44 protein-coding genes (2 of these 44 running past the window's edge) are annotated in these 57,671 nt (G+C 51.7%); 20 read left to right on the top strand and 24 right to left on the bottom strand.

Translation table 11 applies throughout. The features are described 5' to 3' along the window. The 4 genes in view from IEY24_RS25545 to IEY24_RS25530 are tightly spaced (at most 11 nt apart) and all read left to right on the top strand, a layout consistent with a single transcriptional unit that may run on beyond the window. On the top strand, positions 1–1,413 hold the 3' portion of the coding sequence (locus IEY24_RS25545) for an arylsulfatase (protein ID WP_188937741.1). 90 nt of this gene lie to the left of the window's left edge; only the last 1,413 of its 1,503 coding nucleotides appear in the window; its start codon lies off the left edge, out of view; its stop codon occupies positions 1,411–1,413. A 1-nt stretch (position 1,414) separates the two neighbouring features. Next, complete coding sequence (locus tag IEY24_RS25540; RefSeq protein ID WP_188937739.1) at positions 1,415–1,621, top strand: hypothetical protein; 207 nt, start codon at positions 1,415–1,417, stop codon at positions 1,619–1,621. Then, on the top strand, positions 1,584–2,024 hold the full coding sequence (locus tag IEY24_RS25535) for a VOC family protein (protein ID WP_188937736.1): 441 nt from the start codon (positions 1,584–1,586) through the stop codon (positions 2,022–2,024). Before IEY24_RS25540 ends, IEY24_RS25535 begins: the two co-directional genes overlap by 38 nt. 11 nt (positions 2,025–2,035) lie before the next feature. After that, a complete protein-coding gene (locus IEY24_RS25530) occupies positions 2,036–2,428 on the top strand; it encodes a VOC family protein (protein WP_188937734.1) in 393 nt (130 codons plus the stop codon). Positions 2,429–2,466: 38 nt separating this feature from the next. Here the strand turns inward: IEY24_RS25530 and IEY24_RS25525 are convergent, their stop codons facing one another. The 5 genes from IEY24_RS25525 to IEY24_RS25505 all read right to left on the bottom strand — a co-directional run bounded on the left by IEY24_RS25525 (position 2,467) and on the right by IEY24_RS25505 (position 7,270). After that, positions 2,467–3,453: an NAD-dependent epimerase/dehydratase family protein gene (locus IEY24_RS25525; protein WP_188937732.1), complete on the bottom strand. Its 987-nt coding sequence runs from the start codon at positions 3,451–3,453 to the stop codon at positions 2,467–2,469. Between the two features lie 66 nt (positions 3,454–3,519). Beyond that, a complete protein-coding gene (locus IEY24_RS25520; RefSeq protein WP_188937729.1) occupies positions 3,520–4,437 on the bottom strand; it encodes a cation diffusion facilitator family transporter in 918 nt (305 codons plus the stop codon). Between the two features lie 106 nt (positions 4,438–4,543). Continuing rightward, complete coding sequence (locus IEY24_RS25515; protein ID WP_188937724.1) at positions 4,544–5,659, bottom strand: YncE family protein; 1,116 nt, start codon at positions 5,657–5,659, stop codon at positions 4,544–4,546. 15 nt (positions 5,660–5,674) lie between these two features. After that, complete coding sequence (locus tag IEY24_RS25510) at positions 5,675–6,988, bottom strand: Gfo/Idh/MocA family protein (protein WP_188937723.1); 1,314 nt, start codon at positions 6,986–6,988, stop codon at positions 5,675–5,677. Positions 6,989–7,105: 117 nt separating this feature from the next. Continuing rightward, the gene (locus IEY24_RS25505) at positions 7,106–7,270 is read right to left on the bottom strand and encodes a hypothetical protein (RefSeq protein ID WP_188937722.1); all 165 of its coding nucleotides are present in this window, start codon (positions 7,268–7,270) and stop codon (positions 7,106–7,108) included. Between the two features lie 233 nt (positions 7,271–7,503). Here IEY24_RS25505 and IEY24_RS25500 point away from each other — a divergent pair, with 233 nt between their 5' ends. The 7 genes from IEY24_RS25500 to IEY24_RS25470 all read left to right on the top strand — a co-directional run bounded on the left by IEY24_RS25500 (position 7,504) and on the right by IEY24_RS25470 (position 17,768). After that, positions 7,504–8,052, top strand: coding sequence for a DUF4136 domain-containing protein (locus tag IEY24_RS25500; protein WP_188937720.1), 549 nt, complete (start codon positions 7,504–7,506; stop codon positions 8,050–8,052). Between the two features lie 110 nt (positions 8,053–8,162). Continuing rightward, positions 8,163–9,185, top strand: a complete 1,023-nt coding sequence (locus IEY24_RS25495) for a helix-turn-helix transcriptional regulator (protein WP_188937718.1) — start codon at positions 8,163–8,165, stop codon at positions 9,183–9,185. A 197-nt stretch (positions 9,186–9,382) separates the two neighbouring features. Then, positions 9,383–11,005, top strand: coding sequence for a L,D-transpeptidase family protein (locus IEY24_RS25490; protein ID WP_188937715.1), 1,623 nt, complete (start codon positions 9,383–9,385; stop codon positions 11,003–11,005). Between the two features lie 153 nt (positions 11,006–11,158). Further along, entirely contained in the window at positions 11,159–11,758 is a 600-nt protein-coding gene (locus IEY24_RS25485) for a TetR/AcrR family transcriptional regulator (RefSeq protein ID WP_188937712.1), read from the top strand. A gap of 91 nt (positions 11,759–11,849) precedes the next feature. Then, positions 11,850–13,031 (top strand): efflux RND transporter periplasmic adaptor subunit, encoded by a 1,182-nt coding sequence (locus IEY24_RS25480; RefSeq protein WP_188937710.1) that lies wholly within the window; start codon positions 11,850–11,852, stop codon positions 13,029–13,031. Positions 13,032–13,167: 136 nt separating this feature from the next. Beyond that, positions 13,168–16,326, top strand: coding sequence for an efflux RND transporter permease subunit (locus IEY24_RS25475; protein WP_188937707.1), 3,159 nt, complete (start codon positions 13,168–13,170; stop codon positions 16,324–16,326). Positions 16,327–16,346: 20 nt separating this feature from the next. Continuing rightward, a complete protein-coding gene (locus tag IEY24_RS25470; protein WP_188937705.1) occupies positions 16,347–17,768 on the top strand; it encodes an efflux transporter outer membrane subunit in 1,422 nt (473 codons plus the stop codon). A gap of 110 nt (positions 17,769–17,878) precedes the next feature. Here the strand turns inward: IEY24_RS25470 and rpiA are convergent, their stop codons facing one another. The 3 genes from rpiA to IEY24_RS25455 all read right to left on the bottom strand — a co-directional run bounded on the left by rpiA (position 17,879) and on the right by IEY24_RS25455 (position 20,462). Further along, positions 17,879–18,559: a ribose-5-phosphate isomerase RpiA gene (gene rpiA, locus IEY24_RS25465; protein WP_188937702.1), complete on the bottom strand. Its 681-nt coding sequence runs from the start codon at positions 18,557–18,559 to the stop codon at positions 17,879–17,881. A gap of 994 nt (positions 18,560–19,553) precedes the next feature. Beyond that, entirely contained in the window at positions 19,554–20,009 is a 456-nt protein-coding gene (locus IEY24_RS25460; RefSeq protein ID WP_188937700.1) for a hypothetical protein, read from the bottom strand. Positions 20,010–20,114: 105 nt separating this feature from the next. Continuing rightward, complete coding sequence (locus tag IEY24_RS25455) at positions 20,115–20,462, bottom strand: DUF3997 domain-containing protein (protein ID WP_188937698.1); 348 nt, start codon at positions 20,460–20,462, stop codon at positions 20,115–20,117. Between the two features lie 168 nt (positions 20,463–20,630). Between IEY24_RS25455 and IEY24_RS25450 the strand changes: the two genes are divergently transcribed. Continuing rightward, positions 20,631–20,846: a hypothetical protein gene (locus IEY24_RS25450; RefSeq protein WP_188937695.1), complete on the top strand. Its 216-nt coding sequence runs from the start codon at positions 20,631–20,633 to the stop codon at positions 20,844–20,846. A 40-nt stretch (positions 20,847–20,886) separates the two neighbouring features. Here IEY24_RS25450 and IEY24_RS25445 read toward each other — a convergent pair whose 3' ends face one another. The 8 genes from IEY24_RS25445 to IEY24_RS25410 form a co-directional block, all read right to left on the bottom strand. Continuing rightward, positions 20,887–21,951, bottom strand: coding sequence for an NADH:flavin oxidoreductase/NADH oxidase (locus tag IEY24_RS25445; RefSeq protein ID WP_188937693.1), 1,065 nt, complete (start codon positions 21,949–21,951; stop codon positions 20,887–20,889). 33 nt (positions 21,952–21,984) lie between these two features. Then, positions 21,985–23,226 (bottom strand): RNA polymerase sigma factor, encoded by a 1,242-nt coding sequence (locus IEY24_RS25440; protein WP_188937690.1) that lies wholly within the window; start codon positions 23,224–23,226, stop codon positions 21,985–21,987. Positions 23,227–23,289: 63 nt separating this feature from the next. Beyond that, entirely contained in the window at positions 23,290–23,625 is a 336-nt protein-coding gene (locus IEY24_RS25435; RefSeq protein WP_188937689.1) for a YciI family protein, read from the bottom strand. A 66-nt stretch (positions 23,626–23,691) separates the two neighbouring features. Continuing rightward, a complete protein-coding gene (locus IEY24_RS25430; RefSeq protein ID WP_188937686.1) occupies positions 23,692–24,144 on the bottom strand; it encodes a carboxymuconolactone decarboxylase family protein in 453 nt (150 codons plus the stop codon). A gap of 138 nt (positions 24,145–24,282) precedes the next feature. Then, entirely contained in the window at positions 24,283–25,989 is a 1,707-nt protein-coding gene (locus IEY24_RS25425) for a T9SS type A sorting domain-containing protein (RefSeq protein WP_188937684.1), read from the bottom strand. Positions 25,990–26,241: 252 nt separating this feature from the next. Further along, complete coding sequence (locus IEY24_RS25420; protein ID WP_188937681.1) at positions 26,242–28,062, bottom strand: T9SS type A sorting domain-containing protein; 1,821 nt, start codon at positions 28,060–28,062, stop codon at positions 26,242–26,244. Positions 28,063–28,211: 149 nt separating this feature from the next. Further along, positions 28,212–29,720 (bottom strand): glycosyltransferase family 39 protein, encoded by a 1,509-nt coding sequence (locus IEY24_RS25415; RefSeq protein WP_188937678.1) that lies wholly within the window; start codon positions 29,718–29,720, stop codon positions 28,212–28,214. Positions 29,721–29,875: 155 nt separating this feature from the next. Continuing rightward, entirely contained in the window at positions 29,876–33,346 is a 3,471-nt protein-coding gene (locus tag IEY24_RS25410) for a ThuA domain-containing protein (protein WP_188937676.1), read from the bottom strand. Between the two features lie 253 nt (positions 33,347–33,599). Between IEY24_RS25410 and IEY24_RS25405 the strand changes: the two genes are divergently transcribed. From IEY24_RS25405 to IEY24_RS25390, 4 genes are all read left to right on the top strand, one after another. Beyond that, entirely contained in the window at positions 33,600–34,334 is a 735-nt protein-coding gene (locus IEY24_RS25405) for an NUDIX hydrolase (protein ID WP_188938370.1), read from the top strand. A gap of 143 nt (positions 34,335–34,477) precedes the next feature. After that, positions 34,478–35,119: a helix-turn-helix transcriptional regulator gene (locus IEY24_RS25400; RefSeq protein ID WP_188937674.1), complete on the top strand. Its 642-nt coding sequence runs from the start codon at positions 34,478–34,480 to the stop codon at positions 35,117–35,119. Positions 35,120–35,174: 55 nt separating this feature from the next. Next, positions 35,175–35,819, top strand: a complete 645-nt coding sequence (locus IEY24_RS25395; RefSeq protein WP_188937673.1) for a helix-turn-helix transcriptional regulator — start codon at positions 35,175–35,177, stop codon at positions 35,817–35,819. A gap of 92 nt (positions 35,820–35,911) precedes the next feature. After that, the gene (locus IEY24_RS25390; RefSeq protein WP_188937672.1) at positions 35,912–36,565 is read left to right on the top strand and encodes a response regulator; all 654 of its coding nucleotides are present in this window, start codon (positions 35,912–35,914) and stop codon (positions 36,563–36,565) included. On the opposite strand, the gene IEY24_RS25385 is transcribed toward IEY24_RS25390, so the two are convergent. Further along, entirely contained in the window at positions 36,495–39,545 is a 3,051-nt protein-coding gene (locus IEY24_RS25385; protein WP_188937671.1) for a sensor histidine kinase, read from the bottom strand. The genes IEY24_RS25390 and IEY24_RS25385 overlap by 71 nt on opposite strands. A 328-nt stretch (positions 39,546–39,873) precedes the next feature. Here IEY24_RS25385 and IEY24_RS25380 point away from each other — a divergent pair, with 328 nt between their 5' ends. Next, positions 39,874–41,400, top strand: coding sequence for a phage tail-like protein (locus IEY24_RS25380; protein WP_188937670.1), 1,527 nt, complete (start codon positions 39,874–39,876; stop codon positions 41,398–41,400). A 13-nt stretch (positions 41,401–41,413) separates the two neighbouring features. Then, the gene (locus IEY24_RS25375) at positions 41,414–42,733 is read left to right on the top strand and encodes a T9SS type A sorting domain-containing protein (protein ID WP_188937668.1); all 1,320 of its coding nucleotides are present in this window, start codon (positions 41,414–41,416) and stop codon (positions 42,731–42,733) included. A 148-nt stretch (positions 42,734–42,881) separates the two neighbouring features. On the opposite strand, the gene IEY24_RS25370 is transcribed toward IEY24_RS25375, so the two are convergent. The 4 genes from IEY24_RS25370 to IEY24_RS25355 all read right to left on the bottom strand — a co-directional run bounded on the left by IEY24_RS25370 (position 42,882) and on the right by IEY24_RS25355 (position 52,296). Next, the gene (locus IEY24_RS25370; protein ID WP_188937666.1) at positions 42,882–45,905 is read right to left on the bottom strand and encodes a CBM35 domain-containing protein; all 3,024 of its coding nucleotides are present in this window, start codon (positions 45,903–45,905) and stop codon (positions 42,882–42,884) included. Between the two features lie 40 nt (positions 45,906–45,945). Next, positions 45,946–47,604 carry a RagB/SusD family nutrient uptake outer membrane protein gene (locus IEY24_RS25365; protein WP_188937664.1) on the bottom strand — a complete coding sequence of 553 codons (1,659 nt, stop codon included), beginning with the start codon at positions 47,602–47,604 and terminating at the stop codon, positions 45,946–45,948. Positions 47,605–47,616: 12 nt separating this feature from the next. Beyond that, complete coding sequence (locus tag IEY24_RS25360; RefSeq protein ID WP_229223129.1) at positions 47,617–51,165, bottom strand: TonB-dependent receptor; 3,549 nt, start codon at positions 51,163–51,165, stop codon at positions 47,617–47,619. Between the two features lie 105 nt (positions 51,166–51,270). Then, the gene (locus IEY24_RS25355; protein ID WP_188937662.1) at positions 51,271–52,296 is read right to left on the bottom strand and encodes a FecR family protein; all 1,026 of its coding nucleotides are present in this window, start codon (positions 52,294–52,296) and stop codon (positions 51,271–51,273) included. A gap of 145 nt (positions 52,297–52,441) precedes the next feature. Between IEY24_RS25355 and IEY24_RS25350 the strand changes: the two genes are divergently transcribed. Together IEY24_RS25350 and IEY24_RS25345 are read left to right on the top strand one after the other, a co-directional pair. Next, complete coding sequence (locus IEY24_RS25350; protein ID WP_188937660.1) at positions 52,442–53,038, top strand: RNA polymerase sigma-70 factor; 597 nt, start codon at positions 52,442–52,444, stop codon at positions 53,036–53,038. Between the two features lie 68 nt (positions 53,039–53,106). Beyond that, positions 53,107–53,805 carry a DUF421 domain-containing protein gene (locus IEY24_RS25345; RefSeq protein WP_188937658.1) on the top strand — a complete coding sequence of 233 codons (699 nt, stop codon included), beginning with the start codon at positions 53,107–53,109 and terminating at the stop codon, positions 53,803–53,805. A gap of 35 nt (positions 53,806–53,840) precedes the next feature. Here the strand turns inward: IEY24_RS25345 and IEY24_RS25340 are convergent, their stop codons facing one another. The 3 genes in view from IEY24_RS25340 to IEY24_RS25330 are tightly spaced (at most 26 nt apart) and all read right to left on the bottom strand, a layout consistent with a single transcriptional unit that may run on beyond the window. Beyond that, positions 53,841–55,040: a mandelate racemase/muconate lactonizing enzyme family protein gene (locus IEY24_RS25340; protein WP_188937655.1), complete on the bottom strand. Its 1,200-nt coding sequence runs from the start codon at positions 55,038–55,040 to the stop codon at positions 53,841–53,843. Positions 55,041–55,066: 26 nt separating this feature from the next. Then, positions 55,067–56,563, bottom strand: coding sequence for a sulfatase family protein (locus tag IEY24_RS25335; RefSeq protein ID WP_188937653.1), 1,497 nt, complete (start codon positions 56,561–56,563; stop codon positions 55,067–55,069). Beyond that, positions 56,563–57,671 carry the 3' portion of a sulfatase family protein gene (locus tag IEY24_RS25330; protein ID WP_188937651.1) on the bottom strand. Its footprint extends 313 nt past the window's final position, so only the last 1,109 of its 1,422 coding nucleotides appear in the window; its start codon lies beyond the right edge, outside the window; it ends in the stop codon at positions 56,563–56,565. Before IEY24_RS25330 ends, IEY24_RS25335 begins: the two co-directional genes overlap by 1 nt.

The raw sequence follows: 57,671 nt of genomic DNA, 5'->3' as shown, positions 1-57,671 counted from the left end.
AACATCATCTACATCTATGCCGACGACCTCGGTTACGGCGAACTGGGCTGCTATGGGCAGCAAAAGATCAAAACGCCCAACCTCGACCGCCTTGCCAAAGAGGGTATCCGCTTCACGCAACATTACACAGGTACGCCCGTGTGCGCTCCCGCACGTGCGATGCTCATGACGGGCAAACATGCGGGCCACTCGGCCATCCGTGGCAACTTCGAACTCGGCACGTTCCGCGACGACGAGGAACGCGGGCAAATGCCTCTTCCGGCAAACGAATTCACCGTAGCCGAACTACTCAAACAAAGAGGCTACGCCACTGCGCTTACCGGCAAATGGGGTATGGGTATGAACAACACCGAGGGCACGCCCTCCAAACAAGGTTTCGATTACTACTATGGCTACCTCGACCAGAAACAGGCCCATAACCTCTACCCTTCGCATTTATGGGAAAATGACCGCTGGGATACCCTCGCCCAACCCTGGCAGGATGTGCACCGGAAGCTGGACCCCGCCACAGCCACCGACGCCGACTTCGATTCGTTCAAAGGCAAAGAATACGCGCCGTCCAAAATGACCGAAAAGGCATTAGCATTTATAGAACGGAGCAAGAACGGCCCGTTTTTCCTATATATGCCTTACACCATTCCCCACGTATCGCTGCAAGCGCCGGACGAGTACGTTAAAAAGTATATCGGACAGTTCGATGAGAAGCCCTATTACGGCGAAAAGGGTTACGCTTCCACCAAATATCCGCTCTCCACCTACGCCGCCATGGTCACCTTTCTGGACGACCAGGTTGGTATTATTTTGGACAAACTCAGGGACTCGGGTTTGGACGGAAATACAATCGTCATGTTCAGCAGCGATAATGGCGCCACTTTCAACGGGGGTGTGAACCCGCAATTCTTTAACAGCGTAGCCGGCTTGCGCGGCTTAAAAATGGACGTTTACGAGGGAGGTATCCGCGAACCGTTCATCGCCCGCTGGCCGGGGAAAATTAAGCCAAGCCGCGTAAGTGACCACATTTCCGCCCAGTTCGACCTTTTAGCCACGTTAGCCGAACTCACCGGCCAGGCAACGCCTCCTACGGATGGCATTTCCTTTTTACCCGAACTTTTAGGCCAAACCAACCGGCAGCAAAAGCATCCCTACCTCTATTTTGAATACCCCGAAAAAGGCGGCCAGATCGCCATCCGGATGGGAGATTGGAAAGGGGTCAAAACAGATTTAAGGAAAAATCCGGCCAACCCGTGGCAGCTCTTCAACCTCAAAACCGACCGCGGCGAAACCACCGATCTAGCTGCCAAACACCCGGATATCGTGAAAAAACTGGATGGAATCGTCAAAAAGGAACACCAGGAACCCGCTAATGCGGCCTGGCAGTTTGTACTGCCGGTGATTGCGGCGAGTGGTAAATAATATGACCTACACAGAATATCGTCCGCATCTGGCATTGGCGCCCTACATCGATGCTTACTGGCAGGTAATTACCGGTATGAGTCCATGCACGCGTTCACCGATCAAACAGCCGAGTTCGAGCATAGCATTGACGATCGGTAGTTTTGTAACATCATCAAACAAAAACTACCATGCAACAGAGACTGAGCGTAATAATGCTGGCCGCTGACGATCTTGCCACGCTTCGCAACTTCTACAACGATGTACTGGATTGGAAAATCGAAGCGGCCAACAAGGATATTGTTTTTTTTAAGTTGAACGGAATTCTGCTTGGTCTTTATGGACGGAATGATCTCGCGAAATTCCATCATGCGAATCCGGAAGGAAGCGGTTTTCGGCCGTTCAACATGGCATTAATGGTCAATTCCCGTGCGGAAGTGGAGAACATTTACGATGAATTGTGCCGGAAAAGCGTGAAAATCGTGCACGAAATTGTTGAACCTCCGTTTGGCGGTTGCTACTTCCTGTTTGCCGATATTGAAGGAAATATTTGGGAAATTTCACATAACCCGTTCATCCGGGTCGACGGGTCCGGCAATGTGCTCGGCCATCAGCCAATCGATCATCTTTAAAACCCAAAAAAATGGCAAATTTCGCATATACAATCCTGTACGTCAAGGACGTAGCAGCATCGATCGAATTTTACGAAAAAGCATTCGGCTTTCAACGAAAATTCATTTCTCCCGACAATGACTATGGCGAGTTGAGCACAGGAACTACCACGCTTTCATTTGCACAAACAGCCCTTGCTAAAACCAACATCCCCGGCGGCTTCATCGAAAGCGACCCAGCCGCAAAACCGTTCGCATTCGAAATCGGGTTTACAGTCGACAACGTGGAAGAGGTGTTTCAAAAAGCACTAACCGTTGGAGCGACGCGCGTTTCAGAACCTAAAACCAAGCCTTGGGGCCAAACCGTCTCGTATGTACGCGATCCGAATGGGTTTCTCGTGGAGATTTGCACGGCGATGGAGTAAATGGCGCATGAATGGCGCGAAGCAGGAGCTTCGCACCATCACGGCTCAACGGGAAAGGGACCTTCTTCAAACGCTTCTTCGTGGTAACCTTTGCTTCCCACTTCCCGGGCCAGTTCGCTCCTGAAATCGGTACCGTCGCGCAGGCTTTGAAGCACGCGTGCAAAATCATATTCGGGCGACCAGCCCAGCTCGCGCCGCGCGCGCTCGTTCACATACACGCGATCGATTTTCGGAAACAACTTCCAGCCTTCCGCCTCAAACAACCCTTCACTTTCCGGATAGAGTGTGCGGATTACCGCCGCGGCGTCGGTATGCAGTTCCGCGAGGTGGGCCGGCGTAAATGGCGTGGTGGCCGAGATAATGTATTTGCCGAAACCGATCGCCGGGGCTTTCTCCACAGCCGCTAAATGCGCGGCAACAGCATCGGCAATGTCGACGCGGCGGTAAAGCAGCTCCAGTGCCTGCACATTGGGCGTTCCGTAAAGCTGGCGGGTTTCAGCATTGTCGTCGTCTTCGGGGAAAAAGCGGGAGGTCCGAAGGATCAGCACCGGCAAGCCGCTTTTCCGGTAGAACAGCTCGCAGAGACTTTCCGCGGCCAGTTTGGTAACACTATATATGTTTTTGGGCTGCGGGGACACGTCCTCGGTAATCCAGGCGGCCGGTTCGCCCTTCGCAGGGTTCATCGCCGCACCGAATGTGCTGGTGGTACTGGTGAAAAGAAAGGCCGAAACCCCTTGAAGCACCGCTTCTTCGAGCAGATTGAGGGTACCGGTGATGTTGGTATCCACAAAATCCTGCTTGCTGTGCGTCGCCACGTGCGGCTTGTGCAAAGTAGCGGTGTGGATGACGGTACGGATACCGCGCATCGCTGTTTTAACAAAATCCCTGTCTGCGATATCACCTACCAGGTCGGTGTAAGGTGAATGGTTGACGTCGATGCCAATGGCTTGCCGCCCCTCGGCCCGGAGCGTACGCATGAGCGCCTCGCCCAAATGCCCTGCGCTTCCTGTTACTAAAATACTCATGGCTGTTTCAATATTATTTTCGGCAAAGGTATGGCTGTCCGGTTTTGAAAAAAAGATTGATCCTGTTCAAATCATCCATTTTCGCTCGGTAGTGAATGAAATGTTAAGCCACATCTTGTAATCTCCCCGGATGCCGTCGTACAGTTCCTGCCTGATCGCGTCGAGTTGCTTCACTTGCGTATGCGCGAGTTCTTCGGGTAACAAAAAATCGATTTCGATGGTGTAGCTGCTGCCGGTTTTGATCACACGCACATATTCGTCGATGAAACCGTGCCGCTTCGAAATTGCTTCCGCTTCCTGATGTATTTTCTCCTCCACCTCGTCGTCGGGCGCGAATTGGAGGAGTTCGCGGATGTTTTTCCAAAACGTCCTGACGGGAATGCGCAGGAAAAGCATGGAGATGATGATTACCATTCCTGGATCGAGGTACGGGATAAGGTAAGCCAGCGACGTTCCGCGGAGAAAATACCCCAGCGACAGCACTACCAGTACGCCCGTACTCAGCAAGGCATCGAGCTGCCATTCGGTGGCTTCGATCCGCACATACTCCGAGCGGATTTGCAATGCCATTCTTCTGAAATACAACCAAAGTAAAAAACAGCCGATAATGGAGGCGATCAGGTAAGGCAACGCAATGTCGAGCTCGACGATCTTTCCGCCGCTGATAATATCCATGACCGAAGTCGCCAGCGAATACAAGCAGAGGAAAATGATCACCGCCGACTGCAGCGTCATCGAAAACGGCTCGAATTGCGCCCGGCCGAACGGAAGGTCGTCGTCATCGGGCTTGCGGACGAAGTTGTTCACCAGCAGCGACACACCCGACAGGCTGATCCCCACCATCGAAAAAAGGGCGTCGAAAATAATGGATTTGGAATCGCCGGCAATACCGACGACAATGGCCCAGATCGTAAATGCCGAGCCGGTAATGATCGAAAGTTTGATCAGCCGTCGCTCCCTGAGCCGTTTTTGTCTCTCATTCATAAAGCCGGGCAAACGCAGGATACCACGCGATCACCCTTAATAAGTTAGAAAGACCTTTGAAGGAAAGCAAGTTCCGGGGAGTGTGTTATCAATTTGTGAATACTTGCTAAGGCGTCCCCGCACGTCCGACACCAAACTGGTCGCCTGCGCGTACAGGTTTATCGCCTGCAAACTGAATCTCCACCATCTTCTCGCTGGCCACATTATTGTGAAATTCATCCGTCAATATGCCAATGACTTTGCGGGTTTTCACATCGATTACCTCCCCGCTCGACGGATACGCATACCGGCCATCCAGGCTGAATGTAACCCAGCCCGGCATGTCCTGCACGGGGATCGTGGTGAGTTGCTGGTAAGGTGGTTTTGCGCTGAAAACGTGCATGCGCATATTATGGCCGTCGCAAAGCCATATTTCTTTTTCATCGGGCGTGAGGCCTATGCCGTGGCTCGGGTTGCCATGTCGCCGCACGGGGCCGCGCTCCCATCCTTCTACTTCGATGTGCGCTATTTTCGTGCTTTTTTGAATGTCGCCCACTTCAAACCCCAGTAGGCTATCGACCGTGATATAAGCCATCGATTCGTCTGCCGTAACGGTGAACGGCCGTACGTAGTTGGCAAACAGACCTACTTTCCGGGTCAGCTCATGCGTTTTGGGGTCGGCAATGTGCAGCCATGGACTGGCGATATCGCCCATGTACACGGCATTGCCCGAAGCACCGTAAATTGTATTGTGAGCCCTTTTGTGCACATTGATTTTCTTGATAATATCGCCCGTTTCACAACTCACCACATTCCAGAAACCTTTTTCCAGCGATGGCAGGTACATGGTACGGCCATCGGGCGAGATCGCCATCCGGTCGCATCCGCCTTCGAAAGCTTTTTCCCAAACTACCTTTTCCGTCGTGAGATCGATGCGTTGAAGCCCTTCGAGCGTGCTGACATAAATGCTGTTCAGCGGAAGGCTAACGGCTACTCCTTTAACGTTGGAAGGCTTTCCGTTGGGATGCAGCCCGCGAGTAGTGATTCTTTTCACGAACCGGTGACTGTTATCCATATCAAAAACCAACAACCCGTGCCCCCCGTAACCCAGGTAATCCCTGATACCGGGCGTGGCTACGTACAGGTACCGCTTAGCGCCTGCGGTTTTGCGCGCTTGCTGCGCAATACCCGCGTGGATGAAAGCTATTTGGAGAAAAATCAACCAGAGACAGATCCTTTTCATATTCAATTATAAAGTTTAGGAAGCAGAAGGCAGCTTGTAGCCATTATGATATTCTTTGGCGATCAGCTTATTGGCTTCGTCATCCGTAAACTTCCCTTTTTCCTTATCCCAATAAATCTTCTTGCCCGTACGGTAGGCAATGTTGCCCATTTGCGAGAACACGGCAATGTCCGAACCCACCTGAATAGGCGCATTTAGATCGGTCATTTGTCTCGATTTGATTACTTCAATGAAATTCTTCGCATGCAGGTCGAGGCCATTATCCACCGATTTCTGGAATGATACGGGTTCCATTCGCTTGGCTTCGGGGATTACCTCCCAGCCGTCGCGGTTCAGTACCAGGGTACCATTGTTGCCGATAAAAGCGATGCCGTGCCCGCGTGCGTACGGACCGCCGTCGATGCCCATGGCATGTTCCCACTGAATATTGAATTCGTCGAATTCGAAGACGGTCGTAAGCGTATCGGGGGTTTCCGCGCCGGAATCCTGGTTGGCAAATTTACCTCCGGCTGCCATAATGCTGTTAGGGGTAGCTGATTTCATGCCTAATAATGCATAATCGAGCAAATGCACGCCCCAATCGGTCATGAGCCCACCCGCATAATCCCAGAACCATCTGAAATTGAAATGGAAGCGATTGGGGTTGAACGGCCTGTTCTGTGCCGGTCCGAGCCACATTTTGTAATCCACACCGGCTGGCGGGTTACCGTCCGGCAGTTTGCTGATCGGGTTGACCCACGCAAAATACCCCCACACTTTCACCAGCCTGATTTTCCCAAGCTTGCCGGAATGCACAAAATCGATGGCATCGCGGAAGTGCTTCTGGCTCCGCTGCCATTGTCCCACCTGCACCACGCGGTTGTACCGCTGCTGGGCAGCCACCATCGCGCGGCATTCGGCAATGGAATTCCCGATCGGCTTTTCAACATAAATATCCTTCCCAGCCTGGCAAGCCTCGACCATCATCAGGCAATGCCAGTGATCCGGCGAGCCGATCACCACGGCATCGACATCCTTGTCGCCCAGCAACTGCCGGTAATCGCCATAAGTTTTGACCTTCGCGCCGCCTTTGGCCAATTCGGCAGCGCGCTTGTCCAGCACATTTTTATCGACGTCGCAAAGCGCCACACATTCCGTGCCCGGATTTTTGAGGATAGCATTCAGATCGGCCCAGCCCATTCCGTTGACCCCGATGGCCCCGATGCGGATTTTATCGGCAGCAGAAACCGGTGCGAATGCGGAAACGGAAGAAGGTACAATGGCTGAGAGGCCGGCGCCGGCGGCTAGTGCCGAAGCGGTACCGAGAAAGTCGCGTCGTGAATGGGTCATGGGTCGGATCAGGTTGGTTGCTTTCTAAAAGTGACCAATGGCCCTATATTACCCATGATGCGGGTAAGGAACGCCGGCGACGTCAAGCGTTATGGTTTCACGCCGCCGGCAAGGGCATTAGAAGGGGTTACGCGGAGTTGTTATAATGTTGTGAATCAACCGGTCCAGCTCTTTTTCCATATCTTTCAGGCGAGCCAGGACATCGATATCACGCGTGGCAGCATAGGAATTTTGCAAATCCCTGACTTCCTTGATCCGAAGTGCAAAACTGAGGAGCGTCATGAGTTCGTTGAATTGGTGTATCAGAATATGACGGCAAAGTAAATGCGAATCCTGCGTTTGTGTAATGGGGTAATAGGATTATAATAAAAATCTAATCCTGATTGTACGAAATGTCCTTTCGGGATATTCCACTGCCTTTCCGGGCTAACCTGCTTCCAACCGGGGAAACTAATTTTGCATCATCAAAACAGTGGAGCGCAACTTCACATCACCTGTCACGAAACATCGAAAACATGAAAACGAACATCAAATGGGCAGTAGTTGCCATGTCGCTATGGGTTGCTTCATGCAGTACTGGCTATAAACATCTGAAAACTTCGAAAGAAACCGGTTTCTCAGTCCGCAACTACCAGACTTTCGACCTTCAATATACTTTCCCCGAAGGAGCGGACACGCTCGCGCCGCGGTTTGCAGAGAGTAAGCAGTTGGCTACCAAAATGATCGCGGGAAATATGGCTGGGAAGGGTTTGATTAAAAGTGATAATCCGGAACTGATGGTCAACCTGTCGGTACAATTGCAGGAAAAAACGCAGACCCGTGCCACCGACTTCCGGACCGACGGTTTGCCAAGATACATGGGCCAGCGCCGCTACTCCTGGAAGAGTGAGGAGATCGAGGTAGGAAAATACCAGGAGGGCACGCTGATCCTCGACGTCATCGACACTAAAAACGACAAGCTCGTGTGGCGCAGCGGTGTAAAGGGCATCTTACCCGACAATACCGCCAAAGCCGAAGCCGGCCTCACGGCGGCTATCAACGAGCTGATGGGGAAGCTGCAATAAGGCATTTACCAGGTAATTGAGGCCCGGACACCGGATAGGTGTTCCGGGCTATTTGCTTTTGTATATATTTATACGTCGGTTAGCCTTGTTTTCCCGGATATACATTTGCCATGCCTGCCTCAAAACCGCTTACGATCACCTATAAGAATGACGATCAATGGTTTGCCCAGGTCGGCCCGCAACTCGATGCTATTTTCGATGAAAACTCGCTCACGTTCGACAACGAGATTGGCAAAGGGGACTTTTACCGGGTGAATATCGACCAGGGCCTGCGGGTGAGGCGGGTAACTGCACGATTTCACAAGCCGGTGGTATTCAAGCGGAAAATCACGCACGACCCGGGTTATTATGTACTCGTTTCAAACCTTAGCGAGCAGTACCTCGAAACCCGCACCGGCGAACAGCAGTTCAACCTGGGTTATGGAACGGAAAACGGGCTGTATTTCAGCTCGCCCCAGCTCACGGCTTCCTACACTTTCGAACCCGGTGTGCAGTACCACCTCATTTTCATTATATTAACTTACGAAAGGATCCATAATTTCATTTCCCGCCAACCCGAGGCACAACAGCCGCTGCTCTTATCGTTTGTAGACCCCAACAGGCCGGTTTACCACGTCGAATGCCTCGATACCTATTCGCTGAACCTCCTGAAAGAGATGGACAAGCAAATGCACGACGGACGCGGCAATAACCTGCTCATTCATTCGCGGTGCCTGGAACTCTGCTATCATGTACTGCAAAAGGTGGAGGAACGGAGGTCGCGGAAATCCCAGGCGGCAGCTGTACACCCTTCGGACATACTGAAAATGAACGAAATCCGCCGGGCGCTCCTCGAAGGTTATCAGCTCCCGTGCCCGCCCCTGCATGTGTCGGCGCAACGCGCGCTGATGTCGCCTACGAAGTTCAAAAACCTCTTCAAACAACTATTCGGCCACACCTACTATCAGTTTTACAAGAATGTACGGATGCATAAGGCGAGAGAGTTGCTGTTGACTGAAAGGATGAACGTGTCGGAAGTGGGTTACCTGCTGGGCTACAACAACCTGAGCAAATTCAACAAGGCATTTAAAGATGCTTTTGCCGTGACTCCGGGAAGTGTGGCGTCGTTGACGCCCGCATTCAACCCGCATTAAGGTTTTTGATAATATAAAAAACCCGGAGCAAGCTCAGCAACTTAGCATCCGGGTCGAAATCAACAACAAAAAACCAAACCTCTGCCACGAAACTAAACGGCGTGGATAAGGCCACCAAATTTTATAATCCTGCGGTGCGAATGGGATTTCTATCGGCAAACGCGCTATATTGGTGCGATTCGCGACCTTGTACAAATATGAAGAAAATCGCATTGTTCATTGCCCTGGCGCTGGTTATTGCCGCCTGCCGCCAGACATCCGAAAAGAAAACAGAGATCGCCGTCCGCGATACCACCATCACGGTCGAAAACTCTTTTACAGAGCTTTTTATCGATACGACGGCCCTTAGCTCCTACATTACCGCACATTCGCTTGACGATAGCCTGAGTGCTAAACTCCGCAGCTTTTACAACCACCGGAATTACCAGTATGCCTGGTTTTTCCCCGATGGCGTGGCCGAGTTTGTCCCCACTTTCCAAAGTTTGCGGAACGATTACATCCATTACTCGGGCGACAGCACGCTGTACAACCCGTCGCTCGACGAGGCAATCGACTCCCTGTCACAGTTGAAAAAGATCAGCCCGGACAATGCACTGGTGGTCGATGCGGAGCTGGCGTTGACGGAACAGTTTTTCCGCTATACCGACCTCGCCTATTCCGGCGACCACAAGATCAACACGCAGGAACTCAACTGGTTCATTCCCCGCCGAAAACTCAACCCGGAGGTTTTTCTGGATTCGCTTCTGAAAAACAAGGGCCGGAACGTTACCGCTTACGAGCCGGTCAACCGGCATTATAATTTGCTGAAACAGAAAGTCCTGGAATATTATACATTAACTAAAAACGGCGAGCCGGACACCGTCGGCACCGCCAGAAAATTCCGGGAGGGCGACCACGACACCCTGCTCGTGGCTTTGAAATCCCGGCTGCATTTGCTGGGCGATATGCCCGAGCCGGACAGCACGCCTGTGTTCGACACCACGCTTACTAACGCCGTTAAGCATTTTCAGCAACGTGTCGGACAAAAACAAACAGGCGTTACAGGCCCCGCGTTTTTTAAAGAGCTGAATGTACCCGTTGCCAGCCGAATCCGCCAGATCCTTATCAATATGGAGCGTATTCGCTGGATGCCGGCCGCCCCTCCTACCGACTACATTCTCGTGAACATCCCCGAATTCACTTTACATGCTTACGAAGATGGCAAATTGTCATTCGATATGGTGGTTGTAGTGGGTTCGGAAGCCAATAGTACTGTCATTTTTTCAGGTACTTTAAATCAGATCGTATTTAGCCCCTACTGGAACGTGCCTGCCAGCATTCTTAAAAAGGAAGTTTTACCGGGAATTAAGAAGAACCCTAACTATCTGGCGCGGCACAATATGGAGTGGAATGGCGGATCGGTGCGGCAAAAACCGGGCAAGTCCAACTCGCTGGGTTTGGTCAAATTCCTCTTTCCAAACAGTTACAGCATTTATTTCCACGATACACCCAGCAAAAGCTTATTCAAGGAAAGCCAGCGGGCGTTCAGCCACGGGTGCATTCGCCTTTCAGAACCTAAAAAGCTGGCGGAATGGCTCCTGCGCCGGGATAGCACGTGGACCAGCGAGAAAATTACCGCCGCGATGCACGCAGGTAAAGAAAAATATGTGCGCCTGCGCGGCAAGAATGAAGTGCCTGTTTTTATCGGCTATTTCACGTCATGGGTAGATCAGCACGGCAATTTGCAGTTCCGCAAGGATGTTTACGGGCACGACCGCAAGATGGAGGAGCGGCTGTTTGGCAACACCGAAATGCCCTTGGCGCAGGCGGTCGTCCGCTGATATACCGGAGATGCATTCCGGGCACTCCATGCCGGGCACGATTTTAGTTCGGACAGTTTTGCAGAGGTTACCCGGATGTTACCGGTTGCGGATTGATATTGTGAAAAAGCCGCCTTACCTTTGCTAACATCGTTAGGTAAATCTTGTATTACCATGGGAATCCTCGAACGAAAAATTCGGCAAAAAGAAAATATGCGGACCAATATTCTGGCGGTAGCCTTGCAATTGGTCAAAGAAGAAGGCTGGCAATCCCTGTCAATCAGAAAGATAGCCGATGCCATCGAATACAGCGTACCGGTGATCTACGATCACTTCGAAAATAAAGAAGCGATCCTCTTTGAACTTTCTATGGACGGTTTCCGGTTACTCGATAGATTGTTGGAAAAGGACAAGCGCAAATACGCGGATCCGGAAGAACGGCTAAGGGCCCACGCCGAGACTTATTGGAACTTTGCTTTTAAAAATCCCGAATACTATCAGCTCATGTACGGTTTGGGAATGCCCTGTTCAAGCCCGGGCAAGGCAAAACCAGAGTTCAACAGCTTCCGCGACCACATAGGCGAAGCGATCGAAGGAATCGTTACCGATAAAAAATCTTCAGATGAGGAAACTTGCTTTAAAATTCATGCGTTCTGGTCAGTACTCCACGGTCTGATTTCAATCGTAATGATGCGCTGCTCGGATATCGACGACTCTCAAATGAACAAAAAAGTTATGGACGACTCAGTGAACGCTTTCATTAAAAACCTGTAATTTTTTTTCTTTTGGGTTAACACCGTTAGTAATAATAACTTCACTACCTATTCACAAACAACTGATTATCACCGCAAAAATGTCCACATCCATGAAAACCGTTCAACTAAAAACAGCAAAAGGGCTAGCCGCATTTCTGCTACTAGCCGCGGGCTCCGCAGCCATATATAGCTGTGGTTCATCCACCGCCAACGCACCCGCCTCGGCACCGCCTGCGCAGGCATTGCCGGTTATCACTGTTAGCGATCACGAAGTGACCGCGCACCGTGAATTCACCGCGTCCATCCAGGGTAGCCGCGATATCGAGATCCGCCCGCAGGTGGATGGCTACCTCGATCGTATTTCCGTAGACGAAGGCGCATACGTACGCAAGGGCCAGGTGCTGTTCCATATCGACGCCCGCCCATATGCCGAGCAGCTCAATACGGCAAAAGCGAGTCTCCAATCCGCGAAGGCGTCACTGGAAAGTGCCTCGATCAATGTGGAGAAGCTTACTCCGCTGGTAGCCAACAAGGTAGTATCCGACGTTCAGCTAAAAAGTGCGAAAGCGGCGTACGATGCAGCCAAAGCTAATGTAGCCCAGGCGCAGGCAGCCGTGGACGCAGCGAAGATCAACGTAGGTTACACTTCGGTAACGGCTCCGGCTGATGGTTATATCGGTATTATTCCGTTCAAAACCGGTAGCCTCGTAGGCAAGAACACCGTAGAAGCATTGACCGTTCTATCCGAAACGAAAGACATCCACGTGTACTTCTCGATGAGCGAGCTCGATTTCCTCGATTTCAAGCAGGAATTTGAAGGTAATACCATCGAACAGAAGATCAAAAACATCCCGCCGGTTGAACTCGTACTGGCCGACAACAGCATTTTCCCACAAAAAGGAAAGGTGCAAGTCGTTGAAGGACAGTTTGACAAAACCATGGGTGCGATCAACTTCCGCGCAACGTTCCCGAACGGAAACGGATTGCTGCGCTCCGGTAACACGGGCAGGATCCGCATCCCACGCCTGCTTGCGAAATCGGTACTGATCCCGCAGGAAGCCACATTCGAATTGCAGGACAAGGTGTTTGTCTACACCGTGCTCGATAGCAACAAAGTGGAAGGCCGTCCTGTGACAGTCGCCGATCGCAGCGGACGTTATTACCTGATTTCCAAAGGGTTGAAGCCAGGAGAAAAGATCGTATACGCCGGACTCGACAGGTTGCGTGACGGAATGGCCATTGCGCCGCAGAAAATGTCGATGGACAGTCTGCTGCACGCCAATCCGATCTGAGCAGCCGGGTGTAAAAGGTTTACGAATTCCACACCAATTAGCAGGGCACCATCGCATTAACCAATGCGATGGACCGCTCCCGCTTTGCCAAAACACTCGATCATGAGCCCCGTGAACGGGGACAAATTCAAACAATATGTTTCAGAAATTTATAGAAAGGCCCGTCCTTTCGACGGTAATATCCATCCTGATATTGCTCCTGGGGATCATATCGCTCACCACGCTGCCGATAACGAAATTCCCCGACATCGCGCCGCCGACGGTTCAGGTAACCGCCGTGTATCCCGGAGCGAACGCAGAAGTAGTTGCCCGCGCAGTGGCGACACCCATCGAAGAAGCCGTTAACGGGGTTGAGAACATGACCTACATGACGTCGTCGTCGAACAACGACGGTACCATGGCCCTGAACGTGTACTTCAAACAGGGTACCGACCCCGATATCGCTGCCGTAAACGTGCAGAACCGCGTTTCCAAAGCGGTAAGCCAGATTCCGCAAGAGGTTGTACAAGCCGGTATTTCCACGCAAAAGCAACAGAACTCGATCATCATGTTCGTGGCGCTTTCGAGCGAAGACAGTACTTACGACGAGACGTTCCTTTTGAACTACATTAAGATTAACCTCGTACCTCAGTTGCAACGTATACCGGGGGTCGGTCAGGCCCAGCCATTCGGTACGCGCGATTATTCAATGCGTATCTGGCTCAAACCGGACCGCCTCGCAGCCTACGGACTTTCGCCTCAGGAAGTAACCGGCGCTATTCGCGAGCAAAGCCTTGAAGCCGCTCCGGGACGCCTCGGAGAAGCCAGTAAAGAGGTTTTTGAATATGTTTTGAAATACAAAGGGAAACTCACGCAAAACAAAGAATATGAGGATATTATCATCAAAGCCAATAGCGATGGCTCGGTGATCCGCCTCAAAGATGTGGCGCGGGTGGAGTTCGGTTCCTACACTTACTCTTCCAATGGTAAACTGAATGGCAATGCATCGTCGGGTGTGGCTGTGTTCCAAACCGCCGGTACCAACGCGAACGACATTCTGATCCAGTCGGAAAAACTGATAGAAGAATTTTCCAAAACATTGCCGAAAGGTCTGAAAACGACCATTATGTACAACTCGAAGGACTTTCTCGACGAGTCGATCAGCCAGGTACGTTCAACGCTCTTCGAGGCCTTCATCCTCGTGTTTATCGTTGTGTTCATATTCTTGCAGGATTTCCGTTCGACGCTCATTCCGGCTATCGCCGTGCCTGTGGCGATTATCGGTACATTCTTCTTCATGCAGCTTTTCGGCTTCACCATCAACTTCCTGACGCTCTTCGCATTGGTACTCGCGATCGGTATTGTGGTGGATGATGCCATTGTGGTCGTCGAGGCGGTGCACTCGAAGATGGAACGAACGAACCTGGCTGCCAAGAGCGCTACGATTGAATCCATGAACGAGATCTCCGGTGCGATCATTTCGATCACCCTCGTGATGGCGGCGGTATTCGTGCCCGTCGGATTCATGGAAGGCCCGGCCGGTGTATTCTACCGACAGTTTGCATTTACATTAGCCATAGCCATTTTGATTTCCGCATTGAATGCATTGACGCTCAGTCCCGCACTTTGCGCATTGTTTTTGAAAAACCCACATGCAGAAGAAGGCCACGACGGGAAACGCAAAGGTTTCGGCGCACGCTTCTTTGCTGCATTCAATGCAGGGTTTGAGTCGATGACCGGCCGCTATGTGAAAAGTCTCCAATTCCTGATCCGCCGCAAATGGGTGACCATCATCGGATTGCTGGTGATCTCAGGCACAACTCTTTGGCTGACTAAAACAACACCAACCGGCTTCATCCCGACGGAAGACCAGGGCTTCCTCCTGTACGCGCTCAACACACCTCCGGGCAGCTCGCTGGACCGTACTGCGAAGGCCATGGCACAGGTGGATAGCATTGTGAAAAAGTCCCCTATCGCCGACCAGCGCTACATTGTGGAGGGTATGAACATCATTTCCAACTCCAATGCATCGCCTTACGGTGTGGGCTTCATCCGCATGAAACCGAAGGAAGAACGCGGAGAAGTACAGGATTTCAACCAGATCGTGGGTATGATGTCGCAGCAGGTGCGGGCGGTGAACGACGCGAACGCGTTCTTCTTCACCTTCCCTACCGTGGATGGTTTCGGTAACGTCAGTGGTTTCGAGTTTATGTTGCAAGACCGTGGTAACGGTTCTTTGGAGAAACTCGGCACGACCACCAACGCATTCCTCGGCGCATTGATGCAACGTCCTGAAATCGCTTATGCATTCACAACGTTTGCTACGGGTAATCCCCAGTTTATGCTGGAAGTGGATAATGCGAAAGCGAAACAATTGAATGTGCCTGTAAACGACTTGCTGCAAACGCTGCAAATCTACTTTGGTTCAAGTTTCGTGTCGGATTTCAACCGGTTTGGAAAGTACTACCGCGTAATGGCGCAGGCCGATCCGCTGTACCGTAAAGACCCGTCGTCGCTGGATGGTATTTATGTTAAAAACACCGAAGGCGAAATGGTGCCGGCCAACCAGCTGGTGAAGCTGAAACGCGTGTTCGGACCTGAAACCGTGACCCGTAACAACCTTTACAATGCTGTTATGATCAACGGAACGCCGAAACCGGGTTACAGTACGGGTGACGCGATCCGCGCCGTGCAGGAAACCGCTGAGAAGGTTTTGCCGAACAACTACAAAACCGAATGGACGGGTATGACGCGTGAAGAAATCAACTCCGGCTCGCAGATCATCCTGATCTTCGTACTCAGCCTCGTGTTTGTATACTTCCTGCTCGCGGCACAGTATGAAAGCTACATCCTGCCATTCGCGGTGATCCTGACGATTCCGCTTGGGGTATTCGGTTCAATGCTGTTCATCAACTGGATGGGCATCGAGAACAATATATATGTACAGGTTGGACTGATCATGCTCATCGGGTTGCTCGCGAAGAATGCGATCCTGATCATCGAGTACGCCGTACAGCGCCGCAATGCGGGTATGAGCATCGTAGAATCGGCATTAGAAGCTTCACGGCTCCGTCTGCGCCCGATCCTGATGACCTCCTTCGCATTCATCGTCGGTCTGTTACCACTGATGCGCGCAACCGGTGGTTCAGCGCTAGGTAACCGTTCGATCGGTACCGGTGCGGTAGGCGGTATGCTTACGGGCGTAATCCTGGGGGTATTCGTGATCCCGGTTCTGTACGTGATCTTCCAGTATTTGCAGGAAAAAGTCGTCAAAAAACCGGTTCAGCCGAAACTGGCCGAGGCAGAAGCGATCTAGTCCATTATTAGAATAACATCATGAAAAATATATTTAGATTAACGCAAATACCCGTTCTGATCCTGCTGGTAACCCTGCTCGCCTCTTGCAAGGTGAGCAAGGACTACCAGCGTCCGGAACTGGCACTGCCTACGGAATACCGCAATGTGCCTTATGGCGATACCGCTACCATCGCGGATATGGGTTGGAAGCAGTTCTTTCCCGATACCACGCTGCAACGGCTCATCGAGCGCGGCATTGCTTACAATTATGACCTGCAAATCGCGCTGAAACGCATCGACATCGCGCAACAACAGGTGAAGCAAGCCCGATTGCTGCAACTCCCACGCCTCGACCTGCGCGTTGCGGGCACGTACAACAACCCTTCGAACAATAGTTTGAACGGGCTCAGCGCCAGCAGCTTCCTGAAATCGAGCCATATCGAGAACTACATTGCCTCGGTGGATTTGTCGTGGGAAGCCGATATCTGGGGCAAGATCCGCCGTCAGCAACAGGCGACCATGGGTCAGTACCTGCAGACTTATGAAGCTACCAAAGCCGTACAAACGCGGCTCGTAGCCGATATTGCGAAAGGGTTTTTCAACCTGCTCATGCTGGATAAGCAGCTCGAAGTGGCCAAACACAACCTCGAACTGAGCAATAACACATTGAAGCTCACTAACCTGCTGAAAGACGCCGGCGAAGTAACGTCGCTCTCCGTACAGCAATCGGAAGCGCAACGCGAGGCCATCGCATTGCTCATTCCGCAGCTCGAACAGGACATTACCATTCAGGAAAACGCATTGCAGGTACTGACCGGCCAAATGCCGAATGCGATTGACCGGAAAGTAAAACTGGCCGATTTCAAAGCGAATGACAGCCTCGCTACCGGTGTACCGGCAGCGCTCGTGAGCCGTCGGCCCGACGTGCGCGCCGCTGAAATGTCGGTGCTCATCGCGAACGCGCAGCTGGGCATAGCGCAGGCGAGCATGTACCCGTCGCTTGTCATTTCAGCCAGCGGAGGTATCGAATCGTTCAAATCGAGCAACTGGTTCAACATCCCGGGTTCGTTGTTCGGTATTGCGGCCGGTACCATTGCCCGGCCGATTTTTGCCAGAAGACAATTGAAAACCAACCTGGAAGTCGCCAAAATCGAGCGTGAGCAATCGGTACTGGAATTCCGGCAATCCGTTTTGAACGCGGTGGGTGAAGTTTCCAACTCGCTGGTTCAAACAAAAAAACTGAAAGAACAGGAAGCCATCGCCAGCAACCAGGTAAATATCCTGACACAAGCCATTTCCAATGCGCAGCTGCTCTACCAGAGCGATATGGCCAACTACCTGGAAGTGATCACTGCCCAGAGCAGTGCATTGCAGGCCGAGCTCAATCTCGCATTCATCCGCAGCCAGTCGCTCGTAGCGCGCGTAGACCTCTACCGCAGCCTCGGTGGTGGCTGGAAATAGATTCCACTCAGACCTACATACACTATAGTTAGCGTCTTTGTTAAGTGTAGTAAGCACAAAAAGCCGTCAGACTCGATCCGACGGCTTTTGTATTGTATACCAAATGTTGTTCAGGGCTTTGTGAATGTCTCGGTAGTGTCGTCCACACCCATAATCACGGTCGTGGCAATATCAATGAACAATCCATGCTCCACCACACCGACAATGCGGGTTAGCTGATCGGCCAGCAGAGCGGGGTCCTGAATCAACCCAAAGTCCCCATCAATCAGCACATTCCCCTGCTCGGTAATCAATGGTTTGCCATCCACCAGCCGGATTTTGCCTGATCCATTGAGTTTCGTAATCTGGGCTAAAACATAGTTCTGCGCGTAAGGAATCACCTCTATCGGCACTGTAAACTTGCCCAGGAACTCAACTTTTTTTGTAGAATCCGTGATAATGATTTCCTGCTTCGAGAGTGATGCGACCACCTTCTCCTTTAACAGAAAGCTGCCGCCGCCTTTGATAAGCTGCAAATCGGCAGTAAACTCATCGGCGCCATCTATCGTAATATCGATCGAATCCACGTCTTCGATTTTCAGTAAAGGAATATTCAACGACTCGGCCAGTTCACGGGTCTTTTCGGAAGTGGGTACGCCTTTGATATCCAGCCCATTTTTCACCAGTTCACCGATTTCTGCAATGGCAATATAAGCGGAGCTCCCGGAGCCGAGGCCGACGATCTGGCCATTGCAGAGGTATTTGACCGCATCTTTCGCGGCTAGTGTTTTTTCGTATTTGAGATCTTTCATTTTGTGATTGTAAATACTGAGAACCAACTACTTCCTGTCCACTTAGTCCGAGAGTGTCTCCCAAATTAGCATCAGACCAAGCACTATACTAAGAATAGCCGAAAAAACGAGTTTGGGGGTGCTTATTGGGGTGTCTTTGTAATCGGCATCTTGTATTTTTTTTACCAGCCAATATACACCCATCGTCACCAAGATGATTCCTCCGACAATTTTAAGATAATGGGCCATTGTGTTTATTCCGTGACTGTTCTACTGCCCAACGCATTTGATCACCATCGCACACCCGACAACAATCAGGATTACCCCTGCCGATATCCATTGACCATTTCCAAACGTCATTTGAAAATCCTTTCGTGTCACCCTGTCAGCTATCATTAAAAAACCTCCGATAATAAGTAGAAAACCCATCGAGAAATTATACCAATCCATCGCTATTAGTGCCATACATTGCTGTTTAGGTTGCTTCCGTTCCCACACTATCTTCATTTGCAAATCTCCGGCTTTGCGCGACGGATCTTCCCAGTCTCGTCGGTGCTAACTGCTATTTCTGAATCAGCCGCATCACCGTATGTGTGATTGGTAATTATGTATTGATGTTTCGGTAATAGTCGAAAGCTATCTACTGGCAGCGCAACATCTCCCCTCGTCAGTGTATAAGATGAGCTTGGTGAATCCAAATGAAAGACATTCACCCCCTCCGTTCCAGCCTTCCTGTGAAACTCCCATACTTCTCCCTTTTCAGATTCAATGAATAAATATGATATGTCTTTGCCATTACACGTTTTTATTGTTTGTGCTTCAAGGTCGTAATGGATTTGATTATCATAACAAGACATGGCTAATAGCATCATGGCTCCTACTACGCAATTTATAATCCCCTTTTGATTCATGACGCTTGTTCTTTCCTGTCTATTTTCACCTGTTTCTTGCGCATTCCTTCACACGAACGGAAAAATTCTTTCTCGCCATGATAATCATAACCGCATCGCCATTGCTAAGCATCAATTCTTCCATTCTTCAACGCCAGAAGTTTTGCATTGACTTTCTTTGCATAGTATTCCCGATCCATTTTAAAGAAAAGCTTCCACGCTTCCATTCCGCCAAGAGCGAATGCGTATACCGTATTGTCATCCAGAAAAAGGCCATATTCATACCTGGATATACCGATGGTCTCAACCTTTTTAAATCTTTCGATGCTGACGATCTGCTTTTTATACAGGTTCTTGAAATGGATATTCCCGTTTTCATACCATATGCTCCAAAAGTCACGACTGCGGTAATGAAGGAAACCAAAAACAGCTGCCTCAATCATAGCGATTGCAAGCAGGTTCGGGTTAAAATCCCAAATGAAGAATGGCACCAGGGACACAGCATTTAATCCAGTAAACACCCACAGCAAGGCCTGCATGGCACCCGCGTCATAGTTGCTAATTTTCATCTTGTCGTTCATCGCTGTTGACGGGTAAGTCGGCTTCTACTTCATAACGGTGATATCCGAATCGGCGGCGCCACCATATGTGTGGTTTGGAATTGCTAAGACGTTCAATTCCATTTTTCAGTCTTCCAGAAAACGTACGGGCGTTCGGATCCTCATTTTCTTACACGTCTCATTAAAGTCTGAAAGAACCATAGGCCCCATTACACCTTGCTCCGGCATTCGTAGCCTTTCAACGTCCGTATCAACGATATAATAGAGTGGCTTCCGCGTGCTTTTCGGCTCCAAGAAAAACTTTGGTCTCTGCTTCACCAAAATATATTTCCCGCTTAAGGCGTAACCAACAACGGTTGGCCCAACTACTCCCACATAATCCCGGTCATTGACACTGAACGAAAGCGAACGCTCCTCCGCGTCATAATCCATATCCACCAGGTAAAAATCCTGTGTTACATGCGTTGTGTCCATGCCCTCACACGCACAGGTAAGCAAACCGAGGAGAATGAACTGCAAAAACCATTTGCGCGGCAAGGTTTTTGCACAGAATCCGGCAAAGGGAGGCCCCTGGCCGGTTACGGAACATATTTTTAATAAATCACACATAACAACAGCCTTATGCCCAAATACATGCTTACTATGTCTGCGAAAAAAGATGGGGTAATTTTAACCAACTCGTACAGTTTCGAAGCAAAAACACTTTTCTCCGAAGATATGCTGATCAACGATTTTCGGGAATTTTATCCGGGTCACGAAGATATTCGTGTAATGTCCTACATCGAAATTGCGTCCGATCTTCGGATGAGGCCCATCATCGATAATTCGCCGGTCCTGAGCAAGCTAGCTTACGCATGAGGCAGTGGCCGGAAAGTGATGAATGCGGCAAAGGGACCTTTCACCATTTCCCGCGCTCGTACTGCACCGGCCACGCGACGGTATCTTTCAAGTCCCGCGCAGCTTCCAGCGGAAAGTACGGATTCCGCAAAATCTCCCTGGCCATAATAATCATATCCGCATCGCCATTCACCAGAATCGTTTCGGCCTGGATGGAATTGGTGATCATACCCACGGTGCCGGTAAGAATGCCGGTTTCGCGTTTGATACGTGAGGCGAACGGGAGTTGGTATGCCGGACCGACCGGAATTTGCTGGTGGGCAGCTAGACCACCTGTCGATACGTCGATCAGGTCGATGCCTTTTTCTTTGAGAATCTCTGCGAGTTGCACCGATTCATCGGCATTCCAGCCACCTTCGGCCCAGTCCGTAGCAGAAATGCGGGTAAATAACGGCAGATCGGTCGGCCATACTGTTTGGATACCCTCGATAATGCGCAGCAGCAGGCGAATGCGGTTCTCAAAACTCCCGCCATATTCGTCAGTGCGGTGGTTACTGAGCGGCGACAGGAACTGATGCACTAGGTAGCCGTGCGCGGCATGGATTTCGATCACTTTAAAGCCGGCTTGCAATGCCCTTTTGGCGGCGGCGGTGAAGTCAGCAACAACTTTATCGATACCCGCAACGTCTAATGCGACCGGCTTAGGGTAAGTATCCGAGAATGGAACCGCCGACGCCGACACCGTCTGCCATCCCCCCTCGCCCTGAGGCACCTCGGCACGGCCCTTCCAGGGTACCGCAGTACTGGCCTTCCTGCCCGCGTGAGCGAGCTGCACGCCCGGCACACATCCCTGCGCGCTGATGAACGCGGTGATCTGCGAGAGTTTTTCGATGTGCTCGTCCTTCCAGATGCCCAGGTCCTCGGAGGAAATGCGGCCTTCGGGTGATACGCCGGTGGCTTCGGTAATGATCAGTCCCGCACCGCCTACGGCACGGCTGCCGAGGTGGACGAGATGCCAGTCGGTGGCGAAACCATCGACGGACGAGTATTGGCACATGGGGGAAACGACGATCCGGTTTTTGAACTGGACGCTTTTAATGGTAATCGGTGAAAACAGCTTTGACATGTTGGCAGAATTAGATTGGGCTAATATAGACTATCAACCCGCATTATCCTGCAAACGTGCGATATTCCTGAACAGGATTGCTTTGTCCGACTCCGAATGCGCGAGTTTAATGGCCGTCTCATAATGCGTAGTAGCCTGCGTATCGTCTATACCGGCATAGAGATTGCCGAGCAACGAGTAATAAAAATGGTTATTGGTCAGGTTCAAATGCTCCGCCTCCCCGATCGCGGCTTCTTTTCCGCTCACTTTGGCAAGCGCGTAAATCCGGTTCAATGCGGCGATGGGCGAATACTCGATGGCCAGCAAATGGTTGTAAAGATCCAGGATATGCGTCCACTTTTCGTGCGAATCTTCCTTATGGGTATGCCAATAGGCAATGCCGGCTTCGAGATGGTAACGGCTCAGTTTTTCACCGGTCGAAGCACGGCTCAGATAATACGTCCCGCGTTCGATGAGTTCCCGGTTCCAGAGCGATTCGTCTTGATCTTCGTAGAGCACCATTTCGCCATTCCGATTGGTACGCGCTTCGAAGCGCGACGAATGGAAGCACATCAGCGAAAGCAATGCACTCGCTTCGGGGCGGTCGGTCAATTCATTGTCTATTAAAAGGAAATTGAGGCGCATGGCTTCCGCACAAAGCTCCTTACGCAATGTAGTGTTCTGGGAAATAGAGTAATACCCTTCGGAATAGAGTAAATAAATGGTGGTCAGTACGGTTTCCAGCCGCTCGCCGATCTCGGGCACGCTGGGCTGTGTGATGCTGATCCTTCCTTCTTTCAATTTTTCCTTCGCGCGTTGGATCCGCTTGTACACGACTTCCTTGTTCAGCAAAAAAGCATCGGCGATTTCCTGCACACCAAAACCGCAAAGCAGGTTCAGCGCGAGCGCCACCTGCGACTCCGCTGGAATAAGCGGGTTACAAACCGCGAAAATCATCGCCAACTGGCTATCCGTGATATTTTTTGGCGACATATCGATATCTATTTCCGCTTCTTTGTCCGACGAATAGCGGATCTCCGACGCCACCTTTTGCTCGAATACCGTATTGCGCTTCAGATAATTCTTTGTCCGGTTTTTTGCAACGGTATACAGCCAGGCGGCAGGGTTTTCGGGCACTCCTTTGATGGCCCAGGTTTCAGCGGCAGCCAGAAATGTATCACTCGCAATGTCCTCGGCGACCTCGACGTGCTCGATCCCGAAAAGGTAGCATAGCACGGCCACCAGTTTGCGGTATTCAGTCCGGAAAAGGTGCGGCAACAGTTCTTTTTCCTCCATGATAGTAAGGTCCGGCGGGAAAGCCGGACCTCGCAAATATCAAAAAGGATCAGCAAACTGCAATCAGAGCGCCTTCCGGATTTCCACATTTCCGCCGAATTCCAGAATAGGCACAGCTTTGGCAAACTCGGCGGCCTCTTCATAATTCGCCGCGCGGATGATCACCGCCCCGCCTATCGCCTCCTTGATCTCCGCATAGGGACCATTGAGCACAGTCTTTTGGGCATTTACCACCAGGCCTTCCCCATCCCACCGCCTCTGGAGCACAATCCGGTCTTCGGAGGCCATCTTATCATACCAGGCATGCCATTTCTGGAAATGCTCCTGCAATTGCTCGGGGGACGGCTGATTTTCCCTGTTCTGAAAATCGCGTCGGAATACCAATAAGAACTCGTCCATGATTCGGTACTGTTTTTTAAAGTGGCTAAGTTGTTTGAATGCGAAATCTAATCAGTTTTGGGCAAATCAACCGAACTGGCCTACCTGGTAAGTCCCGATCGCGGCCGGGAATGCGATGTTAATGCGGTTCCAGCTGTTGATCGCCGTAACGACCATCGTCAGGTCTACGATCTCTTCTTCTGAAAACTGCGCGGCCACTTCCTTGTACACCTCGTCGGTCACGTGCAGGGCATTAACGGCTTCGGCCCATGTAAATGCGGCACGTTCGCGGTCGGTATAGTAAGGTGTCTCGCGCCACGCGCTCAGGCCGTACAGGCGCTGCTCGGTTTCGCCCATGGCACGCAGCTCTTTGGAATGCATATCAAGGCAATAAGCGCATCCGTTGATCTGAGATATGCGAAAGTCGATCAGCTCTACCAACTGACGGCCAAGCGTCGATTTTTTGATATAGCCATTGATACCGAAAAGTGGCTTTACTGCATTTTGTCCTTTTTCGAAGAAATTAAGTCTGGTTTCCATTTTTGAGAAATTTTTGAGTTAAAAAACCTAATGACAACCGACTTTCCGGATCTGGACAGAACTTGGAAAAAATTTCAAAAAAAATCTCCGGTCCTCAAACGGAACCGGAGAAAGAAAATTTAACGTGAATAAATAGGCTTAAAGAATAGCAATGCGCTGCTTTTGCACCATTCCGCCCTGCCTCCTGATATGAACCTGGTACATCCCCTTAGCCAGTCCTTTGATCGGGAGCTTGTCAGGAACGCTGCTGGTTTCATACACCTTTTTACCCTCGGTGCTGATAATCTGAAGCAGGACAATTCCTTTGTTATCTTCCACGTTCAGCACATCCGAAACGGGATTTGGATAAACAATCGCAGGTATCTTGCCTGCCCCGTCAAATTTAAGCGTCACAATCTGGCTGTAAGCATAGGAACCGTCGAGATCTTTCATTTTGAGACGATAATAGTTCGGTCCGTCGGCGGGTGTAAGATGAATCCATTGGTAGTCGACAAGCTTGTTGCTTTTACCCGCCGCATCCTGCTCACCAGCCTTGTACCACGTTGCAGCATCCAGACTATGCTCAATTTCAAAGACAGCGCTGTTGCTTTCCTCAGTCGTTGCCCATTGTAAAAGCGCGGTGCGGTCTTCGATAGTCGCTTTAAAATGAGACAGGGTTACCGGAAGCGTCGAACAACCAATTTGCACGGCAGCCTGAGTTTCACAACCAGGACCGTTTCCACTGATGGTCGCAGTGTTGGTGCTGATAAAACTACAAACCGCGGAAATCGAACACGAGGTCAATTTGATATTGTTGCTGATTGCCAGTCCACCGATTGTGAGCGCAGCAACCCTCTCGTTGGAGCCCGTCCGTCCCCCGCTGATACCTGCGCCCAGGCGGGAGATGCTGGTCAGCTCCGGGTTGCCACTGATCTGCAACCATCCTACATTCGTCAACCCCTCCAATCCCGATAAACCGGTCAGCAAGTCGTTATTCCGGATGATAAAGTTGGTTGCCGAAAGCAGATTATCCAATCCCGCCAGGCTGGTAAGGCCGCCGTTTTCTCCCACCACCAACCAGTATACGCCCCTTACATTCTCCAATCCCGATAAATCAGGCAGCAGGTCGTTGTCGGTGATATATGCCTCGCTCAAATAATTAAGGTTAGTCAGGCCATTTAAGCTGGTAAGGTTCTTATTTGAGCTTACGTGCATCTGATATGTGACGGAAGTTAACGTCTCTAATCCTGAAAAATCCGTCAACGCATCGTTTTCCCCTATGTTGATCCGGCTCACGGTGGTCAGGCTATTCAATCCGTTGAAACTGGCCAGGCTTTTGTTTGAACCTATCGCCAGAATGTCGGTGACGGTTGTTAAGGCTCCTAGTCCGGCCAGGCTGGTCAGTGAATCGTTGTTGGTAATGTAAAATGTCTTTGCATCCGTCAGACTATCCAGCCCTTCCAGATCAACAAGCCCCTTATTGTAGCGAATATGGGTAGTACCGCCAGCAGATTTCAACCGCTCCAATCCTGTCAAATCAGTCAAAAGATCATTCGTGTAGATCAATAAATGCTGGGCCGCCGTCAGGTTATTCAATCCGTTCAGGCTCGAAAGGGCCGGATTATTCTGGATCGTAAGCTTTCCATTTATTATTTCGACATTTTGCAATGGGCTGAGGTCTGTAATATCCGCTCCTGTAACGGTAATATCTCCGTTAACTGTCTTACAGGTTGAGCTAAATGAATTAACCAATGCCTGTGAGTCGAGGCGCAGATTCGTAAAGTTGCAGGTTTGGGCTTTCAGCGCAGAGAAAACCAGTGCATTAAGCAGGCAAATTTGGGCAAACTTGCATAGAGTTGTTTTCATGAGCAGTAAGATTAACGTTGAGTATGACGGCTTGAATATAATTGATTTATAGGCGAATAACTATTACCAAATAGTAAAATTTCCTGTTCTGTTTGCATCTATCGGAGTCTGTTTAGAACAAACGCAGGGACACGCATTCAAGGCCGACCTGCACGCCATTTCCGAGGCCGTGGCACATATTGTCGGTCAACTGATCAGCAAAGGGAGGCGACTTGCCCACGTCTCCCCTACGCTACAAATACGGGTACTGAGTTATCGTACCACGATTATCTTCTGGAACTGCACAGCTCCTGCTTTTGTCTTGATTTGCCCCACGTAAATCCCCGGGGTGAGACGATCTACGGAAATACCTGCCCTGGTATTTTCAAAAGACCGTAACATGATTCGTCCGGCGCTGTTAACCATCGTGATCGATTCTATTTTTGCTGCTTCTGCCGGATCACAGTATAATTTGTCGGATACGGGATTAGGATAAAGGATACTTCGGAGCTTCTTCCCAAATAACAGGCTGATCGTCCTGCTGTATGCAAAAATACCATTCGTGTCGACCATTTTGAGGCGGTACAGGTTTGCCTGGCCATGGGGATCTTCATCCGATGGATTGTCGTCTGTGAAAGCGTACGACCTGAGCTGATCACTTTTAACGGCCGCCCATACACGTCCCAGCGTTTTCCAGTTATGGCCGTCACCACTTTTTTGAACGTCAAAGTATGCCGAATTGCTTTCCATGGTTGTCGCCCAGCTCAGCAGCACCTGGTTTTCTTTCTTGACAGCTTCAAAAGTGATGATTGTAACCGGCAGCGGAGGCCCCAATTTGAAAATATAAGCAGACCCGAAGTTATCGTCTGAATAAGCCCCTACAAGGGTAAAATCTCCGCTCATCGATGTCGCAACACCAAAATTACCACCGTGGGAGACATTCTGCATCGGCCCCCAATTATCGAGCCCTCCCAGATCTTTCTTAAAAAAGTCAGCCGAACTTTGTCCGCCCACCACGGCATAATCACCGCTGATTGCCACCGAAGCGCCCCCGCCGGGCCGTTTTTGTACCTGCCCCCAATTATCAATTCCTCCCTGATCTTTCTTAAAAATATAACCTCCCTTTGTATAAGCCGCCACAATGGCATAATTGCCGTCGATCGATACAGACCAGCCAAAAGCGTCGCCGCTAGCCCGGTCGGCGGCCGTGACTTTTTTCACTTGTCCCCAATTGTCAGCTCCCCCCTGATCTTTCTTAAAAATATAGGCGGATCCTGATCCATCCAAACTATTGTTTTCCAGGCTGTCTTCATCTTCAAAATTGGCTCCCACGATGGCATAGTCGCCACTTATGGAGACAGAAACGCCGAACCAATCTACGATGCCGCGTACAGAAGCCGTAATTTTTTTCACCTGCCCCCAGTTGTCCGTACCACCCTGGTCCTTTTTGAAAATATAAGCCGAGCCCGAATTGTCCAGCGTATTGGTTTCATTTACGTCGTCGTCTTCCAAATACGCACTTACAATGGCGTAATTGCCGCTCATCGATACCGAATAACCGAATCTGTCTTGTACATCACGTGTGGAAGCCGTTATTTTTTTCAGCAAACCCCAGTTGTCCGGCCCTCCCTGGTCCTTTTTGAAAATATAAGCCGAGCCTGCATTGAACAAAGTATTGGTCTCCAGCGCATCGTCGTCCTCCTGGTGGGCACCAACGATGGCATAGTCCCCACTGATGGAGACCGAAACTCCAAAGTTGTCAGCAAACTCACGGACAGGTGCCGTGATCTTTTTCACCTGGACCCAGTTTCCGGCATCGTTGTAAAGGATATAAGCAGCTCCCGTAAGTGCGACCGTATCTAATCCATTTCCGTCTTCACTTTCACGATAGGATCCAACGATAGCATAATTTCCGGATATTGACACGGCAGATCCGTACTCATCGTTGGCGGTTCTTGCCGAAGAAGCGTCATTGTTTTGTGCTGTAACTTTGATCATCTGATTCCAGCTTTGACCAAAAGTATGAACTGTGCTGATCAGGAAAATGGTGTAAAAAAGGACCATTTTCAGTAAGGTTTGCAGAGGAGGTTTCATATCAGTTAAGTTTGATAGATTGAAAACTTTAACCAACAAAAACAGTATAATTATGTAACCGTTTAGCTATATGAAGTTACACAATTTCCCTCAATATTCCTATTTTAAAACAACCTTATTTCCCCCTGGCCGGACAGATTTTATGCCCCTTACCACCGCTCCTCGGCTATTTCCTTTTCGATGCGTGCATTGATATCGATTCGCGCGTCGCGGAAAATGAATACCGTCGTCCCCCATTCGCGGGCGTAGCGGTTTGTCACCGAATCTGCCGCAAAGCCCGTCGCAAATAACGGTCCGGTTTCCTTCATTTCGACCTCCCGCTCATGCCAGCTTTTGACTCGGATGAGATGTTTGTACTTCTTTGAAAGGTCAAACCAATCCACATAATCCGCATTGAAAGTTACGGCACGGACGCCCGTTTTGGAATAGTAATTAATGGCTCCGGCCTGCCCGTAATTATCGCAAAGCACGAGCGTTGCCGCTTTGTCCGGCATCAATGCGTAAGCTGCATCCACTTTGCCCGCCAACTCGCGCCAGCCCAGCATGTCGGCAAAATCCTGGGGCAACTGGTGATCCTTGCCATCTTCCCAGCGCAGAAGTCCCAGTTTTCGATAGCGCTCCGGATTCGCGGCGATCTGTTCCGGCGTTTTGTTAGGAAATGCTACATTAAACAGCGGTATAAAAAGAGCAACGGGGATCAGAACGAACACGCCTCGCAACCAGGCCACATTCACTTTTGAACCAATATAAACCGCCCCGAAAGCAATGTAGACCGGGTAAATGCCGATCGCGTAATAACCCTTCGCGCGCAGGTACGTGAAGACGGCCAGGGTAATGATCATGGAGAAAAAGAACAGCCGGTAGGGTGCAAATGGCTTGTAGGTTAGCAAACCATAGAGCCCTGCCGCAATGACGAATAAAGAGCCTATGAAAAACAGCAGTTGCTCTTTCAGAAAATCGGCGCGGTTGACGTTCACGAGCTGTGTTTCGGCCAGCAGTTTCATGTGGTGAAAAACCGGGAACTTGTGCTGGCATTGCCACACGAGGTTGGGTGCGATTAACAGCAATGCAAGTAATAATGCTAGGCAAACGTGCTTGTTGAACAGCAAGTTGCGCTGCGGCGTAAGCAGTATGGCCGGAAGCAGGCCCACCGCAGCGAACGCAATATTGTATTTATTTAAAACACCTAACGCGAACACTGCCGCAAAACCGTAAAGCCAGCGATGGTCCCTCGACTGAATAAAACTGATCAGAATATAATACAGCGCCGTCCAGCACAGGACATCGATGGAATTTGGTTGAAATAACTGATTTAACCTTAACAAAACCGAGAACAATACGCAAGAGCCAGCCAGGACGCAGGCATATAGGCCTCCCCCCAACCGCTCGACTGTCCGCCAGACAACAAGCATCGTCAACGCGCCGAACAATGCCGGAAAGAACCGGACCGTCCATTCCCCATTCCCCAAAACGCCGATCAGCCAGGCAATCCAGGAGGTAACCGGCGGCACCGACATAAAACCCCACGCCAGGTGGTTGCCCTGGTCGAGGTGAAGATATTCGTCGCGGTGCAGGTCGTAACCGGGGATAATGAGGAAATATTGTAACAGGAATTTCAGGGCGATAAATGCAAGAAGCAAAGCGGTTTTCTTGGTCATACGTGTTTGAGCTGTAACTGAAAAATTGAAGTGCGTCCTGGCACCACTTCCGCAACGCACCGGCAACCCGACAATATACAAAACAGGCACAAAACAATGGCGGCCCCGTCGAAACAGGGCCGCCATTCAGGAAAAATGCTTATCCGAAACGTGCACTACTGCGCCGTCGAAGCCAGCACTGCCTGTGCACTCATTACAACCATCAGACTACCGGATGACTTCGAAGGGTTTACAAAAATCATATACACATCATGGGGCTTGCCGTCGGCCGTCGGAAGTTTTACAGGGATATCGAGGGTCGATGGCTTGAAATCCAGCTTGTCCGTCGGTTCCAGAAATGCCGATTCACCAATTAGTTTACCTGTTGGGCTGTCGAGCCTCAGCTCCACCTTCCCACCCGAGGCATTCAGCTGCGGTTTGGGCGCCATAGCCATCACCCGGAAAGCCGATACGCCATTCAGGTCGACCTGTTTCAGGCCCATGTAAGCGCCCGACTTGGCTGGAATAGCAAGGTTATTGCCGCCATAGGACATTTTATTAACGTCGTCGTACACATCGAAACCATGTACGTCCAGGATCGAATTCCGAAGCACGAATGTCTGCTCTGAACGAAGCGCGGGCAAGCCCTTGGCGCCTTTATCCTGATATGCGGCGCGCAATACGAAAACGCCCTTACCCTTGTCGCCACTCGGTAATGTTGCTGTATAACTGCCTTTGACAGGCAACGAGGCTTTCTCGGCGGCATCGCCGGAAAGGTTCAGGATATACCTGACCATCTCCGCAGCGTCGGTCGCCGAAAGTTGCGGGTGCGCGGCCATAGCCGTTTCGCCCCAAACACCTCCTCCGCCGCTGATCACCTTCTTAGTGAGCATTTCAACCGCCGAACTGTTGCCTTTGTATTTGCGCGCAACCTCAGTATATGCCGGGCCTATCGATTTTTTGCTGATGCTATGGCAAGCTTTGCAATCGCTCGCTTCGATCAGCTTCTTACCGGCTGTCGTAGTCGCCGACGCGTCGGCGGAGCGGTGCCCCTGGGCAATGGCTACCTTATCGAAGCCTTCGGGCAGGTAATCGATATTGACCGCCACAGCATCGGCATCGATGCCGCTTCCCAGCGCACCGTCTTCTTTATCTTTCACCTTTACGTCATATTGAAATGGCTTACCCGGCACAAAAAACGACTTGTTGGCTCCCGGCATATCCAGGCTCAGCACCGGCGCTTCGTTACCCACCGTGACGTCGAGCGACTGCGTCGAAATACCGCCTTTACCGTCATTTACGGTTAAAGTAGCCTTGTAAAGGCCCGTTTTGGCGAGTGTCAGCTGCGCATCCTGGCCGTTAATGGTTTTTGTAAATCCGTTTTTAGAAGTAATTTTCCAGGAATAAGTCAATGCATCCCCGTCGGCATCGTCGGTACCGGCCGCTGTAAGTTTTAAGGCCAATGGCACGGAACCGCCTTGTTTATTGGCAGTCAATTCGATCTTCGGTTTACGGTTACCCCCATTGTATTCGATGCGGATCAGGCGGGCATCGTCGTTGGCCGAGAACCAGCCCGAGCCATATTCGAGCATATACAGGTCCCCGTTTGGTGCAAATTCCATATCCATCGGATTCGAGAATTTGTAGCTGGGCATAAAGCGCTCCATCGAAGCGTAATTACCTTCCTTATCCATAGTGACGGCCATAATCCAGCCCCGCATCCATTCATAAGCAAGCAGTTTACCATTGTAATAGGCAGGAAAAGCGCCCGGCTGAGGCGCCCCCTGCGCATTCTTGAAATCGTCCGAATAAAATACCGGCCCGGCCATTGCGTTGCGCCCACCCGCGCCCACGAGCGGGAACTCGGGCGAGGCGTCATAAGGATACCAAATGAATGCTTTTTGTGCCGGCGGCAGCACTTTCAGACCCGTATTGCTGGGAGAATTGTTGGTCGGTGCTGCAACATCCCATTTCTCTCCCGATTGGCTTGCCGTGAAATCATATTTGTTGTACGCTTTGTTATCACCTACAAAATGGGGCCAGCCGAAATTGCCGGGTTTTCGGGCCTGCCCTACTTCATCATGACCGGCCGGGCCGCGGTTGGCATCGGGTTTTGCGGCATCGGGTCCCACCTCGCCCCAATATACGTAGCCGGTTCGCTGATCTACCGAAATGCGGAACGGGTTGCGGTGGCCCATTGTGTAAATTTCAGGACGTGTTTGGGGCGTTCCTTTCGGGAACAGGTTGCCTTCCGGAATGGTGTATGGAGCAGCCCCTGCCGTTCCATCGGACTGCGGTTTGATGCGAATGATCTTACCGCGCAAATCGTTGGTATTGGCCGATGATTTCTGCGCATCCCAAGCCTCGCGACCGGCGCGTTCGTCACTCGGGCTGTATCCGTTGGAGCCGTGCGGGTTGGTATTGTCGCCTGTGGAGAGGTACAAATTGCCGTCCTTATCCCAGGCAATGGAACCGGCGGTGTGGCAGCATTCCTCGCGCTGCGTGGGCACATCGAGCAATATCCTGCGCGAAGCAAGGTCTAACTCGTCGCCTTTCAGCTCAAAGCGTGCGAGCACGTTCTTCGATTCGTTCGGGTCGGAATAGTAGAGGTAAATCCAGTGATTTTGTGCAAAATTCGGGTCTTTATTCAACCCCAGCAAACCATCCTCGCCCATCGACTCCTTGCCCTCCTTGCTCACATATTTGGTGCTAACGGGAAGTTTGGCAATGGTTTTCAACTCTTTGGTTTTGGTATGGTAAAGCAGTACCTCACCTTTTCGCTGAATAAACAGGATGCGGCCGTCGCCCAGCACGCTCAGTTCCATTGGCTCATCCAGCTTTTCGGCCAGTATTACTTTTGAAAAACGGTTTTCTTCGGGGCGTGCTTTGGCGAAATCAACCGGCTTGGGCGTGTCGCCGCCGGTAGCGTAGCGAATGCCCGCCCAAAGGTGGTTGAGGAAAAGCGGCTCTTCAAACGTTTCGTCGGTATGCCCCATGGCGGTGTAGAACGACCGGCCACCATCGAACTCCTGGTACCAGCTCATCGGATGGAAATCCGGGTTTTTACCGCCCTTATAGCTTTTCTCATCGATTTTAAGGACGACGTTGATTTTCGGAGAAATGTTTTTGAAGCTGTAAAACTCATCGCTCCGCTCAAATTCATCGGGCATACCCTGTGTGGCCCAGTGGTTTTTCTGCGTTACGATAAACTTCCCTTTCTGCACATTATCGGGCATGGGGTGGTCGAGGAACCAGGCGCCAGCCAATGCGCCGTACCATGGCCATTCGTATTCCGTATCGCTGGCTGCGTGGATGCCCACGTAGCCGCCTCCCGCCTGAATGTAACGTTCGAAAGCGCTTTGCTGCTCCGCGTCGAGGATATCACCTGTCGTATTGAGAAATATTACCGCGTTGTATTTTTTCAGATTGCTTTCCCTGAACTGGGCGGCATCTTCCGTAAAACTGACGCCAAAGCCTTTCTCTGCCGCCATTTTGCCCAGCGCCTTTTTCCCCGCGCCGATCGACTGGTGCCTGAACGCCGCAGTCTTGCTGAAAACCAGCACCTGCATTTTGGGCGCCTGTGCCATAACATGACCTACCAGGAGCCATGCACAGCAGAGGAGCACACCCTGTATTTTTTTCTTCATCTGGTTAATCGTTTGAATTGTGACCTCCAAATGTACAGTAAAAAGCATTATTGTCTATCTTTGAGACAATAAAATTTATTCAATAAATTGTTTCAACAATGCAATAAATAGTCACATTGCCGTCATTACGCGTATGGACTTGAACAGGTCTGCAAAATGTTTCCGCCCTCCGTTTTGTGCAGGAGAACCGTTTCTGCGATATTGCCGGGTTAAAATTGAGCGACTATTTCATAGCGATTACTACATGAGGGATATACAATCACCGAGCGAACAGGATTACATTCAGCAGCTTTCCATCGACTGCGTCATTTTTGGCTACCAGGATTCGCAGCTTAGCGTTCTGGTACCCAAACTGAACTTCCGGGGTGATTTCTGGGCTTTACCGAGTGGTTTTATTTACCAGGACGAGGGGATCGACGAGGCCGCACGCCGGATACTGGAAGACCGAACGGGCATTAAGGACATTTATCTCGAACAATTCAGGGTCTTTGGTAATTCGCCGCGCTCCAACATCCGTTTCCTCGAAAGGCTTATCGAATTGAATGAGGATACCCTGGGCGACAAGCGGTTCGGCCGTAAGGAGTTCGACTGGATCACCCGGCGGTTTGTCTCGATAGGATATTATGCGCTAGTGGACCTCAACAAAGTGGTCCCACGCAAAACCGAGCTTGACGAATCCATTGACTGGTATCCGGTGCGTGCATTGCCTCCGATGATCATGGACCATCAGGAAATGGTAAACAGTGCGCTGGAAACCTTGCAGCTCAACCTCGACCAGAAGCTGATCGCATTCAACCTCCTACCCGAAACTTTCACGATGCGCGAGTTACAGGAGCTTTACGAATCGATCTTCGACCGCGCATTCGCGAGGAACAATTTTCAGAAAAAAATACTCGACCTGGACGTCCTCGAACGCCTGGAAAAGAAGTTTACCGGAGCTGCCAACAAAGCGCCGTTTCTGTACCGGTTCAGGAACGGGAATCCATAGGCGGGCATTTTATTTAGGTCTCGGGATAAAAAATTTTTATGTGCGTGTGGCTGCAAAGCCACATAGGGGTCGGCGGGGAGCCACTACAAATCATGCACCGCAGGTGAATATTTGTATCGGTAATAATAATCGACCACCCCGTGATGATGAAACCTGAGAGCACCCTGAAAGTATTAGTATTCGATCTGCACCCGATTTCCCGTAAAGGAATCCGGCTTTTGCTGGATACAATGGATCTGCGTTTGAAAGTGACCGAAGCCTCCCGCACGCGTCAGTTTTACAAATATGCGACCTCCCAACGCTACGACCTCGTACTCCTGAGTGTGAACGACGTAGAGCGCTTCGACCACGAAACAATCTCCGCCATACTGCCCAAAACCGCCGTGCTCTATACCGAAGAAGGTGCTGAAAACGCGATGGATCTAATGGCCCTGGGAGCGGGAGCCTGCATATCGAAGAAATGTACCGACGTTGCGTTAAGGGAAGGTATCTTGGCCGTCCTTCAACGGCGGCGGCACGTATGCGCCACCACCCAGGCCCATGTGAATGCTGAATACTGGCGCTTCAGGGCCATCAGAAATGGCGCCGACAGCTATCGCCCGCGCGTACGCCAGCTCACTTCCCGCGAACGCGAGGTAGCGTCGCTACTGAAAACCGGTCTCAAAACCGGCGAAATCGCCGACCGCCTTCAGATCCAGCACAGCACGGTGAGCACCCTGAAAGCACGCGCGTTTCGCAAGCTTTCGGTGACCAACCTCGTGCAGGCGATCCATACACTAGACTAACCACACCAAACTCCGGCCCCGCCGGCAAGCCTCTTCGCCAATCAGCACCTTTACTATGCTTCACGTAATTTTATACGACTCTCACCCTATTATCCTGACGGGTCTCAAGGAGTTTTTCAAAAACATTGAAAACGAGTTTACGTTCTTTGAAACGAATACCATAAGCGGCCTTTCAAAACATCTTTTGCATCATAAAATCGACCTGGTGGTAGCCGGTATCAATGAAAAAACGGGCATCGACACCAGGATGATCCAGCGGCACAGCGCTATCCCGTGGGTGATCATGTACAACGATAATCTTTATAAAAAAGCATTGTCGCTTGTGCTTTCCGGTGCCGGCGCGTGCATTTCCAAAGGAAGCAGCGACCTGGAAACGGAGACCTGCCTCCGGGAGGTACTGGAATCGCGGCGGTACATCTGCCGGAGCACGCTGGAAAAGTTCGGTTACGAATTTCTGTTCGACCCGGGCAATCAGGCACAGATACGTAACTTCCTCAAATACAACCTGCAAAGAAAACCCAACAAGCTCTCTCCCCGTGAGCAGGAAGTGGCGAACCTGCTGATCAGCGGCATGAAGACTTCGGAAATTGCGGCAGCATTGAGCGTCAGGCACAGCACGATCAGTACCATCAAACGAACGGTTATGTTGAAGAAAAATGTCATAAACATTGTTGAACTGGCCTCGGTATTGTCAAATTAAATTGGCCCGCCGCCATTTTGTAATTCAGTGTGAAATGCGTTAATTTCAGTCATTACGATTGAACCGTAATCCCGAAAGGCCTCATTTCAACTATGCCGCTTTCTATACTCATTGCCGACGATCACCAACTTGTCCGAAAAGGACTTCAGATGGTCGTTAAAGAAGTCCTGGGATTCAGTACAATCGTAGAATTCGCCGAAACAGGGCGGGAAGTGATCGGGAAAATTACCGCACAGGAATTCGACCTGCTGATCACCGACCTGAACATGCCCGAAACCAACGAACTCGCACTGATCCCTGATATATTACGCATTCGACCGAAGCTGAAAATACTGGTCGTGACCATGAAGCCCGACAAGGTTTTTGCAGCCCGATTCTTACGCGAAGGCGCGTTCGGGTACGTAAACAAGACAGAACCGGACGAAGTACTGGCCGAAGCGATCCATGTGGTGAGCCAGGGCCGCAGGTACATTTCCAGGTCCCAGAACGAAATTTTTTCCAACGCATTGATTGGCAACGTAACCAACACGCCTTTCGACAAGCTCTCCAAACGGGAATTCGAAGTGGCGCTTCTGCTGCTCAAAGGTTATGGTGCGCTCGAAGTAGCCAATACGCTGTCGATCAGCGCTTCCACAGCCAGCAGTTTCCGTTGTCGCGTTTTCGACAAGCTGGAAATCAAGAACCTGCTAGAATTGAACCACCTTGCGCAGACGTATCAAATTGATGCAGATTTTGAAGGAGAATAGTGAAAGTACTGCCCCGCCCCGGCTCGCTGGCGATCGAAATGCTTCCCTGAATGTAGTCGAGCATGGTATGGATCAGCAGGCTGCCGGTACCGCGGTTCCCGGCCTGTCTGTCGCGGCTCATAAACAGGGCGATCTGCTCGTCGCTCAATCCCAGGCCCGTGTCGCTGATCGAGATCAGGAGCTGGCCGTTTTCCTCCCGGCATGAAAGCCTGATCTCTCCGTCATAGGTGTTTTTGTTGGCGTTATCGATCAGGTTACGGATTACAACGGAAAGTATCTGGTAATCTGAAACACATTCCAGGCTGGTATGCACGATGGCAAGCCGGTTATGGTTTACTTTAAAAAGCTCCTTGTATAGCGAAGCGATTTCCTCAAACAAAGCATTTACCGGAAAGAGGTTCTTATTGATTTTGAACCCCTGCTGCTGCGTGCTGATCCACATAAAAAACTGCTCGGTAAAGCCTAGGAGGTTTTGCGTGCCCATATGCAGATCGCCCAGATAGGCGTCGAGGTCGGAGGACGTGAGATGCGTATGGTTTTTCAAAAGTTTGCCGCTGATAAGGGATATAAACCGCAGCGGCGACCGCATATCATGGAGTACCATTGTAATCACATGGTCCTTGAACCGGTTACTTTCGAGTAGTGCCATTTCCGATGTGGCAAGTTCGTCCACCGCGTTTTTCAGTTCGGAGGTTCGGGAGGAAATGATGTTTTCGAGTTCCTGGGCTTCCTTTTGCAGCTTCGTGAGCCGTCGTTTAAACAACAGGTAACCGATCCCCACCGATAAGCAAACGCAAAACAAATAGAACCACCAGGTGGTATAGAACCATGGCTGCACGTCGATAGGCAACACAAACTGCGTCGAGCTGTCCGACATGTTTACATTGTTCCGCCGCACCAGAAGCTTGTAATCCCCGGGCGGAAGGCTGGTGATCGTTATCTGGCCATTTTTCTCGACTTTATGCCAGTCGGGTTCCAGCCCGGCTACCTGGTATTCAAGATCGAGGTTTTCGGGGTTGCCAAAATACGGCGACGAAACCTGAACGGCCAACCGTTTGAAGTCGGGTGAAAGCGTAATGCCTTTCGCATTGAGTGTAACCGGTCGGCCTTTCACCGTCAGGCTATCCGCAAAAATATCGCGGTTGGGATAATAAGGTTTAAGTTTATGGGGATAAAACCAAACCAGTCCTTTCATTGAAGGAAGTGATAAAAGACTGTCTTTCAACCACACATAAGATGGATCGCATCCTCCGTTGAACTCGTTCGTGGGAAGACCGTCGGTCCGGTCGAACCGAAAAAAATTGACCTTCTCCTGCCGCCGTTCGGCATAGGCCAGCAATTCGCTTTTCTTAACCTTAAAAAGACCGTTATTACTTGGCAACCAGAAGAAGCCGTGACCATCCTCAATAAATGAATGAATGGTTGTCAGGGCCTGGCGCGGACCCGCCGGCATACGGTAGAGTTTCTTGTTATGTAAGAGATAAAAGCCTTTTCCATAAGTGGAGATCCAGATCTTGTTGGGGGCTTCGGCATGCACCGTTCGTATCGACATGGATTCCAGCACCGACTTATCGACGCGGTTCCGCTCGTAATCGTACCATTTCAGCCCTTTCTCAGTACAAACCAGGAAATAGGCAGGGCGGATCTGTTTCGCAAAAAGGATATTCGCCTTTTGCGGAAACGCTTTGATGCCTTCGGCTTTGTCATTCACAAGTTTACCGAATCCCCTGACCGATGCAAAGAAGTACTGTCCTTCACCAGCCTCGCTCATGTGGACGATCCCATCTTCCGACGCCACAACCCGGCTGTGGCCGCTTATAATATTCAGCTTGCGAAGTTTAAAGTTCTGTTCGTAGTACAGCTGCCGGTTGTCCGGGGTGAAAAACCAGGAAGCAATGCCGGAGTCAATCGGCAATTGCCGGGGTGGCTGATCTATCGAAATCAGTGTGTTTTTCACGATCAAACGGTCATCGCCAGCCTTAACCTGTGCATAAAGGCTCTGGTCGAGGACAGGGGATGGAAAAGGCGGAGCAGCAAATTGTTTTTTTTGTACCACAAACAGCCCGTCGGTGGTTGAACCGAGGTAATAGGTTTGCTGCTCCGGCGAGAAGCGGACACAACTTAAAAAAGGTACCTGAATACCTGCCAGCCCGATTTCAGAATCGAGGCGGCCATTGCGTAGCATTACTTTGTAAAGGGTCTCACCCGCGTACGCGTAAAACCCGTCGGGGCTGGGAAAGGTGACAAAATCGCCGGAAAGAAAAAGAGCATCCGAAGCCAGAGGCCCTCCAATGGACGCATAAGCAGGGATCAAACGGCCGTTTTTCCAGGCCTCGACCCGGTTTCCCGGTAAGATGCACGCCAGAAATTGCCCCGCAAACAGGGCATATTCCGGCTTCCGGCCTGTATAGTCCCTGATTTCCAATGGTCCTTTCTGACTTCCTGAAAAGTAGATCAGGCTGTTCTCATTTCTGAGATAAACTTCAGTATTTGAAATACTCGACGAAAAGAGGAATGGCTTCTGGCCCAGGTGACGGTAAAAAGAGGCTAGTTTAAGCATCATTCCCTTCTCGTCGACCGCCACCCCCTGCCGCCCTACGTGTACCGACCATGCCGGCAGCAGCACCGGCCCGGGTGCTGCATGCTGCCCCGAAACTGCTACTTTAATGTTTTGCCCACCATACAGCCGCGCGTATAATGTGCCGCGCGCATCGGCAGTAAGGCCTTCCACCCGCGTCGACTTCATCCCCGGCAATTCGGAGGTTCCGTAAGTGACAAACCGTTGGCCGTCAAACCGCACCATCCCCATTTCCGTGGCTAGCCAGCAATAGCCCCATTCATCGAATGCAATATCTTTAACACTGTTCTGGGGAAGGCCATTGTCGGTATTGTACTGCGAAACAATGAAACGCTCCGGCTGCGCAGCTGTGGGAAAGCCATGCAGAATGAGAGAGATCAACGCGATCAGGAGGGTTCTCATAGATCAACTGTACACTATATAGGGACTATTTATCCTGAAATTACTAAAATATGCGACTTTCAAATAATTACTTCTTTCTGTGCTAGAAGTACTACGTCGTACTCCGGCTTCCATCTGCGATGGAAAAAAGTCCGCTCCCCTTGTGTAACCAAGAATTACCCTGTTTTTTGTAGAAATTTTTCTATAAAAACCATCTACGCTCGGTACAACAAATTCATCTGCAAGTACTGACCTTTCGGACAAGAAATATTTCGACAGCCTTGTACCGCGGCATTCGCTGCGGCAGAGCGCCCCTTTATCAAATCTAACTTCAAAACAATCTCACCTTATGAAAATCAGACAATTACAGATCCATAAACTACGCGCTATCGTGGCGGTTTTCGGACTAAGCCTTTGTGCTTTCCCATTGTTTGCCCAGGTCAAGATCGGCGACAATCCGACGACCATTAACGCCAATTCCGTCCTCGAAGTCGAAAGTACCAGCAAAGGATTGCTATTGCCCCGTCTTCCACTTACACAAACTACAAACCCCTCTCCACTCAATGCACACGTGGCCGGTATGACCGTTTACAACACGGCTACCGCCAACGACGTTACACCCGGTTTTTACTACAATGACGGAACAAAATGGGTTGCTACCGCCGGGGAATCGAACTATACATACACTTTTGGCGGAGGCCAGCCCGCCGGAAGCTGTAACGACGGCGAGCTGTATACGGACACGCTGGAAACCAGCCCGACCTTCGGGCAGCAATTCATCTGTAAAGGCGGCAGTTGGGCAACCTACGTCTCTCCCAATCGTACCGCGTGGTACCTGAAAGGGACAACCAATGACGCAGGTGGCAATAAAGTCGCCTGGATTTACCGCAACGGTTATGTAGAGGCTCGTAACGCGGACGGCCTCAAACATACCCGCATTACTCCTGACGGCGGGCTCAAACTTTATCGCGACCCCAGTGCCAATGCCGGCGTTACCAACGGCTATATCGATTTCACCAATACCACCAGCGATAGCTATCCAATGCGTATCGCCATGCGCAGCGATGCTACACTGGGAGACCTGGCCTTTACGATACAGGATCATAGCGGCGTGCGTATGGCCGTTACCCAGGCGGGCCTCGTCGGGATCGGAACAGGCGTTACCGCTCCCAATTCCCGCTTGCAGGTAGCGGGCGTTACTCGTGTGATGCCCGCAGGAGCATTTACCGGAGCGATGATCCTAGGAACTTCCAGTGAGGACGGCGTTGAACTCAATCCCGCCGGTACACTCGCCGTGCAGCGCTCAGCGGTAGGCGCAAACCTCTATCTGACGAAAACAATCGGTGGCGGCGAGGCATTGAACTGGCAGATATTCAACCGTTCGGGCAATACCATCGGATCTATCAGCAGCCCGGCCAACAACGTGAACTCCGTGCAGTACAATACCACTTCCGACGTCCGCTTGAAAGAGAATATAGGTAAAACAAAATATGGCTTGTCAGATTTGATGAAGATCCGCGTAGCCGATTACAACTACAAGATCGACGAGAAGAAGAACCGCCTCACCGGCTTCCTGGCCCAGGATCTTTATAATATCTTCCCGAATGCAGTAACAGTAGGCGGTAAAAACCCTAAAACCGAACCGTGGCTGGTTGATTATGGGAAAGTAACCCCGCTGATCGTGAAGGCCGTGCAGGAGCAACAGGCGCTGATCGAACAGTTGCAGGCACAAGTGACTGAATTGAAAGCCAGAAATGCGTCGCTTACGGCAGAACTTTCCGTAGAAACCCTCTCGCGCGAAGAAGTAGCATCACTGCGCAGCCTGCTGAAAAATGCGTCGAACAACAATACTTCCGGTACAGCCATTGGTAAATAACCCTTCCTGAAATATGAAAAAAGCAACTTATTCAGGATCATGGGTGCACCGTGCTGCATTCCTTGTGCTGATAGCCTTGTCGGGAGCAGTACAAGCCCAGCAGGGGAGTTCGGGCAACACCTATATTTTCGGCGGGGCCCAGATGACCTTCTTCGGAGCACACGACTTTGTCAACGGAGGCAGCGGCACATTGCCCGGCATTATCGGCACGGTACGGTCCGACCCCAACGGCGTCCTTAATTTCGCGGAGGCCGCATCGCATACCGGCGCGTCCGACGCCGCCCATGTGGATGGTTATGTAAGGAAATACGGCACTTCCCAGTTTGTTTTCCCCGTAGGTGACAATGGCTTCTACGGCCCATTCGCTGCGGCTGCCGACGCTACCAACGGTGCTTACTATCATTCGGACCCTACTTCGGCCATCACCGATAACCTCGGAGGCGGTAATTATCCGGTACTTCCGGCTGGCGGCCCGTTTCCATCGGCCACATTCGAAGGTACATTACAAGCCGTCAGTACGATCGAGTACTGGGATATCAACGGAACAAACGCCACGGCGATTACGCTCACCTGGGATGCGGGCAGTAATATTTCCAGTCTCACGAGTGCACAGCCCGACAAGCTGACCATTGCCGGCTGGAATGGCTCACAATGGGTACCGATAGCTTCCAAGGTGGATGTAAATTCGATTTTAGGCGGAACAAGCAGTCTCACGGCGGGTTCTATCACCACCACCAGCGCCCTTGTGCCCAACACCTATACGGCTTACACATTTGCCTCGCGTGTTACACCGCTGCCTGTTACGCTGGCCGCTTTCGATGCGAAACAGGAGGGACGGACAGCGCTGCTGACGTGGGTTACCACGGAGGAAACCAACAGCGATCGCTTTGAGATAGAGCGCAGTATCGACGCCAGGGCCTGGACTGTGATTGGTACCGTGAAAGCAATGGGCGAAAGCGTTGTACGTAATGAATACAGCTTTACTGATGCACGACCATCAGGCGGACGGAACTTCTACCGCCTCAAGATGATCGACCGTGCGACGGGCGTGCTTGACGGTACATACGCATACAGCCGCATCAGACTCGTCGAATGGCACAATGCCGGGCAATGGGTATTTCCAAACCCTGCCAGCGGGCCTGTGTACGTCAGCAATCCGACAGGCATTACCCAAGTCTTGCTGACCGACCTTTCGGGCCGCCTCCGCCAGGATGTAAAAGTGGCTGCCGACGGCGAGCTGGATATCAAAAATGTACCCGGCGGCACCTATTTGCTGAAAGTGTCACGCAAAGACGGTACCGAAGCAACAAGCCGTTTCTTCCTGCGGAAATAGAGAAAACACCGGGAGGCTAACCATGTCCTCCCAGTAGTTTCTTCAAAACCAAAAAAGGTATCAAATCTGACTAAATTGTCAGCCAGGAGCGGAATCGAAAGCGTCCATGCGAGACGCCTTCGACTCCGCTGACAATGAGGTGTGTCAATTAATTTTTATTGAATCTCGTGTTCTGCACCACGCCGTCGGCCGATTCCACTTCCACCACATACATCCCGGCGCGCAGCGGCCTGATACCTGGCACTGAAATCACTTCGGCCGGATTGGTATAGCTCCTGGAAAGCATGCATTTGCCGTTCATATCCACGAGCCGCACCATCACTTTCCCTTCCAGCGACTCGCCGAGCCTGATATTCAGCTCGTCGGCACCGGGATTTGGATAGATATTAATGCGGGATTTGGTATCGTCCGAGTCCCGGTAATTCACCGGCCTGACCGCCGACCGCTCCGACTTGCCGTCGAAATCGACCTGTTTCAAACGGTAGTAATTGATGGCCCCGGCAACCGGCGCGACGTCGTGGTACGCATAGCTTTGTTCTTTGGAAGAATCACCCGCCCCCGCCACTTTGCCGATCGCCCTGAAAGCCTTGCCGTCGGTGCTGCGCTCGATGACAAACTCCTTGTTGTTGGTCTCATCGGACGTTTTCCATTGCAGCAATGTGCCGGTATTTGATTTTTCAGCCGTGAAACCGATGAGCGTCACGGGCAGCGTCGTATTGCTGAACTCCACAATGGCGGCATCTGCGGCTGGTATGGTGATGGAAAATGTGCCTTGCACATGCGTTGCCGTTTGGCGGGCGTTCTGGGCGCCACTGAAAAGCTCCCGGGTCGAGTAATTGTCGGAACCGCTCATACCGGCTCTTTGCAGATTTATGTTAAAAGTCTTGGCCGTTCCGCCGTAGTTGAAAATAGCGAGGTAGGATTTGTTACCTGCATTTTTAACAAACAACTCATTGGCCTGATTGCCCGTATTTCCCTCGACAGGTGTAAACACAATGCCGCTTGCTGCCAGATTAAGCAGGTCTTCGTTTTGCAGGAGCGTCTGCGCTTTGGCGGTCCATGCGCCGGTAGCCGAGAAATCGTCGCCGGTTACGAGCGTGCCGGTAACAATGCCCGAGGCAAAACGGGCACGGTTTTCACCGTCGGTCTGCGTCCCGAAAACGAGGTGATCGGCGTCGAGGTAATTGTAAATGTGCTTCTGCCACCAGCCGTAGGTCGTGCTGTTCAGGGTGTAGGCGGTTTCGTTAATGTCCTTGTAAGCATCGCACGCGATCCTCCGCATATGCGCATAGCGCCCGGTGGCGAGGTTGGGCGAAATGGCTGCATAAACCAGCATTTTACCATCCAGCTGGTCGGTGAGATACTCCATTCCTTTGCGGTAAGCTTCCATCCCGGTGTGAACGGTGTTGTCGTAGTAGCTGTCGGCTTCCAACGCCGCGTGGCCCAGGAAGTCTATTTTAATCATTTCGAAACCACAGGCAATGAACTTACCGATCACCATTTGCAGGCGGGCTTTCGTGCCCGGGTGCGTGGGATCGAGTGCATATGCGCCGTCAAGTTCGACGGGATTCCCATTCACTTTGGTCCAGGCGTCCTGATAGTTATGGGTACTGCCTTCCATTTGTCTGGCAAATTTCCCCCAATCCACAAAAGGTGCCCAGTAAATGCCCGGTTTGAAACCCTTGCTTTTGCAGTAGTTTGCAAATTCTGCGAGCTCGGCGAAGTTGCCGTTCAGGCCGCCACCCGACATATTATCCCAATAAGAATCCAGGTCGATGTAAAGGGTATTATCGCTGTTCCGGAAATCGGGCACGCCGGTGGAGAAGAAATCCACGACCGACTTTGCTTTGGGCAGATTAATCGAAGACTGAATGGCTCCCCAGCTATTCCAGCCAAAGGGCGTTGCACCCGTCCAGTTGAAAATGTACCGCGGCTCGGCCATTGCATTTGCCTGTCCGTACGTGTCGAAACCTGCACGCCAATCGTCACCATAGCTCACCAGAATGCGAGGGGAGCGGCAGGCTGTTTGCCCAACCGACACCCAGCCGTGGCCGCGTTTGTCGCGGGTAACGCTCTCCTGCGTCCAGCCAGCCACTACCGCCACATAGTTGGTAGCCCCCCTGCCCTCGCCCACGAGGTTAACCCCGGTTTTCCAAACAGCATGCTCTACTGAGCCGATCACAAGGCCCTTCCGGTTGGCATTGTCATAAATCGAGCCCGCTTCCGAGCTGAAAAAATTGGCATAACGGCTTTCCTTGGCATCGTAGCGGCCCCAGGCATCGTTATCGAACGGCACAAACAATGCGCGACGGTCCGTATTGGAATGAATATCCACGTAGTTGGAAACGAGCGGGGCCATTTTGTAAGAATTGGAACCATTCCCTGTCAACACCAGCTCGGTAAAGAAATGCTCCTTGCCGGTGTAAGTATAAAACACCTGCTGCATGCCAATCGCCCCGCTTTTGGTCATGGTAATTACATGCTTCGTGCCGCTGCCGAACGCATCGGTAACCGGACTCGAAGAATACGTGCGGCCCGTAAAATCGGTGCTCTGATGCACCTGATCCGAGTAGGCCGTAGCGGTAGCTTCGCCGATGACCTTGTTGTTATCGAAATACACCGAGTAATATCCATTGGCAAGGTCATAATCGATCCGGTTGTTCGTCCCGAATGCAATGCTTTGAATATTAGGTGTATTGATCGGCGAGAAGGCGATCTTGTCGATATTCGGGCCCCAACCGCCAGGATTATCGAGCCGGATGCTGTTGCTGCCGGCATTCAGCACAATGCGCACGGTAATAGCCGCCGGTGTTGACCACCCACCCGAAGCCGGGCAAGAAATGCTGACCGGCGTTCCGCCATTGGCTGTCGCATTAATAGTTCTCGGGTCGCCGGTGCTGTAAGTGACCGTCAGATTGTAGGTTCCTGCCGCGGCTACGTTCACCGGGATCACCACGGCACCATTGCCGAGGTTACCCACCTGGCTCCCGCCCGAGCAACTTCCGCAGCCCTGGATGTCGGCGCCGTTGGAAAGCACCCCGCTTTCGGCCTCAAAACTCTGGCCGAAGGCATTGGCCTGCACGAGCGTAAGAGCTCCGAGACACAAGCCAACCAGTCTGCGGAATGCCGGGCGTCGGAACGCCCGGTACCGCATTGAAAATAATTTCTTCATACCTAATGATTTACAGGTTAATGTTTTTCAAAAACGGAGGTTAGTAGCCCGCATTCTGCTTCAAAGTCCCACCCGACGCCTGGATTTCGCTTTGCGGGATCGGCTGCCAGTAGTTTTTGTCATGGAACTTCCGCCCTTCCAATGCGATGATCTTTACATATTCGATCGAACCGTCGGTCTTCTTTTCAGGCCGTACGCCGTAGGCCGGCACGTTTTCGGTGATATTGGCGATTTTCCAACGGCGGACGTCGAAGAAACGGTGCTCTTCGAATGCCAGCTCCACGCGGCGCTCGTTGCGGATGCGCTCGCGCATAGCCGCCTGTGTGAGGCCGGCGGGCAAGTCGGGCATGCCCACGCGCTTACGGAGCATGTTAATGGCGCTGTAAACCGAAGCATCCGGACCAGCAGCTTCGTTGCGGGCCTCTGCGTAGTTTAGCAGGATTTCGCCATAACGAATGTATTTCCAGGGCTGAGTGGCCGTCTGGTTGGCATTGCGGATCGGGCTTTGGTCATTAATGAATTTGTTAACATAATAGCCCGTCTTGGTGGTATTCCAGTTTTCGTTACCGTCCTTGCTATCCTGCCCGCCGGGCACAAATGTCTCCACTTTGCGCTCGCGGTAAGCAGCGCCATTATACAAAACGGTCATTGTTAAACGCGGGTCGCGGTTTTTGTAGGGGTCTTTCGGATTATAGCCCGATTTCGGGTCTGTGATTTTCGTACCGTCCATCATTTCATAATCGTCCACCAGATTCTGCAAAGGCGTATTGCCAGCCCAGCCTCCGTAGCCGTTCGGGCCGTTCACGAGTTCGAGGTTGGTATGCTCGTTGGTAGGTGAATAGAGGCGGATGAAAATGTCTTCCGAAGTATTATTGGTGATAAAAAGCTTGCGGTAATCATTGTAGAGCGAGAACGCATTCTTGTCCATCACCACTTTCGCAGCGTCTGCTGCTTTCTGCCATTTCGCCGCGTCGTTCTGGTCGTTGTTATATAGCGGGCTGGCTGCGTAAAGCAGCAGCCTAGCTTTCAATGCCAACGCCGCATTCTCGGAACCACGACCGGGTATTACGGTCGATCCGGCCAGCCCCGCAGCAGCCGCGTCCAGCTCGGCAACGGTATAGGTAAGGCTTTCTTCGATGCTTTTGCGCTGGTAGAGTTCGGTGTAATCCCGGTCTTCCAATGAATACACCTTGTCTCCGATGATCGGAATGCCTCCGAAGTTACGGATCAAGTCATGATAGCGATAGGCGCGGATAAAGCGCAGTTCGGCTTTCAAACGTTTTTTACCCGCCTCGCTCATAGGCACCTTGTCAAGGTTCGCCAGGCCGTAGTTGCATTCGCGGATACTGCGGTAGCCGCGTGTCCAGGTGTTGGAAATCCAACCGGTGCGGTCGGGAGCGGCATTGCCCTGCTGCACGAAATAGGTATCGTTATCAAAATTACAGATCGACTCGTCGGTGACGGAGCTCATCCAGGCATCCTCAAACCCACGCCCGAAACCCGGCTTGTCGCCTTCGGTCGAAAGCTGCACGCCTACGTAACGGCCTACTACATACGCATCCGCGAGCGCAGAGTCGGCGAAGATAGCCTGGTCGGAAATAATGTCGGTCGGTTTGGTATCCAGGAACGCGTCGTCGCAGGCGGTAAGGCACGCAGTGACGCCGGTCAGCAAGCTAAGTATCAGTTTATTCAATCTCATGTCTTTGTCAGTTTAGAATGTCACGTTCACGCCCACGTTGTAGATTTTCTGCTGCGGATAGAAGAATGCATTGCCATTGTCCCCTTCCGGATCGAAATCCTTCACTTTGGTGAATGTGAGCAGGTTAAATCCGTTGGTGTAGATCCGCAAACCACCCAGCCCGATCCTCGAAATGATTTTCTGCGGCACATTGTAAGCCAGTTCCACGTTTTTCAGGCGCAGGAAAGCGGTATTCTGAAACCAGAAAGTGTTTTTATAACTCCCATTCACACCCGTGCCCGTGCGCGAGTCTATGCGTGGCGAGTTGCCGTTCGTGTTGGTAGGGCTCCAAGCATCTTGGGCACGCGATTGCATCACACTGCTGAATTCGCCCGCTTCCACCACCACATATTGCGCCACACGCGCCTGGCCTTGGAGGAGTACATTCAACGTAAGGTTTTTCCAGCCACCGCCCAAATTCACGCCATAGGTGATCTGCGGCACATTGCTGAACTGCGAACGGATGCGGTCGGCTGCGTCGATCTTGCCGTCTCCATTGTAATCTTCGTATTTGAGGTCGCCCATGCCCGCTCCCGAAACGTGCGGGTAGGCGTCGAGTTCCTGCTGGGTTTTGAACACGCCTATGGCACGATACATGAGGTCGGCATTGGGATTACCGAGGTCCGAGCCAAGCGGCATGCCGGTGGCGCGTTGGTAATCGAGCGTGTTGGGGGCTTCGTCGATGAAAATCACCTCGCTTTTGGCAAATGCAAAGTTACCGCCAATCGTGTAGTTGAAATTGTTTTTGCTACCCGTATACTGGATCTGCGTTTCCAGACCGCGGTTATGCACCTCGGCAATGTTCTCTTTCGGAATTTGCGCACTGCTGATACCCGTCAGCGCCGGAATGCTCACATTGCGGCTGGCGAGAATGTTCGTGCGGTTTTCGTAAAACAAGTCAAGGTCGAAGGTAAGCTTTTTGAAAAGCGTCGAGTTGAGGCCCACATTATACTTTTTGGCCACCTCCCAGGTGATATTCGGATTGGCAAGCAGTGAATACTGAATGAGCGGCACGTTGTTGGCATTGTTGCCGGTCGAGAATGCGCCGTTGCGTACCTGGAAGTTGTCGCGGAACTGGTTGGGATTCACGCGGTCGTTGCCCAGCTCTCCATACGACGCCCTGATTTTAAGATCATTGACTGCTCCGCCGGTCCGGAACCAGGGTTCTTGCGAAACCCGCCAGCCCAATGAAATGCCTGGAAAAAATCCGTAGCGGTTGCCCGGAGGAAACACGGAAGAGCCGTCGTACCGCAACTGAATTTCAGCCAGATACCGGCCCATGTAGTTGTAGTTCACCCGCCCGAACACATTCCGGCGCGATTTCCGGTAGCTGCTTCCGCTGTTGCCGAAATCCACCGGCTGCGCTCCGCCCTGGCTCAGATCAGGCAATTGCGTAGTGATAAAGTTGTTACGCGACGCGCTGAAAAACTCCTGAGTCTCGCGGCTCTGCTCATAGGCGATGAACGACGACAATCCGTGATCGCCGAAGTTTTTGGTATAATTCAACTTGATATTGCCTGTCAGCAACGCCCGGTTGGTCTGGCTTTCGTACATCTGTGCCTGCGCGGGGCCGCCCAGCACGGTGCTGTATTGCTGGGTGGTTTTGTTGTATTGATAAACGATCCAGTTGGTTTTCATCTCCTTGGTGAATGCAAAACTCTGGTCGGCGGAAAAGAAGCCATCCACCGACAAACCATCGATCGGCAATTGATAACTAGCTCTGAGAATGCCGTTCGAAACCGTGGTAGGGCTGTTGTTTGTACCGGCCAGCGTCGCCATCGCGATCGGGTTCTTACCTTGTTCCACGCCAGCGCCCAGTTTGCCATCGGGATACCTGGCAGGCAATGTGGGATAGGTTCTGTACAAAAACTCAAACACATTACTCGCACCGAAACCCGCAATGTAGCTGCGGTTCTCCCGCCGGGTCGCCAGCTGGATACCGAAGCTCAACTTGTCGTTTACATTGACATTCACATTCGAACGGACGCTGTACTGGCGGTATTTGTTCACGCCGTCGCGGTAAAGGCCGTCCTGATACAACGTCCCCGCCGACACGAAGTAATTGATCTTCTCGGTACCGCCCGAAACGGACAGGTTATGCTGGTTCTGCTTCGCAACGGGCTTCATCAGTTCCTTTACCCAGTTGGTATTGGGGTAATTGATCGGGTCCGAACCGTCGCGGAACTTCTGGATTTCGGCGTCGCTGTACCGTTGGTTCATCCCGCCCGACGGGTTGCGGTAATAGTCGATCGTATTCAGGATTCCCGCATACGTAGGCGCATCCACGAACTTGGGCAGGCGCGTAGGCTGCACAAATCCCTGGTTGAAGGAATAGTCGAACCGTGGCTTTCCGGAAACACCTTTTTTGGTAGTAATCAAAATGACCCCGTTCGCAGCCTGCGCACCGTAAATGGCGGCCGAGGCATCTTTCAGTACAGAAATGCTTTCGATATCGTTCGGATTGAGGCGGTCGAGCCCTCCTATTGCATTGGCGATCCCGTCTATTACGATAAGCGGGTTGCTGTCGCCCGTAGTGGCCCGGCCGCGGATCAATATGCTCGAACCATCCGAACCCGGCTCACCCGAGCGGTTGTTGGCGATCAGACCCGGCAAACGGCCGGCGAATGAGTTCGAAATGTTCGCTTGCGGGCTGCGGGTGATTTCAGAGCCCTGCACGGTCGCTACCGAACCGGTAATATTCTTTTTAGATTGTGTACCATAACCTACCACCACCACCTCTTCCAGCGACTTCGAATCTACTTTCAAAGTCACATCCACCACCGCCAGCGCGCCCAGGGTGACTTCCTGGGACAGGTAGCCGACGAACGAAAATATCAAAACAGGAGGCCCGGCACTGGATTTATCATCAGGAATGTCGAGTGCGTAGGCACCTTCCTCATTGGTAACCGTACCGCGCTGCGTGCCTTTCAGCACCACGCTCACGCCGGGGAGTTTATCGCCCTTGTCGTCGATGACGGTACCGGTAAGCCGGATGTCCGCAGCGCTCGCCGTGCCGATAGTTTGCGTTTCAACGGGAGCAAGCGGATCCTGCAAAAACGACACTTTGCGACTGCGTTTGAGGATAATCTGGCCATCGCCGGGCTGGTATTCGATCTGCAAAGGAATGAGGAGCCGGTCGAGCACCGTCGAAAGTTTCTCATTGCTGGCGTTCAGGCTTACTTTGGTACGCACGGGGATAATGCTGCGGCTGTACGCGAAACGAACGCCGGCCAGGTTCTCCAACCGGTCCAGAGCCGTGCCTAGCGAGATATTTTCAGCCTGAATGCTCACGTTCTTAGCGAGCAGGTCCTGCGCATTGATATCCCTCGCATAACCGCCCGCTGCAATCATTCCGATCAGGAAAAGCTGTAAAATGGATAACCGCATAATATGGTATGCCGTCTTGCTTTTTAGGAAAAAATACATAAGTTTGAAATGGTTAATATGAACAATAGGAAGCCTTGCATCACCGGCCAGTGATGTTCCATCAAGGTCTTCGTTCAGGATCAGGGGTGCTTCCATCACTCCTGATTTTCTTTTTGAAGCGGGTATTATTTGGGCTGGTTGAATAGAATCATAGGGCGGAAATTAGGTGTCTGTTATGTTGGCTATTGACTGGGTTCTCTGCTATTCCGAAGCGGCACATCCTTCGCCGCGGATCACGATTTCATCATTTTGCATCGCATAGCGCGCGTCCACGATCTGCATCGTCATATCGAGTATTTCCGAAAGCCTGTTTTCATCGAACGTCGCTTTCACGCGGCAGTTTTCAAGGTTAGGGTTTTCGAGACGGATCTTGACGTCGAATTTATCTTCAAGCCTTTTCACTACTTCCCCCAGCTTCGCATCGGTGAAAGTAAGGGAAACGGGTTGCCACAACGGTGCTTTTCCGGCCACTTCGGGCACTTCCCCGCTGCGAAGCTCTCCCGAAGCGACTTTGAAGACCGCCTGCTGATGCGGGAGCAGCATTACCTCCCTGCCTTTGTCGGCCGTCACGGAAACTTTACCGGTTACGACGGAAACTTCATATTCTGCCTCTCCTTTGTTGGCGCGCACATTGAAACTCGTACCGAGCACTTTCACCTGCACCGATTCGCCGTGCACGAAGAACGGCCGCGACGGATCGTGGGTTACCTCAAAAAACGCCTCGCCTTCGAGCGAAACCTCGCGGGAATCTTCCTTGAAATCTTCTTTGGCGTAGGTAAGGCGCGTACCGGGGTTCAGCCACGCTTCGCTGCCGTCGGGGAAAATATGCTTGCGTACCTGACGCGTTTTGTTCACAATAGCAACCGTATTCGAGCCGAATTTGAATGCGGATTTATTTTGGGACAAAACATACCAGGTTGTAATGCCGCCGATCAACAGCACGATCGCCGCCGCATAATTCATGAACACCCGAAGGCGTCGAAGCCGCAATGGCAGCACCTGTGCTTCGCCGCGCGACGCTTCGCCGGGCGACGCCTCGCCGGGCGACTGCCTGCGGATTTCGTCCTGTACCTTACCCAGATGCCGGAGCTGGTCGAACGCGGCCTCGGCACCGGTTTCCTCCGATAGCGACGCGTACCATTCGTCGACCAAAAACACTTCTTCCGGCGTGCATTGCCCGTCGGTATAGCGCTTCAACAACTCGGACGAGATATCCCTTTTATTCATAAAATATGAGTAATGACCTTTTATTTCAGTTCCCTATAAACAGGACGCAAGGCAGGCAGGCATCCCTAGTGTGTTTTGAAGAAATTTTATAACAAATACTATTTGAATCCTTATTACTTTTGAACGAAGTTGAAGAATGCACCCAATGAGTAACGCTTACCGCGATAGTGACGACCTCGAATTATGGCAGCTTGCAAAGGTTTCGGACGATTCGCTGGCCTTTGCCGAGCTACACCGCAGGTATTCGTCCCGGCTTTACGCCCTCGCGGTGAGGAAAACCGGCAACATTGAAGTCTCCGAAGATCTTGTTCAGGATCTTTTTGTGCATTTATGGCTGCAACGTGCGGGCATCGCCATTGAAAAAGCATTCAATCTCTACCTTTTTTCCGCACTTAAAAACCGCATTATTTCCTATTTGCGCAAGCAGATCGCACAGCATACCGTGTCGCTGAACGACATCGACCTGGAAACGCTTTCGTCACAATCGGCCAATCTGGTGCAGGAATGGCTATCGCTGAAAGAAGTGCAGGAAATCTACTCCCGCGAGCTCGCGAACCTTCCCGAGAAGAGCAAGCACGTATTCGAAATGAGCCGTAGCGGCGTTCCCAACAAGGAAATCGCACAAATGCTTGACCTTTCCGAAAAGACCGTCGAGTTTCACATCAGCAAATGCCTGCGCGTGCTGCGGGCCAAATTCGGCTATGTGGTGAATGTGCTGGTGTGGGTGCTAATGTCATCCTGAGCACAGTACCAACGCTTCGACCGCCCGGCACGCATTTTGCACGTATATAGGCAAACCATCCGCTTGCCATGCCTGAATTCGCCGATTGGAGAAAAATCCTCATGCACGACCATCCCTTTACTTTCCTACTGGAAGTGGTGGTCAGGACCATCATTATGTTCGTAATCATCCTCGTTGCGCTTCGTGCTTCGGGAAAGCGGGGGATCAAACAACTGTCTGTTTTCGAGCTGGTGCTTATTATCGGCCTGGGCTCGGCGGCGGGCGATCCGATGTTTTATGAAGATGTGGGTATTTTGCCCGCGCTCGTAGTTTTCCTGGTGGTGATTACACTCTACATCATCGTCACAAGGCTTTCGGACCGCTTCGTAAAGGTTGAAAAAATTCTGGAAGGCGAGCCGCTCTACGTGATCCGCGACGGCAAATTGCTTCTGGACGCATTCCGCGACTCGGGGCTCTCGCAAGATGAATTCTTCGCCGCGCTCCGGCTGAGCCATGTGGAGCACCTCGGCCAGGTACGGACCGTGCTCATCGAAACATCCGGCGAATTCAGCATCCTCTTTTACGCCGATGACGAGGTCAGGTACGGCCTGCCCATCTTCCCCGACGAGCTTAAACGCAAGTTCGCCGGCAACAAAAACTGCGATTACATTGCCTGTGCTAAATGCGGCAGCGTGCGCAATGGCAGGGAAATCACCACGCTCCCAACCTGCCCCGAATGCGACACGCACGAATGGATAGAGGCCTCGAATGCGAAACGGATTGGGTGAGGTTCGTGACGGCCGACGGTCGACCGTCACGAATCTCACCTGTACTTCGCCAGCACAGCGGCATGCAGCTTATGACCCAGCCCGGGCGCGTCGGGTACACGGATGAAGCCATTTTCGAACCGCTCGGCGGGCGATAGCAGCTCCGCACGCCACGGGACTTCGCCATAGGCATATTCAAGAATAGAAAAGTTGGGAATTGAGGCGCAGACCTGTACGCTGGCGGCCGTGGAAACCGGGCCGCTGGGATTATGCGGCGCGATAGCGATATTCCCCGCCGTTTCCGCTAATGCCGCAATGAAACGCAGCTCCTGAATGCCTCCGCAATGCTTCACATCAGGCATGATCACATCGAGCGCACGCGTGGCGATCAGTTCCGCAAAGCCCTGGCGGCCAAAAATGGACTCGCCACCTGCCGATGGCTGTTGTGTGGCATCGGTAATGGCGCGCGTTTCGACCGGGAATTTCTGCGGATCGACGGGCTCCTCGAACCAGTATAAATGGGACTTTTCCAAACGTTTGGCCGTAGAAATAGCCAGTTCCTGGTTCAAATGGCTATGTACGTCGATCAGCAGATCGGTATCCGGGCCAATGGTCTTCCTTACAGCCTCGATGCAGCTTATCGCATAGTCGATATCAGCGGCAATTTGGGTTTCAGTCGCGTTTTTCAAAGGCTTCATATCGTCGAAAGGTGCTAGCTTCACGGCTTTGAAACCGCTTTTCAATGCATTTTCAGCATTAGCCTCGAATGCACTGATCAGCCGGCGGCCATTGGCGTCCCGTTCATTGGTAGCCCGGTTGATATTGGCATACACCTTCAACGCATCGCGCAGCTTACCGCCCAGCAACTCGTAAACAGGCACGCCGAGCGCCTTTCCTTTCAAATCCCACAAAGCATGTTCGATAGCACTGAATGCCGTAATGGCAATCTTGCCCCGCTCAAATGCCTTCTGAAAACCACGCTGCCGGTACTGCTCCACCGCGAAGGGCGATTCCCCTTTCACAAGTTGAAACAGACTGTTCAGCTCCGCCCGTAATTGCCCGCCACCATCCTTCACCGCAGCCGAAAACCCATGCGAAGCCTCGCCAAGCCCCGTAATGCCCTTGTTGGTCAGCAGCTCGATAAAATGCCAATTCCCGCGCTGGTTCACTTTGACTTCATGAACGCGGATGTCCGTAATGAGGAGCTTCGCATCCCGCGCAGGAAAATCCTGCGCAAGCAAAGGCAGCGAAGCCATGTTTTGAAGAAACCGACGACGTAGCATCATGGTATCACCTCCTTTACAGGCCGCTTGTACTGCCCCTTCTCATCCACCGGACGGGCATCGGCGTAGTCGGGATTGACGTAGCCAGTCGCCTTTTCCTGCTTGCTCAGCTCGCCGAGCAGCTGTTTCTTTAACTTTTCGCCGCCTGCCGATTGGTACAGGTTGGTGGTCTCATTCGGATCTTTGGACAGATCGTACAGCTCCGACCAACCCTCTTCGCCCGGGTACTGGATCAGCTTGCCGGTTTCGGTGCGGATAGCCTTGATGGTGGGCGTATTGAAAGGTGTTTCGTAGAAATATTCATACAGAAATGAAGTCCGCCAGTCTTTGGCCTTCTCTTCAATGAGTGGTACCCAGCTCTTGCCCTGGAACGACGCCGGGGCCTGAATACCCGCCAGATCAAGCAAAGTCGGCGCGTTGTCGAGGTTCAGAACGATCTTATCGATCTTCTTGCCTTTGGGAAAACGGGCCGGGTAACGTACCAGCAACGGAATGCGGATCGACTCTTCATAGGCCGCGCGTTTATCGCCGAGGCCGTGCTCGCCGAAGAAAAACCCGTTGTCGCTGGAAAATATCACGACGGTGTTCTCGTCGAGTTTCAGCGAATCGAGCGTGCGCAATACACGGCCGACATTTTCATCCACGCCCTTGATCGCGCCGAAGTAGTTACGGATCTTCTGTTCGTTGTTTTCGGTCCATGACTTACCGGTGTTGGTATTCTGGGCTGCATTCTGTCCGCCGTTGCCGTTTTGACGGCGCGGGGTTTCGATCTGGCCTTTGTATGGCGAATCGAGATTTTCGGTGGCAGGTTTCGTGAGTTTTACATCCGCGAAAGTGTCTTTATGCCGTATCGGCGGCTGGAATGGGCCGTGTCCCGATTTAAATGCGAGCGTTACGAGGAATGTCTCGCCCTTATGCTGGCGGATGTAGTCAATGGCATTTGTCGTAGAAACATCGTCCACCCAGCCTGTGCTCGGCTCAGGTTTTCCGTTGATTTCGATCGGGCAATCAAAATACTGGCCCTGGCCTACGAAACTGGCCGAATATTCGAACCCAGGGCGTTTGCCGGTTTCCTTACCCATATGCCATTTCCCGAAAAAGGCGGTGCGGTAACCAGCCTTGTGCAGTTCCGTAGCATAAGTGACGGTCGTGTCAGTCAATCCTGTATGGTTATTGGCAATGCCATTCAAGTGATTATAGCGCCCGTTGAGCATCGTCGAACGGCTGGGCGAGCACAGGGAATTGATCACAAATGCATTCCTGAACCGCACACCCTCGCTGGCGAGGCGGTCGAGGTTGGGCGTCGTGAACCACGGGAACCGCGCCTTATCGCCCTGCTCTTTCTGGACCACGCTCAGTGCATCAAAACGCTGGTCGTCGGTATAGATGAGGATGATGTTGGGCCGGGCCTGACGTGGCCCGGCCACCGGTTTTTCCTGCTGCGCAACGGCGAAACTGCCTGTCAGGAGCAGGAGGTTGGTAAGAAATGTTTTCATCAGTTCTCAGGAGCAATAGGTAGTGGTAAATAATCTCTGTTTAAAATCATCCATTCCTGCAAGCGGGTTTTCAAATCCTGCTCGACCTTGGCTACTTCCGCTCTGCCCGACAGGTTGTTGGTTTCATCGGGATCGGCCTGTAAATCGTAAACTTCGAACATCTTGCGACGGTCGGCGAAGAGCAGTTTATCGTACTTCTCGTCCAGTTTGCCTTCTGCGTGCTGCTCTTTTAATTCCAGCCAGAACGGCTGTCCCGCAAAATCGACCGGATGGTACGGAATCTGCCAGATCGCATTGTAGATCAGCTTGTATCTTTTGTTAAAAATCGTCCTACCCAAATCGAAATTGGAAGAGTTCGTAGGCAATCCCTGTCCATGCGCACCGCGAACGGCAAAGATGTACTCGTGGCCTCCCTGCTGCGGATCGGCGAATGCGGGCGTGAGGCTTTTACCGGTGATTTCTTTCGGAATAGGTACACCTGCAACAGTGAGGAACGTAGGTGCAATATCAATGCCCGAAACAAGCGCATCGCTTACCTGCCCACCCTTGATCAACTTCGGATGGCGGATAATCAGCGGGACATGAATACCGAGGTCGTATAATGTGCCCTTGCCTCGCAGCAATGCACCGCCATTATCGCCGATGAACACAACGAGCGTATTTTCTTCCAGCCCCCGCTTTTTCAAATCCTCCAAAACACGGCCCACGTCGCTATCAAGCCGCTGAATTTCGCCGAGATACGACGCAAAGTCAGCCCGGACGCCTTTCGTATCCGGCCAATGGCCCGGTAATGTGAGGGATTGCGGATCGGGTTCAAAGTTTTTAGCATTGAAAATCCGGTGCGGGTCGCTGTAACCAACCTGCACGAAAAATGGCTTATTCTTCGGTGCCCTGTCGAGGAACTCGGTGTACTGCTGGAAAATGCTGTCACGGTTACCGGTTGCATTCAGGTAGTCGACGCGGTTTTTGAAGGTTTCCAAACCATATTTTTCCAGCACAGCCACCGTTTCGGGTACACGACGGTTGCCGTCGAGGTGGAAGTTCCGACCGAGGATACCGGTGTAATAACCGCCCTTGCGCAACAATTCCGGATAGGCCGTCACCGAGG

The sequence above is a fragment of the Dyadobacter endophyticus genome (assembly GCF_014641595.1).
GTDB classification, from domain to species: domain Bacteria; phylum Bacteroidota; class Bacteroidia; order Cytophagales; family Spirosomataceae; genus Dyadobacter; species Dyadobacter endophyticus.
The sequence above is the reverse complement of the archived record's forward strand: the minus strand, read 5'-3'. Positions and strand labels throughout refer to the sequence as shown.

What these genes read in the sequence shown, in the direction of transcription:
- IEY24_RS25540 (WP_188937739.1), top strand. Translation starts at nt 1,415, where the DNA reads ATGACCTACACAGAATATCGTCCGCATCTGGCATTGGCGCCCTACATC.
- IEY24_RS25535 (WP_188937736.1), top strand. Translation starts at nt 1,584, where the DNA reads ATGCAACAGAGACTGAGCGTAATAATGCTGGCCGCTGACGATCTTGCC.
- IEY24_RS25530 (WP_188937734.1), top strand. Translation starts at nt 2,036, where the DNA reads ATGGCAAATTTCGCATATACAATCCTGTACGTCAAGGACGTAGCAGCA.
- IEY24_RS25525 (WP_188937732.1), bottom strand. Translation starts at nt 3,453, where the DNA reads ATGAGTATTTTAGTAACAGGAAGCGCAGGGCATTTGGGCGAGGCGCTC.
- IEY24_RS25520 (WP_188937729.1), bottom strand. Translation starts at nt 4,437, where the DNA reads ATGAATGAGAGACAAAAACGGCTCAGGGAGCGACGGCTGATCAAACTT.
- IEY24_RS25515 (WP_188937724.1), bottom strand. Translation starts at nt 5,659, where the DNA reads ATGAAAAGGATCTGTCTCTGGTTGATTTTTCTCCAAATAGCTTTCATC.
- IEY24_RS25510 (WP_188937723.1), bottom strand. Translation starts at nt 6,988, where the DNA reads ATGACCCATTCACGACGCGACTTTCTCGGTACCGCTTCGGCACTAGCC.
- IEY24_RS25505 (WP_188937722.1), bottom strand. Translation starts at nt 7,270, where the DNA reads ATGACGCTCCTCAGTTTTGCACTTCGGATCAAGGAAGTCAGGGATTTG.
- IEY24_RS25500 (WP_188937720.1), top strand. Translation starts at nt 7,504, where the DNA reads ATGAAAACGAACATCAAATGGGCAGTAGTTGCCATGTCGCTATGGGTT.
- IEY24_RS25495 (WP_188937718.1), top strand. Translation starts at nt 8,163, where the DNA reads ATGCCTGCCTCAAAACCGCTTACGATCACCTATAAGAATGACGATCAA.
- IEY24_RS25490 (WP_188937715.1), top strand. Translation starts at nt 9,383, where the DNA reads ATGAAGAAAATCGCATTGTTCATTGCCCTGGCGCTGGTTATTGCCGCC.
- IEY24_RS25485 (WP_188937712.1), top strand. Translation starts at nt 11,159, where the DNA reads ATGGGAATCCTCGAACGAAAAATTCGGCAAAAAGAAAATATGCGGACC.
- IEY24_RS25480 (WP_188937710.1), top strand. Translation starts at nt 11,850, where the DNA reads ATGAAAACCGTTCAACTAAAAACAGCAAAAGGGCTAGCCGCATTTCTG.
- IEY24_RS25475 (WP_188937707.1), top strand. Translation starts at nt 13,168, where the DNA reads ATGTTTCAGAAATTTATAGAAAGGCCCGTCCTTTCGACGGTAATATCC.
- IEY24_RS25470 (WP_188937705.1), top strand. Translation starts at nt 16,347, where the DNA reads ATGAAAAATATATTTAGATTAACGCAAATACCCGTTCTGATCCTGCTG.
- rpiA (WP_188937702.1), bottom strand. Translation starts at nt 18,559, where the DNA reads ATGAAAGATCTCAAATACGAAAAAACACTAGCCGCGAAAGATGCGGTC.
- IEY24_RS25460 (WP_188937700.1), bottom strand. Translation starts at nt 20,009, where the DNA reads ATGAACGACAAGATGAAAATTAGCAACTATGACGCGGGTGCCATGCAG.
- IEY24_RS25455 (WP_188937698.1), bottom strand. Translation starts at nt 20,462, where the DNA reads ATGGACACAACGCATGTAACACAGGATTTTTACCTGGTGGATATGGAT.
- IEY24_RS25450 (WP_188937695.1), top strand. Translation starts at nt 20,631, where the DNA reads ATGTCTGCGAAAAAAGATGGGGTAATTTTAACCAACTCGTACAGTTTC.
- IEY24_RS25445 (WP_188937693.1), bottom strand. Translation starts at nt 21,951, where the DNA reads ATGTCAAAGCTGTTTTCACCGATTACCATTAAAAGCGTCCAGTTCAAA.
- IEY24_RS25440 (WP_188937690.1), bottom strand. Translation starts at nt 23,226, where the DNA reads ATGGAGGAAAAAGAACTGTTGCCGCACCTTTTCCGGACTGAATACCGC.
- IEY24_RS25435 (WP_188937689.1), bottom strand. Translation starts at nt 23,625, where the DNA reads ATGGACGAGTTCTTATTGGTATTCCGACGCGATTTTCAGAACAGGGAA.
- IEY24_RS25430 (WP_188937686.1), bottom strand. Translation starts at nt 24,144, where the DNA reads ATGGAAACCAGACTTAATTTCTTCGAAAAAGGACAAAATGCAGTAAAG.
- IEY24_RS25425 (WP_188937684.1), bottom strand. Translation starts at nt 25,989, where the DNA reads ATGAAAACAACTCTATGCAAGTTTGCCCAAATTTGCCTGCTTAATGCA.
- IEY24_RS25420 (WP_188937681.1), bottom strand. Translation starts at nt 28,062, where the DNA reads ATGAAACCTCCTCTGCAAACCTTACTGAAAATGGTCCTTTTTTACACC.
- IEY24_RS25415 (WP_188937678.1), bottom strand. Translation starts at nt 29,720, where the DNA reads ATGACCAAGAAAACCGCTTTGCTTCTTGCATTTATCGCCCTGAAATTC.
- IEY24_RS25410 (WP_188937676.1), bottom strand. Translation starts at nt 33,346, where the DNA reads ATGAAGAAAAAAATACAGGGTGTGCTCCTCTGCTGTGCATGGCTCCTG.
- IEY24_RS25400 (WP_188937674.1), top strand. Translation starts at nt 34,478, where the DNA reads ATGATGAAACCTGAGAGCACCCTGAAAGTATTAGTATTCGATCTGCAC.
- IEY24_RS25395 (WP_188937673.1), top strand. Translation starts at nt 35,175, where the DNA reads ATGCTTCACGTAATTTTATACGACTCTCACCCTATTATCCTGACGGGT.
- IEY24_RS25390 (WP_188937672.1), top strand. Translation starts at nt 35,912, where the DNA reads ATGCCGCTTTCTATACTCATTGCCGACGATCACCAACTTGTCCGAAAA.
- IEY24_RS25385 (WP_188937671.1), bottom strand. Translation starts at nt 39,545, where the DNA reads ATGAGAACCCTCCTGATCGCGTTGATCTCTCTCATTCTGCATGGCTTT.
- IEY24_RS25380 (WP_188937670.1), top strand. Translation starts at nt 39,874, where the DNA reads ATGAAAATCAGACAATTACAGATCCATAAACTACGCGCTATCGTGGCG.
- IEY24_RS25375 (WP_188937668.1), top strand. Translation starts at nt 41,414, where the DNA reads ATGAAAAAAGCAACTTATTCAGGATCATGGGTGCACCGTGCTGCATTC.
- IEY24_RS25370 (WP_188937666.1), bottom strand. Translation starts at nt 45,905, where the DNA reads ATGAAGAAATTATTTTCAATGCGGTACCGGGCGTTCCGACGCCCGGCA.
- IEY24_RS25365 (WP_188937664.1), bottom strand. Translation starts at nt 47,604, where the DNA reads ATGAGATTGAATAAACTGATACTTAGCTTGCTGACCGGCGTCACTGCG.
- IEY24_RS25360 (WP_229223129.1), bottom strand. Translation starts at nt 51,165, where the DNA reads ATGGAAGCACCCCTGATCCTGAACGAAGACCTTGATGGAACATCACTG.
- IEY24_RS25355 (WP_188937662.1), bottom strand. Translation starts at nt 52,296, where the DNA reads ATGAATAAAAGGGATATCTCGTCCGAGTTGTTGAAGCGCTATACCGAC.
- IEY24_RS25350 (WP_188937660.1), top strand. Translation starts at nt 52,442, where the DNA reads ATGAGTAACGCTTACCGCGATAGTGACGACCTCGAATTATGGCAGCTT.
- IEY24_RS25345 (WP_188937658.1), top strand. Translation starts at nt 53,107, where the DNA reads ATGCCTGAATTCGCCGATTGGAGAAAAATCCTCATGCACGACCATCCC.
- IEY24_RS25340 (WP_188937655.1), bottom strand. Translation starts at nt 55,040, where the DNA reads ATGGCTTCGCTGCCTTTGCTTGCGCAGGATTTTCCTGCGCGGGATGCG.
- IEY24_RS25335 (WP_188937653.1), bottom strand. Translation starts at nt 56,563, where the DNA reads ATGAAAACATTTCTTACCAACCTCCTGCTCCTGACAGGCAGTTTCGCC.